General features: G+C 59.8%; 56 protein-coding genes, 1 tRNA gene and 5 pseudogenes (1 of these 62 running past the window's edge). 43 read left to right on the top strand and 19 right to left on the bottom strand.

Going from position 1 to position 56,945, the window contains the following annotated elements:
- Together dprA and BFR47_RS06860 are read right to left on the bottom strand one after the other, a co-directional pair.
- On the bottom strand, positions 1-1,070 hold the 5' portion of the coding sequence (gene dprA / locus BFR47_RS06865; RefSeq protein WP_083399044.1) for a DNA-processing protein DprA. Its footprint begins 28 nt before the window's first position; 1,070 of the gene's 1,098 nt are visible here — the first part of the coding sequence; its start codon is at positions 1,068-1,070; its stop codon lies off the left edge, out of view.
- Positions 1,051-2,151, bottom strand: a complete 1,101-nt coding sequence (locus tag BFR47_RS06860; protein ID WP_139215124.1) for a LysM peptidoglycan-binding domain-containing protein — start codon at positions 2,149-2,151, stop codon at positions 1,051-1,053. The genes dprA and BFR47_RS06860 overlap by 20 nt, the downstream gene beginning before the upstream one ends.
- A gap of 91 nt (positions 2,152-2,242) precedes the next feature.
- On the opposite strand from BFR47_RS06860, the gene def reads away from it, so the two are divergent.
- The 4 genes from def to trkA are packed head-to-tail and all read left to right on the top strand — an operon-like array spanning position 2,243 to position 6,413.
- Complete coding sequence (def, locus tag BFR47_RS06855) at positions 2,243-2,752, top strand: peptide deformylase (RefSeq protein WP_071472374.1); 510 nt, start codon at positions 2,243-2,245, stop codon at positions 2,750-2,752.
- A gap of 22 nt (positions 2,753-2,774) precedes the next feature.
- Positions 2,775-3,719, top strand: coding sequence for a methionyl-tRNA formyltransferase (fmt, locus tag BFR47_RS06850; RefSeq protein WP_071472373.1), 945 nt, complete (start codon positions 2,775-2,777; stop codon positions 3,717-3,719).
- A gap of 25 nt (positions 3,720-3,744) precedes the next feature.
- On the top strand, positions 3,745-5,040 hold the full coding sequence (gene rsmB / locus BFR47_RS06845) for a 16S rRNA (cytosine(967)-C(5))-methyltransferase RsmB (protein WP_071472372.1): 1,296 nt from the start codon (positions 3,745-3,747) through the stop codon (positions 5,038-5,040).
- The gene (gene trkA, locus BFR47_RS06840; protein WP_071472371.1) at positions 5,037-6,413 is read left to right on the top strand and encodes a Trk system potassium transporter TrkA; all 1,377 of its coding nucleotides are present in this window, start codon (positions 5,037-5,039) and stop codon (positions 6,411-6,413) included. The genes rsmB and trkA overlap by 4 nt, the downstream gene beginning before the upstream one ends.
- Here the strand turns inward: trkA and rmuC are convergent.
- The 6 genes and pseudogenes from rmuC to BFR47_RS17965 form a co-directional block, all read right to left on the bottom strand.
- Positions 6,414-7,735: pseudogene (rmuC, locus tag BFR47_RS17465) on the bottom strand (DNA recombination protein RmuC).
- Positions 7,736-7,757: 22 nt separating this feature from the next.
- Positions 7,758-7,994, bottom strand: a complete 237-nt coding sequence (locus BFR47_RS06825) for a hypothetical protein (protein ID WP_071472368.1) — start codon at positions 7,992-7,994, stop codon at positions 7,758-7,760.
- A gap of 59 nt (positions 7,995-8,053) precedes the next feature.
- Positions 8,054-8,892, bottom strand: a pseudogene (locus BFR47_RS06820) (PfkB family carbohydrate kinase).
- Positions 8,893-8,977: 85 nt separating this feature from the next.
- Positions 8,978-9,394 (bottom strand): DUF4399 domain-containing protein, encoded by a 417-nt coding sequence (locus BFR47_RS06815; protein ID WP_071472367.1) that lies wholly within the window; start codon positions 9,392-9,394, stop codon positions 8,978-8,980.
- An 83-nt stretch (positions 9,395-9,477) separates the two neighbouring features.
- The gene (gene efpL, locus BFR47_RS06810; protein WP_071472366.1) at positions 9,478-10,047 is read right to left on the bottom strand and encodes an elongation factor P-like protein EfpL; all 570 of its coding nucleotides are present in this window, start codon (positions 10,045-10,047) and stop codon (positions 9,478-9,480) included.
- A 54-nt stretch (positions 10,048-10,101) separates the two neighbouring features.
- Positions 10,102-10,254 carry a hypothetical protein gene (locus BFR47_RS17965; RefSeq protein ID WP_175514074.1) on the bottom strand — a complete coding sequence of 51 codons (153 nt, stop codon included), beginning with the start codon at positions 10,252-10,254 and terminating at the stop codon, positions 10,102-10,104.
- A gap of 82 nt (positions 10,255-10,336) precedes the next feature.
- On the opposite strand from BFR47_RS17965, the gene ybcJ reads away from it, so the two are divergent.
- Positions 10,337-10,552, top strand: a complete 216-nt coding sequence (ybcJ, locus tag BFR47_RS06805) for a ribosome-associated protein YbcJ (RefSeq protein ID WP_071472365.1) — start codon at positions 10,337-10,339, stop codon at positions 10,550-10,552.
- Between the two features lie 54 nt (positions 10,553-10,606).
- Here ybcJ and BFR47_RS06800 read toward each other — a convergent pair whose 3' ends face one another.
- Both BFR47_RS06800 and BFR47_RS06795 read right to left on the bottom strand, forming a co-directional pair.
- On the bottom strand, positions 10,607-11,968 hold the full coding sequence (locus BFR47_RS06800) for a Na+/H+ antiporter family protein (RefSeq protein ID WP_071472364.1): 1,362 nt from the start codon (positions 11,966-11,968) through the stop codon (positions 10,607-10,609).
- A gap of 219 nt (positions 11,969-12,187) precedes the next feature.
- A complete protein-coding gene (locus tag BFR47_RS06795) occupies positions 12,188-12,847 on the bottom strand; it encodes a HalD/BesD family halogenase (RefSeq protein WP_217645489.1) in 660 nt (219 codons plus the stop codon).
- Positions 12,848-13,177: 330 nt separating this feature from the next.
- On the opposite strand from BFR47_RS06795, the gene BFR47_RS06790 reads away from it, so the two are divergent.
- Entirely contained in the window at positions 13,178-14,113 is a 936-nt protein-coding gene (locus BFR47_RS06790; protein ID WP_071472385.1) for a LysR substrate-binding domain-containing protein, read from the top strand.
- An 83-nt stretch (positions 14,114-14,196) separates the two neighbouring features.
- Here the strand turns inward: BFR47_RS06790 and BFR47_RS06785 are convergent.
- Positions 14,197-14,273: transfer RNA gene (locus BFR47_RS06785), tRNA-Pro, on the bottom strand.
- Between the two features lie 215 nt (positions 14,274-14,488).
- Between BFR47_RS06785 and BFR47_RS17460 the strand changes: the two genes are divergently transcribed.
- The 8 genes from BFR47_RS17460 to BFR47_RS06750 all read left to right on the top strand — a co-directional run bounded on the left by BFR47_RS17460 (position 14,489) and on the right by BFR47_RS06750 (position 19,697).
- On the top strand, positions 14,489-15,067 hold the full coding sequence (locus tag BFR47_RS17460; RefSeq protein WP_139215123.1) for a hypothetical protein: 579 nt from the start codon (positions 14,489-14,491) through the stop codon (positions 15,065-15,067).
- Positions 15,016-15,342, top strand: a complete 327-nt coding sequence (locus tag BFR47_RS17455) for a type 2 periplasmic-binding domain-containing protein (RefSeq protein ID WP_083399041.1) — start codon at positions 15,016-15,018, stop codon at positions 15,340-15,342. The genes BFR47_RS17460 and BFR47_RS17455 overlap by 52 nt, the downstream gene beginning before the upstream one ends.
- 59 nt (positions 15,343-15,401) lie before the next feature.
- A complete protein-coding gene (locus BFR47_RS06775; RefSeq protein WP_071472363.1) occupies positions 15,402-16,391 on the top strand; it encodes a 2-hydroxyacid dehydrogenase in 990 nt (329 codons plus the stop codon).
- A 22-nt stretch (positions 16,392-16,413) separates the two neighbouring features.
- The gene (locus tag BFR47_RS06770; RefSeq protein ID WP_071472362.1) at positions 16,414-16,824 is read left to right on the top strand and encodes an META domain-containing protein; all 411 of its coding nucleotides are present in this window, start codon (positions 16,414-16,416) and stop codon (positions 16,822-16,824) included.
- Positions 16,824-17,258, top strand: coding sequence for a thioredoxin TrxC (trxC, locus tag BFR47_RS06765; RefSeq protein ID WP_071472361.1), 435 nt, complete (start codon positions 16,824-16,826; stop codon positions 17,256-17,258). Before BFR47_RS06770 ends, trxC begins: the two co-directional genes overlap by 1 nt.
- A 151-nt stretch (positions 17,259-17,409) precedes the next feature.
- On the top strand, positions 17,410-18,396 hold the full coding sequence (locus tag BFR47_RS06760) for a glutathione S-transferase family protein (protein WP_071472360.1): 987 nt from the start codon (positions 17,410-17,412) through the stop codon (positions 18,394-18,396).
- A gap of 10 nt (positions 18,397-18,406) precedes the next feature.
- The gene (locus BFR47_RS06755) at positions 18,407-19,252 is read left to right on the top strand and encodes a pirin family protein (RefSeq protein WP_071472359.1); all 846 of its coding nucleotides are present in this window, start codon (positions 18,407-18,409) and stop codon (positions 19,250-19,252) included.
- A 52-nt stretch (positions 19,253-19,304) separates the two neighbouring features.
- A complete protein-coding gene (locus BFR47_RS06750; RefSeq protein ID WP_245748836.1) occupies positions 19,305-19,697 on the top strand; it encodes a CoA-binding protein in 393 nt (130 codons plus the stop codon).
- A 69-nt stretch (positions 19,698-19,766) separates the two neighbouring features.
- Here BFR47_RS06750 and BFR47_RS06745 read toward each other — a convergent pair whose 3' ends face one another.
- The 3 genes from BFR47_RS06745 to BFR47_RS06740 are packed head-to-tail and all read right to left on the bottom strand — an operon-like array spanning position 19,767 to position 21,790.
- Positions 19,767-20,243 (bottom strand): copper chaperone PCu(A)C, encoded by a 477-nt coding sequence (locus BFR47_RS06745; protein WP_071472357.1) that lies wholly within the window; start codon positions 20,241-20,243, stop codon positions 19,767-19,769.
- Entirely contained in the window at positions 20,243-20,377 is a 135-nt protein-coding gene (locus tag BFR47_RS19105; RefSeq protein WP_281245953.1) for a hypothetical protein, read from the bottom strand. Before BFR47_RS19105 ends, BFR47_RS06745 begins: the two co-directional genes overlap by 1 nt.
- Positions 20,378-20,416: 39 nt before the next feature.
- Positions 20,417-21,790 carry a glutamine synthetase family protein gene (locus BFR47_RS06740; protein ID WP_071472356.1) on the bottom strand — a complete coding sequence of 458 codons (1,374 nt, stop codon included), beginning with the start codon at positions 21,788-21,790 and terminating at the stop codon, positions 20,417-20,419.
- A 292-nt stretch (positions 21,791-22,082) separates the two neighbouring features.
- Here BFR47_RS06740 and BFR47_RS06735 point away from each other — a divergent pair, with 292 nt between their 5' ends.
- The 4 genes and pseudogenes from BFR47_RS06735 (at position 22,083) to BFR47_RS19095 (ending at position 24,935) form a co-directional block, all read left to right on the top strand.
- Complete coding sequence (locus tag BFR47_RS06735) at positions 22,083-22,832, top strand: gamma-glutamyl-gamma-aminobutyrate hydrolase family protein (protein ID WP_071472355.1); 750 nt, start codon at positions 22,083-22,085, stop codon at positions 22,830-22,832.
- 27 nt (positions 22,833-22,859) lie between these two features.
- Positions 22,860-24,221, top strand: coding sequence for an aspartate aminotransferase family protein (locus BFR47_RS06730; RefSeq protein ID WP_071472354.1), 1,362 nt, complete (start codon positions 22,860-22,862; stop codon positions 24,219-24,221).
- Positions 24,222-24,361: 140 nt separating this feature from the next.
- Positions 24,362-24,825: pseudogene (locus BFR47_RS18620) on the top strand (aldehyde dehydrogenase family protein).
- Entirely contained in the window at positions 24,822-24,935 is a 114-nt protein-coding gene (locus BFR47_RS19095; RefSeq protein WP_281245952.1) for an aldehyde dehydrogenase family protein, read from the top strand. The pseudogene BFR47_RS18620 and the gene BFR47_RS19095 overlap by 4 nt, the downstream one beginning before the upstream one ends.
- Positions 24,936-24,999: 64 nt before the next feature.
- Here the strand turns inward: BFR47_RS19095 and BFR47_RS06720 are convergent, their stop codons facing one another.
- From BFR47_RS06720 to BFR47_RS06710, 3 genes are all read right to left on the bottom strand, one after another.
- The gene (locus tag BFR47_RS06720; RefSeq protein WP_071472353.1) at positions 25,000-25,551 is read right to left on the bottom strand and encodes a cupin domain-containing protein; all 552 of its coding nucleotides are present in this window, start codon (positions 25,549-25,551) and stop codon (positions 25,000-25,002) included.
- A gap of 164 nt (positions 25,552-25,715) precedes the next feature.
- Positions 25,716-27,542: a putative bifunctional diguanylate cyclase/phosphodiesterase gene (locus BFR47_RS06715; RefSeq protein ID WP_083399039.1), complete on the bottom strand. Its 1,827-nt coding sequence runs from the start codon at positions 27,540-27,542 to the stop codon at positions 25,716-25,718.
- Between the two features lie 231 nt (positions 27,543-27,773).
- A complete protein-coding gene (locus BFR47_RS06710) occupies positions 27,774-28,019 on the bottom strand; it encodes a DUF2960 domain-containing protein (RefSeq protein WP_071472383.1) in 246 nt (81 codons plus the stop codon).
- 110 nt (positions 28,020-28,129) lie between these two features.
- Here BFR47_RS06710 and BFR47_RS06705 point away from each other — a divergent pair, with 110 nt between their 5' ends.
- From BFR47_RS06705 to BFR47_RS06635, 18 genes are all read left to right on the top strand, one after another.
- The gene (locus BFR47_RS06705; protein ID WP_071472352.1) at positions 28,130-30,085 is read left to right on the top strand and encodes a sensor histidine kinase; all 1,956 of its coding nucleotides are present in this window, start codon (positions 28,130-28,132) and stop codon (positions 30,083-30,085) included.
- Positions 30,082-31,449 carry a sigma-54-dependent transcriptional regulator gene (locus BFR47_RS06700; RefSeq protein ID WP_071472351.1) on the top strand — a complete coding sequence of 456 codons (1,368 nt, stop codon included), beginning with the start codon at positions 30,082-30,084 and terminating at the stop codon, positions 31,447-31,449. The genes BFR47_RS06705 and BFR47_RS06700 overlap by 4 nt, the downstream gene beginning before the upstream one ends.
- 359 nt (positions 31,450-31,808) lie before the next feature.
- Positions 31,809-34,022, top strand: coding sequence for a TRAP transporter permease (locus BFR47_RS06695; protein WP_139215122.1), 2,214 nt, complete (start codon positions 31,809-31,811; stop codon positions 34,020-34,022).
- Entirely contained in the window at positions 34,019-34,468 is a 450-nt protein-coding gene (locus BFR47_RS06690; protein ID WP_071472350.1) for a universal stress protein, read from the top strand. Before BFR47_RS06695 ends, BFR47_RS06690 begins: the two co-directional genes overlap by 4 nt.
- A gap of 63 nt (positions 34,469-34,531) precedes the next feature.
- Positions 34,532-35,530 carry a TAXI family TRAP transporter solute-binding subunit gene (locus BFR47_RS06685; protein WP_245748834.1) on the top strand — a complete coding sequence of 333 codons (999 nt, stop codon included), beginning with the start codon at positions 34,532-34,534 and terminating at the stop codon, positions 35,528-35,530.
- Positions 35,531-35,668: 138 nt separating this feature from the next.
- On the top strand, positions 35,669-36,022 hold the full coding sequence (locus tag BFR47_RS18610) for a hypothetical protein (RefSeq protein ID WP_245748833.1): 354 nt from the start codon (positions 35,669-35,671) through the stop codon (positions 36,020-36,022).
- A complete protein-coding gene (locus tag BFR47_RS06680) occupies positions 35,953-37,044 on the top strand; it encodes a hypothetical protein (RefSeq protein WP_245748832.1) in 1,092 nt (363 codons plus the stop codon). Before BFR47_RS18610 ends, BFR47_RS06680 begins: the two co-directional genes overlap by 70 nt.
- Before the next feature lie 112 nt (positions 37,045-37,156).
- Positions 37,157-37,456 carry a BufA1 family periplasmic bufferin-type metallophore gene (locus tag BFR47_RS06675; protein WP_071472349.1) on the top strand — a complete coding sequence of 100 codons (300 nt, stop codon included), beginning with the start codon at positions 37,157-37,159 and terminating at the stop codon, positions 37,454-37,456.
- A 50-nt stretch (positions 37,457-37,506) separates the two neighbouring features.
- A complete protein-coding gene (gene bufB, locus BFR47_RS06670) occupies positions 37,507-38,388 on the top strand; it encodes an MNIO family bufferin maturase (RefSeq protein WP_245748831.1) in 882 nt (293 codons plus the stop codon).
- Positions 38,385-39,149, top strand: a complete 765-nt coding sequence (locus BFR47_RS06665) for an HvfC/BufC N-terminal domain-containing protein (protein WP_071472347.1) — start codon at positions 38,385-38,387, stop codon at positions 39,147-39,149. Before bufB ends, BFR47_RS06665 begins: the two co-directional genes overlap by 4 nt.
- Positions 39,146-39,622: a DoxX family protein gene (locus BFR47_RS06660; RefSeq protein ID WP_071472346.1), complete on the top strand. Its 477-nt coding sequence runs from the start codon at positions 39,146-39,148 to the stop codon at positions 39,620-39,622. Before BFR47_RS06665 ends, BFR47_RS06660 begins: the two co-directional genes overlap by 4 nt.
- A 238-nt stretch (positions 39,623-39,860) precedes the next feature.
- On the top strand, positions 39,861-40,142 hold the full coding sequence (locus BFR47_RS19090; RefSeq protein WP_217645488.1) for a hypothetical protein: 282 nt from the start codon (positions 39,861-39,863) through the stop codon (positions 40,140-40,142).
- Entirely contained in the window at positions 40,139-41,068 is a 930-nt protein-coding gene (locus tag BFR47_RS06655) for an ammonium transporter (protein WP_217645487.1), read from the top strand. The genes BFR47_RS19090 and BFR47_RS06655 overlap by 4 nt, the downstream gene beginning before the upstream one ends.
- A 220-nt stretch (positions 41,069-41,288) precedes the next feature.
- Positions 41,289-42,491, top strand: coding sequence for a sigma-54-dependent transcriptional regulator (locus BFR47_RS06650; RefSeq protein ID WP_217645486.1), 1,203 nt, complete (start codon positions 41,289-41,291; stop codon positions 42,489-42,491).
- Positions 42,492-42,508: 17 nt separating this feature from the next.
- Complete coding sequence (locus tag BFR47_RS18145; protein WP_217645485.1) at positions 42,509-42,727, top strand: helix-turn-helix domain-containing protein; 219 nt, start codon at positions 42,509-42,511, stop codon at positions 42,725-42,727.
- A 495-nt stretch (positions 42,728-43,222) separates the two neighbouring features.
- Entirely contained in the window at positions 43,223-44,551 is a 1,329-nt protein-coding gene (locus BFR47_RS06645) for a dicarboxylate/amino acid:cation symporter (RefSeq protein WP_071472345.1), read from the top strand.
- A 267-nt stretch (positions 44,552-44,818) separates the two neighbouring features.
- Complete coding sequence (locus BFR47_RS06640; RefSeq protein WP_071472344.1) at positions 44,819-46,234, top strand: diguanylate cyclase; 1,416 nt, start codon at positions 44,819-44,821, stop codon at positions 46,232-46,234.
- A 222-nt stretch (positions 46,235-46,456) separates the two neighbouring features.
- Positions 46,457-48,688: an NADP-dependent isocitrate dehydrogenase gene (locus tag BFR47_RS06635; protein ID WP_071472343.1), complete on the top strand. Its 2,232-nt coding sequence runs from the start codon at positions 46,457-46,459 to the stop codon at positions 48,686-48,688.
- 233 nt (positions 48,689-48,921) lie between these two features.
- Here the strand turns inward: BFR47_RS06635 and BFR47_RS17760 are convergent, their stop codons facing one another.
- Positions 48,922-49,206 carry a hypothetical protein gene (locus BFR47_RS17760; RefSeq protein WP_139215121.1) on the bottom strand — a complete coding sequence of 95 codons (285 nt, stop codon included), beginning with the start codon at positions 49,204-49,206 and terminating at the stop codon, positions 48,922-48,924.
- A 65-nt stretch (positions 49,207-49,271) separates the two neighbouring features.
- Here BFR47_RS17760 and BFR47_RS06630 point away from each other — a divergent pair.
- The 7 genes and pseudogenes from BFR47_RS06630 (at position 49,272) to BFR47_RS06600 (ending at position 56,508) form a co-directional block, all read left to right on the top strand.
- Positions 49,272-50,302 (top strand): annotated as a pseudogene (locus tag BFR47_RS06630) (TRAP transporter substrate-binding protein).
- Between the two features lie 94 nt (positions 50,303-50,396).
- On the top strand, positions 50,397-50,990 hold the full coding sequence (locus tag BFR47_RS06625; RefSeq protein WP_071472342.1) for a TRAP transporter small permease: 594 nt from the start codon (positions 50,397-50,399) through the stop codon (positions 50,988-50,990).
- Positions 50,991-51,031: 41 nt separating this feature from the next.
- Positions 51,032-52,318, top strand: a complete 1,287-nt coding sequence (locus BFR47_RS06620; protein ID WP_071472341.1) for a TRAP transporter large permease — start codon at positions 51,032-51,034, stop codon at positions 52,316-52,318.
- A gap of 30 nt (positions 52,319-52,348) precedes the next feature.
- The gene (locus BFR47_RS06615) at positions 52,349-52,792 is read left to right on the top strand and encodes a universal stress protein (RefSeq protein WP_071472340.1); all 444 of its coding nucleotides are present in this window, start codon (positions 52,349-52,351) and stop codon (positions 52,790-52,792) included.
- 166 nt (positions 52,793-52,958) lie between these two features.
- The gene (locus BFR47_RS06610) at positions 52,959-54,014 is read left to right on the top strand and encodes a polyamine ABC transporter substrate-binding protein (RefSeq protein WP_071472339.1); all 1,056 of its coding nucleotides are present in this window, start codon (positions 52,959-52,961) and stop codon (positions 54,012-54,014) included.
- A gap of 32 nt (positions 54,015-54,046) precedes the next feature.
- Complete coding sequence (locus BFR47_RS06605) at positions 54,047-54,934, top strand: PDC sensor domain-containing protein (protein ID WP_071472338.1); 888 nt, start codon at positions 54,047-54,049, stop codon at positions 54,932-54,934.
- Positions 54,862-56,508: a bifunctional diguanylate cyclase/phosphodiesterase gene (locus BFR47_RS06600; RefSeq protein WP_071472337.1), complete on the top strand. Its 1,647-nt coding sequence runs from the start codon at positions 54,862-54,864 to the stop codon at positions 56,506-56,508. Before BFR47_RS06605 ends, BFR47_RS06600 begins: the two co-directional genes overlap by 73 nt.
- Before the next feature lie 53 nt (positions 56,509-56,561).
- Here the strand turns inward: BFR47_RS06600 and BFR47_RS06595 are convergent.
- Positions 56,562-56,843 (bottom strand): annotated as a pseudogene (locus BFR47_RS06595) (outer membrane beta-barrel protein); the annotation flags it as partial.
- Between the last annotated feature and the right edge of the window lie 102 nt (positions 56,844-56,945).

The raw sequence follows: 56,945 nt of genomic DNA, 5'->3' as shown, positions 1-56,945 counted from the left end.
CCGGGTACAGACTCCACCCAGCCAGCCAATTCCAGCTCGACCAACCGGGTAACGACCTCCTGCACCGGCTGCTGGCAACGGGATGCGATCAAATCCACCGCCGTTGCCTCTAAACCTACGTTATCCAACAACTCAGGATAAGGCAATAATTCCTCTTGCTCAGGTGGCCGAACTTTGATCGCCGCCACCGAAAATGCCACCAGCTCTTCGAGTATGTCATTGGCATCGGAAACCAGCTTGGCACCCTGCTGGATCAGCCGATTACAGCCGCAAGCCTGCGGATTTTGCCGGGCGCCGGGAATGGCGAACACTTCACGCCCCTGCTCCATGGCATACCGGGCGGTAATCAGGGAACCGCTGCGTTCGGCCGCCTCCACCACCAGCACTCCCAGACTCAAACCACTGATAATACGATTGCGGCGGGGAAAATGATGTGCCAGCGGCCCTTCCCAGGGATAACATTCGGAGATCAGGGCGCCCCCCTGACTGACCAGTTCTGCAGCCAGGGCTTGATGTCGTTTGGGATAACACCGGGACAGCCCCGACCCCAGCACCGCCAGGGTAATACCACCGCTATCCAGTGCCGCCCTGTGACTGAACCCATCGACCCCTATTGCCAGTCCGGAAGTGATAACGGCGCCGGCATCCACCAGTGGCGGAATCAGGTTTTTGGTGTTTTCCCTGCCCACGTAGGAGGGATGACGGCTACCCACCACGGCGATTTGTGACCGGGGCAAAGCCGACAGCGCCCCTTCCACAAACAGCAGCAGAGGCGCCCCGGGCACCGCCTTGAGCTGTTCCGGATAGTCGGGAGCATCCCACGTCAGAATATGACGATTCGACGCCTGCGACTGCCATTCCAGCAACGGTTCCAGTAACGGAACATGGGCGGTCTGCAGTTGCTCCAGTTGTGCTGCACTCAAGCCGCAGTCGTCGAGTTGCGCAGAGCGGTACCACTGGCTACCGAGCCGGGTACGCAGTTGAATGGCCCGGACCGGCCCTATACCTCTGGTATGCTGCAGCGCCAGCCAGGGCAGCAGAGGGTGCTGTTCAAGACCCGAACCCGGCATCACTCACATGGCTCAGCGAATAATTCGTCTGCACCAGGCCTCTGTTATCCAGCACCAGGGCGGCACTGGTCTTGTCGTCCACCTTGAACACCATGATGCGGGCCATCGCTTCGTCCGGCAGTTGCTCGGGCCGGCTCCCCGTGCGCAGATAGTTACTCGCCATGTCCGCATAGGTCAACCGGCCGGAAGTACCGGGATTGACGTCATATACGCTGGCTCCGGGTTTCATCACCGCATAAAGGTCGCCGGCACGGACGCCATCCGCATGACCCTTGTTGATAAAGACGACACCATGACGACCGATGACGCTGCCCTCGGTCCCCATGGCCATAATGTAGGCCTGGTCGAGCGCCGGTCCTGGCCGGGGATAGTGAAATGCGGCAATACCGCCATCCTGGCTCAGGGGCAGTACCCTGTCTCCCTGGCGCATCTCCTGCTTCATGCTGCTGACCTGTGCCTCGGTCATCTGATAGCCCTGCTGCTCCCCTGCCAGCAAGGTGCCGACCAGCGCCGCCTTTTGTCCAAGCTCGGCATGAGTAAAGCGGTCGATCAGCATTTCCTGCGGGCGATAAACCCCATAGAGGGTGCCCGGAGTCAGTTGTCCACGCACATAAACCGACGAGTCTTTCACCATGACCTCCCGGCCTTGCTGATCGCCGAGAATATAAGATGCCTGCTCAAAGACTGCCGGGGACATGACGCGATGACTGTCAACGAAGTTCAGTATCGAACTGAGAGGAATGGTGGCCACGGCAGAGTCGGTGCGGACCCGCGGGGCAAGATGCACCACCTTGTCGGCTTCTCCCCTGACCAGCCGGGGCTCGCCATTCACCCAGATCAAGCGCAGTACATCGCCCGGGTAGATAAGATGGGGGTTGGCTATCTGTTGGTTGGCCTGCCACAGTTTGGGCCACAGCCAGGGTGATTTAAGAAAATGGGCAGAAATATCCCACAGGGTATCCCCCTTGCGAACGATATAGCTTTCGGGGTAATTCTCGTTCAGCTCCAGACCCTGGGCCTGGTGGCCAAAACAGGACACCAGCAGCAATCCGAGCAAAAATCGGCCTCTTTGTTTCATCACATCCCTGTCCCCAAGTTAACTCTTACTGTTTTTTATGTGCTGACATGGCTAAAATACTATCAGTATCGTTACAGGAATAAGCAAAGTAGCCATGGCAAAAGTGTTAGAAGTATTACGTTTTCCCGATGAGCGGCTGCGTACCGTCGCCAAACCCGTCACCGAGTTTACGCCCGCATTACAACAGATTGTAGATGATATGTTTGAAACCATGTACGCCGAAGAAGGCATCGGCCTCGCGGCGACCCAGGTCGACGTTCATCAGCAACTGATCGTGATCGATGTCTCCGAAGACCGGGAGCAACAGCTGGTGCTGATCAACCCGGAAATCATCGAACAAAGCGGCAGTACCGGCATAGAAGAAGGTTGTCTGTCGGTCCCCGGCGCCCGTGCGCTGGTAGAAAGGGCCGAACGCATCAAGGTACGGGCTCAGGATCGCCAGGGGACTTGGTTCGAGCTGGACGCCGACGATCTGCTGGCCATCTGTATCCAGCACGAAATGGATCATCTGATCGGCAAGCTGTTTGTCGATTACCTGTCGCCGCTCAAGCGCCAGCGCATCCGCCAGAAAATGGAAAAACTCGCCAAGCAAGAAGCACACTGATAACAATAATAAAGGACGCCCCTTGAGCAAGCTCAATATCATTTTTGCCGGTACTCCGGACTTTGCCGCTCGCCATTTGCAGGCGTTGATCGGTTCGGAGCACAATATCGTTGCCGTTTACACCCAGCCGGACCGACCCGCCGGACGCGGCAAGAAGCTGACCCCCAGCCCGGTCAAGGTGGCCGCCGTGCAGGCCGGCATCCCGGTATTTCAGCCTCAGAGCCTGCGCAACGATGACGCCCAGCAACAGCTCAAGGCCCTCGACGCCGACATCATGGTCGTGGTGGCCTATGGCCTGATCCTGCCCCAGGTGGTGCTGGATACCCCTCGCCTCGGCTGCATCAATGTACACGGTTCTCTGCTGCCACGCTGGCGTGGCGCTGCGCCCATTCAGCGCGCCATCTGGGCCGGCGACCAGGAAACCGGCGTCACCATCATGCAAATGGACAAGGGGCTGGATACCGGTGCCATGTTGCACCTGGCCCGACTGCCGATCGAGGCACAGGACACCTCCGCCAGCCTGTACCAGAAACTGGCCGACATCGGCCCCCGGGCACTGCTGCAAACACTGGCCCAAGTCGCCGATGGCTCCGCCGTGGCCGAACCGCAGGATGACGCCCTGGCCAACTATGCGGAAAAACTCTCCAAGGAAGAAGCCCTGATCGACTGGCAGCAGCCGGCCGAGCATATCGCACGCTGCGTGCGCGCCTTCAACCCCTGGCCATTCAGCTACTTCATGGTCGGCGAGCACAATATCAAGGTCTGGCAGGCCGAAGTCGTGGACGAGCCCGGCGTTCAGTCGCCCGGCACCATCATCCGTGCCGGCAAGGATGGTATCGACGTCGCCACCGGCGCCGGCGTACTGCGCCTGCTCAGCCTGCAGCCACCGGGCAAGAAAGCCATGACCTGTCAGGATCTGCTCAACGCCCGCAAGGACTGGTTCCAACCCGGCATCTGCCTGGCTTGAACACACTTAACTCATTGGTAATCATATGAAAACCCGTGCCGCCGCGGCCAACATCCTTCATCAGGTACTCAACCAGGGCCAGTCACTTTCCACCCTGCTGCCGCGTTATCAACAGCAAGTGGCCGCCAAAGACCGCGCCCTGCTGCAGGAGCTGTGCTTCGGCACCCTGCGCTGGTGCAGCCGGCTCGACGCCATCGCCAAGCAACTGCTGGAAAAACCGCTCAAGGGAAAATACCAGCCGGTGCATGCGCTGCTGCTGGTCGGTATCTATCAGCTGCTTTATACCCGTATTCCCGCCCACGCCGCCCTGGCGGAAACCGTCAACGCCTGCAAGCTACTGAAAGCCGAGCCCTTCAAGGGCATGGTCAACGGCGTGCTGCGTAACGTGCAGCGCAGGCAAGAAGAGCTGACGGCCAAGGTAGACACCCTGCCTCAGTTGCGCCTGGCGCACCCCAACTGGCTGGTCAAGCGGCTGCAGCAGGCCTATCCCGAACAGTGGCAGGACATTCTCGAGGCCAACAACCAGCATCCGCCGATGTGGATCCGGGTCAATCAGGGTCACCATTCGCGGGAGCAATACCAGACACTACTGCAGCAGAACGGCCAGGAAGCCGAACCCGATACCCTGGCCGAGAGCGCCCTGCGTCTGGCCCGTCCGGTAGACGTGACCACCCTGCCCGGTTTCGAACAGGGTCACAGTTCGGTACAGGATGCGGCGGCACAACTGGCGGCCCAGCTGCTGGAAGCCGCGCCCGGCGACACCATTCTCGATGCCTGTGCCGCCCCGGGTGGCAAGACCGCCCACATTCTCGAGCGCCAGCCGGCCCTGGCACAGCTGGTAGCCGTCGACATGGACGGCGAACGGCTGCAGCGGGTGCATCAGAACCTGGAGCGCATCGGCCTGCAGGCCACCGTGATCCAGGGCGATGCCGCCCGGCCCGCCGACTGGTGGCAAGGTGCGGCCTTCGATCGCATCCTGCTGGACGCGCCCTGCTCGGCCACCGGCGTGATCCGCCGCCATCCGGACATCAAGTGGCTGCGCCGCCCGGAAGATATCGCCCAGCTGGCTGCCTTGCAGGCGCAGATTCTGGATGCACTCTGGCAACAGCTGAAGCCCGGCGGCACCCTGCTCTATGCCACCTGCTCCATACTGCCGGATGAGAACAGCGCCCAGATCAAGGCGTTTCTGAGCCGCACCCCGGATGCCCGTCATCAGCCCCTGCACCCGGGGGATACCCTCGAGCAACCAGGCTGGCAATTCTTGCCTGGCAGCGAGCAGCGGGACGGCTTCTACTACGCCAAACTGAGCAAACAGCCATGAAAATCATCATCCTGGGCGCCGGTCAGGTCGGCGGCACCCTGGCGGAAAACCTGGTGGGCGAGAACAACGACATCACCATCGTCGATACCGACGGCGAACGGCTGCGGGAGCTGCAGGACAAGTACGATCTGCGCGTGGTCAACGGCCATGGCGCCTACCCCAACGTACTGCGTGAAGCCGGTGCTCAGGATGCCGACATGCTGGTGGCGGTGACCAGCAGCGACGAAACCAACATGATCGCCTGTCAGGTGGCCTATTCGTTGTTCAACACCCCCAACAAGGTGGCCCGCATTCGCTCGCCGGAGTTTCTGGCCGAGCGTGACCGACTGTTCCTCAACGAGGCGCTGCCGGTCGATAACCTGATCGCTCCCGAGCAGCTGGTCACCGAATACATCTATCGGCTGATCCAGTATCCGGGCGCCCTGCAGGTGGTGGACTTCGCCGAAGGCAAGGTCGGTCTGGTAGCCATCAAGGCGTACTACGGCGGCCCTCTGGTGGGCAATGCCTTGTCCACCCTGCGCGATCATATGCCCAACATCGATACCCGGGTAGCGGCGATCTTCCGCCAGAACAGGCCGATCCGGCCCCAGGGCACCACCATTATCGAGGCCGACGACGAGGTATTTTTCGTCGCCGCCAGCGGCCACATCCGCGCCGTGATGTCGGAACTGCAACGGCTCGAAAGTGACTACAAGCGCATCATGATCGTCGGTGGCGGCAACATCGGCGCCGGTCTGGCCCGACGGCTGGAGAAGCGTTATTCGGTCAAGCTGATCGAACACAACCCCAAGCGCGCCGAACAACTGTCGGAACTGCTGGAACACACCATCGTCTTCTGCGGCGATGCGGCCGATCAGGAACTGCTGGCGGAAGAGCATATCGATCAGGTGGATGTGTTTATCGCCGTCACCAATCAGGACGAGGCCAACATCATGTCGGCCATGCTCGCCAAGAAAATGGGCGCCAGAAAGGTGATGGTGCTGATCCAGCGCGGCGCCTACGTGGATCTGGTGCAGGGCGGCAGTATCGATGTGGCCATTTCCCCCCAGCAGGCCACCATATCGGCGCTGCTGACCCATGTGCGCCGGGCCGATATCGTCAACGTCTACTCTCTGCGCCGCGGTGCCGCCGAGGCCATCGAGGCCATCGCCCACGGTGACAGCAGCACTTCCAAGGTGGTGGGCCGCCAGGTCGGCGAACTCAAGCTGCCGCCCGGTGCGACCATCGGCGCCATCGTGCGCGGTGACGAGGTGTTGATCGCCCATGACAGAACCGTGATCGAGCAGAACGACCATGTAGTGCTGTTTCTGGTGGACAAGAAGTTTATCCCCGAAGTGGAGCGGCTGTTCCAGCCCAGCCCCTTCTTCCTCTGATCAGGCTCTCTGCCCCAACTGGACCTGCTCCCCATCTTCGCTCGCCGCTTCCCGCAAATGCTCGGGCAGCGGCTTGGTCACCTCCACGCCCAGCTCGCGAAACGCCTCGGCCTGACGGATCAGGTTGCCACGACCGCTGCTCAGCTTCTTCATCGCCCGCTGATAATTGTCATCGGCCCGCTGTAGCGACTGGCCCATGGCTTCCATGTCTTCCGTGAACAGGCGCAGCTTTTCGTAGATCTTGCCCGCCGATTCGGCAATCTTGCGGGCATTCTGATTCTGCCGTTCCACCCGCCACAGGTTCTCGATGGTGCGCAGCGCCACCAGCAGATTGGTGGGACTGACCAACAGAATATTGTGGTCCAGAGCATATTTCACCAGCCCGGGCTCGGCCTCCACCGCCACCAGAAAGGCCGGCTCCACTGCCACAAACATCAGCACATAATCGAGTGTCCTCACTCCCTGCAATTGCTGATAGTCCTTGCGCCCCAGCTCGCGGATATGGCCGCGCACCGAGGCGACGTGATCGCGCAGCGCCTGTTCCCGCACGGCCGCATCCTCGCCGTTGAAGTAGCGTTCGTAGGCAGTGAGCGAGACCTTGGCGTCGATGATGATGTCTTTATCTTGCGGCAGATGCACCACCACATCCGGCTGATAGCGTTTGCCCTCGGCGTTGTTCAGGCTGAGCTGGGTGCTGTATTCATGGCCCTCGCGCAGCCCCGACTCGGACAGCACCCGCGACAACACCACCTCGCCCCAGTTGCCCTGCTGCTTGCTGTCGCCTTTCAGCGCCCGGGTCAGGGCGGCGGTATCGACACTCATCTGCTGGTGCAGCTCGGCCAGCCGCTCTATCTCGAACTTCAGGCTGTGACGCTGGCGACTTTCATCGGCGTAGGTTCCTGCATGCTGCGACGGAATCCCTCCAGCTGCTCGCGCAGCGGCGACAACAAGCCGTCCAGGCTGTTCTGGTTAAGCTCACGGAAGTTATGGGTTTTCTGCTCGAAAATACGCTGGGCCAGGTTCTCGAACTGCTGCCCCAGCCGGGTCTCACTGGCCTCGAACTGAGCCTGCTTTTCCGCCGCCCATTGCCGCTCCTGGCGCAGCAGGGTCTCGTATTCCTTGAGTCGGCCGTTCATTTTCAGCACCAGTTGCTGCTGTTGCTCCAGCCGCTGCCGGGTCTCCTGCAACTCGCCACCCCGTTCATCCAACTGAGCCTGCAGTTGCCGGTTATGCTGAGCCAGCAACTGCAGCCGGGCCCCCAGACTGAGCCGGGTCAGCCCCCAGCCGGCCAGTGCCGCCACCGCACCCAGCCAGTAAGGCAGGTATTTGCCAACAGCAAGGTCATCAGCGCCTCCTCTGCTCTAGCATCGCCATCACTCGCCGGTTGAAGCGCAGCCAGAGCAATACATAAAGCAGATACAGCAGGGTAATCAGCCATTTGTGCTGATTGACGCCATTATCGAACTCCGTCAGCGGCACCCCCCGCAACTGGCTGTACAACCACAGCAGCAACGGAAACATCAGGAAGACCGACCAGCGCCAGCACTGGCTGAGAAAAGAAATGAAGAGGCCGTTATCCAAGGTGTAAGTCCCAACGTACTGATGATCAGGCCACAGCTTAACAGCGACCACCGAGGAATTCAGCCGGAACGGCGCAGATAGCGCTTTAACTGTTCGGATGGAATCGAGCTGCTGGAAGACAGGGTATAGGCGGCCCACTGCCCGGCCTGGCTCAGCACCGCCGGCATCGGCAGGCCCGCCAGCAGGCCGTGGATCAAACCGCCGGCAAAGGCATCACCGGCGCCGGTGGCATCCACCACCGAAACCGGCCGGGTCGGCACCCGAATATGCAGATCGGCAGCAAAGGCCTCGGCACCCTGTTCACCATGCGTCACCACCAGCCATTGCAACCGCTCGCCGGCCAGCAACCGGGCGTGGGCCCACAAATCCGATTGCGGTGCCAGATCGGCTGCGGAAGCATCATCACCTGACAGGGGCGAGACCAACACCCGCCCTTGGGATACTGACTGACCACCAGGCTGTGCTCCGCCATCTGCGCCATATAGGGCGCCGCCTCGGGACCGTCATGATTGACGTAGAGGCAGTCCACCGGTGTCATGGGCAGCCCGCCGGGCAAGGCCGGTCGGCGGTGCTGGCGCAGTATGGTGCGCTCGCCCAGGCTGTCGACCAGCACCAGCAACTCACCGGTTTCACCATCAAATTGCTCCACATGGGTCACATCCAGCCCCAGCTCGGCGGCTTGCTGCCGCAGCCAGACACCGGTGCTATCGTTGCCTACCCGGGCAGCAACGCTCACCTCATGACCCGCCCACAACAGCCCGACGCCGGTGTTGGCCGCACCACCGCCCAGTCGCCGCCCCTGATCCCGATATAACAGGCGGCCACCGGCTGACAACGGTTCGTTCAACAGCAGCACATGATCACAATTCAGGTTGGCCAGCAGCCGTATCTTTGCCATTCAGGCTCCTTAATAAAGATGGCGCCCACATCGGCGCCATCCTGGTACACAGTTGTCGATAATACGGAGGTGGTGAGTAAGAAGCTTACTCCACCGTCACCTGAATGGATTCAGACATGATAGGAGGCTGATGAGGCGCATGTTGCGCATCGCCCACCACCAGTTGCAGACGGTATTGTCCCGGCGGCAGACTGAGCCGGGTTTCGGTCTGGCCACCACCAAAATGGCGCACCTGGTCGCTGGCCGGCAACGGCATGGTCAGATCCGGCATGGGATCGGCGTTAATCAGCAGATGGTGGTGGCCGGTATTTTCCTTTTCCACCCCGGCCGGCGCCACCCCCATGCCTTCCAGGCCAAAGCGCACGGTAAACTCGCCACTCAGCACCTCACCATCGGCCGGACTGAGGAAATAGACCCTAGCGCCTTCCGGCGCCGGGGTGGCCGATACCGATAACGCCGCCAGCAGGGCGGCGGTACCTAACATGCTCGTTATTTTCATCATTGCCAGTCTCCAGCGGGATATCAGCCCCAAGCATAGCAGCTGGCTCCGGACCGATGGTGACGCTAACGCCTCCCGTTGTCGGCTTAGTCGGCCCGCCCCATGTAACGCCGCTCGACGGTATGGATACGGATCTTGTCGCCGATTTTCAGGTATTCCGGCACCTGAACGGTCAGGCCGGTAGCAAAGGTGGCCGGCTTGGTACGGGCCGAGGCAGAGGCCCCCTTGATTTCGGGTGTGGTATCCACGATCACCATCTCCACCGTTTGCGGCGGTTCCAGGCCAATCACCTGATCGTCTACCAGCATCACCTGAATGCCCTGGGTGTTTTCATCCAGAAACTGCAGCTCGTCGGCGATCTCGCTGCTGCGGACCGGATACTGACTGTAATCCTCGATATCCATGAAGATATGGTCGTCACCATCGACATAAGACAGCACCACATTGCGCCGCTGCAATTCCACGGTGCCGAGCAGCTCATCGCCCTTGAACCGCTCTTCCACCTTGAATCCGCTTTTCAAATCGGTAAAGCGCATCTTGTACAGGGTACTGGCGCCGCGGGCACTCGGGCTCTGCACCTCGATGTCCCGCACCATCAGCAGCTTGCCGGCCAGCTCGACCACCATTCCCTTTTTGATTTCGTTCGCCTTTGCCATGCCATCTCTCCGAAAAATAATATGCCGCATATTAGCCAAGGCCGGAGAGGCGCGCTACCAGAAACGGCAAGCCCCTCCCCTCTCGTCGATGGTATCGCGCATCGCCTGCTGAAAACGCCGGAACATGCGGTTCAGGGAGCGGTAGCTATGCACGTCCGAATATTCCGGCAGAGCATCGGGGTCGATATTGGGCCCTGATCCGGACATAATTACCGCTGGGTCAAATCACCGCCCCCATGATCAGGGTGTGAGCATAAACAGATATTTTTAATCAGGATGACAACTCTCTATGAACGAACAATTCAGTCTGGAAGGACATGGCTTTATTCCCCTGCATAACCTGCTGAAAGTGCTCGGCTGGTGTGATTCCGGTGCCATGGCCAAGATGGTGATCGACGACGGGCTGGTGCAGGTAAATGGCGAAATAGAAGTGCGCAAACGCTGCAAGATAGTGGCTGGTCAGTGCGTCAGCTTTAACGGACAAGAGGTCGAGGTTACCGAATAACCCCCATGAGCGGCGCCGTTCAGGCGCCGCCCTGAGTAACAACATTCCCCCCCGTTACAGCACCTGGGCCGCTATCCAGCCGAACAGGATCAACGGGATGTTGTAGTGCATGAAGGTAGGGATCACCGAGTCACGGATATGGTCATGCTGACCATCCACGTTCAGCCCGGCGGTGGGACCAAGGGTCGAATCCGAGGCGGGAGAACCCGCATCGCCCAGGGCGCCGGCGGTCCCCACCAGAGCGATGGTCGCCATGGGAGAGAAACCGAAATGCATCGCCATCGGCACGAAAATGGCCGCGATAATCGGCACGGTAGAAAACGATGAGCCGATACCCATGGTGATAAACAGACCCACCAGCAGCATGACCAACGCCGCCATGGCGGGGCTGTCGCCAATCAACGAACCCGCACCGGACACCAGCTCGGGAATGGCACCGGTCGCCTTCATCACCCCGGCGAAACCGGCGGCGGCAATCATCACGAAGCCGATAAAGGCCATCAGGCGCATGCCCTGGGTGAAGACGTCGTCCTGATCTTTCCATTTGAACAAGCCGTTCATCGACAGCAGGGTAAAGCCCAGCAGGCCGCCCAGCACCATGGAGCCGGTCCATACCTGCACCAGCAGGGCACCGCCCACGGCCACGCCGAGCATACACAACTGCAAGACAGACAGGCGACGAGGCTCTTCATCCTGTGGCTCGCCGCCACTGCCGGCAACCGGCTGGTGATATTCAACATGCTGATAGTCACGGGGTTTGCGATAGCTGAAAAACACCGCGACCAGCAGACCGACCACCATGCCCAGTGCCGGGATCAGCATGGCCCTGGGCGCCATGTCGTTGGTGACCGCAATCCCCAGGCTGGCACCGGCTTCATTGACGTTCTGGGTGAGAATATCGTTGAGAAAAATGGCGCCAAAGCCGACCGGGGCAATCATGTAGGGAATGACGATACTGAAGGTCAATACGCAGGCGATGATGCGTCGGTCCAGCTGCATCATGTTCATCAGGCCCAGCAAGGGCGGGATCAGCATGGGAATAAAGGCGATATGAATCGGCACTATGGTGTCGGCAGAAAAACCGATCACCACCAGGGCTGCATAAATCCCCCATTTGACATACTTCAGCCGGGTTTCATCCTGGCTGGCTCCGATAAGCCGCAGGGTTTTAGCGGCAATCACATCGGCAATGCCGGTGCGTGACAGCGCCACCGCAAAAGCCCCCAGGGTGGCCGACGCCAGCGCCACCACGGCACCACTGCCCAGCCCACCGTTAAAGGCCGCCGTAATCTCCGCCATCGGCATGCCCGCATACAGGCCGCCAATCACCGCCGATACCACCAGGGCGATTACCACCGGCACCCGGGCCAGGCTCAGCCCGATCATTATCAATACCGCAAGTACAATCGTATTCATGACACCTCCATGTCGTTTAATCACAACAGCCTCCCCTGGCCCCACGGCGGGGCCAAATCCGACTCCTGCGCCGCCGGCACGGCTCACGCCAATAGCTCGGCCGAACCGGATACTACTTATCAACAAAAAACGGGTTACACCGCCGGGCTGCCATGCGCGCGGCATACTGCGGGCCCAGGCTGAAAACCGCTCAGTCCCGCTCATTGATATCAATCGGGATTACAGTCGGCCGTAAAAGGTCATGCGGGCCGTTTCCGACAGGGCCACGTCAGGCTGGTTGTTGTAGGCCAGCACCACCAGCATGCGGGTAATGTCGCCCTGGGTCGGGGTGACCCGGTGAATGGCGTTGCGACCGCGGAACAGCACCAGGGCGCCCGGCTCCATGCTCAGTTGCTTGACTTCAACCTCGCCCTTGAGCACCCGATCCACGCCTTCGTAATTCATCTCGCCCCGATCCGCATCACGCATGTTTTCCACATACTCGAACACCCCACCGCCGGCGGGCTTCTGGATCAGCAGGGTGGTAGCGAAGGAAGAGTTATCGAAGTGCCAGCCCAACTCCTGCCCTTCACTGGCATAGTGCAGGTTGATGGAAGACAGGGGATCGGCATATTCATAGAGCGTTTCTTCCAGTACATCGCCCAGAAAATCACGGAACGCGTCGGCGTTGTACATGATGCGCAGGGGAGAATCTTTGCCGATAACATCATCGGTAATACAACCCTTGGAGGAAGTCACCTTGGCGTTGCGCGGATGATGGTCGCCGAAGGCCGGATCAGACTCCGCCAGGTAGACGTTATGCTGGCTGGCGGTGTAATAGGCCTGGTGCTGTTTTTCCAGTCCTTCCTGCTTGACCTGCTCCACCGCCTCGGGCTTCATGAACCCCGGCAGCACCAGGCGCCGGTACGGGCCAGAGTGTTGCGGCATTCGGCACGGAAGTCCGGATCATCGATAGGGTAAACGGATAAGTCGAGAATGGTGTTCAGTGTGCTCATAACATCTTGCTCCGGTCAGTCTGGTAACGGATGGGGTCTGTCCCACCACCTTATAAAACCCCGACGACCGGCAATAGCGATATAAAGTTAACGATGTGTTAACCATTTTTAATCTTGTTGATCCCTGGCCATGCTTGACCCCATAACACCAGAGCCGCATGATCAGACACCTCGCCCGATGGCGCCGGATCAGAACAATAACGAGAGAAACCGCATGGAGCAGGCCAGTCACCACCGACTACCCAAGTTAAGTAACATACTGGCATTTGAAACCGCCGCCAAAACCGGCAGCCTGGCCAGTGCCGCCGATACCCTGTGCATCACCCCGGCCGCGGTCAGCCAGCAAATCCGCCAGCTGGAAGAACACCTGGGGGTCAAACTGTTTGTGCGCTCCAAAAGCGGCGTCGAGCTGACCGAACCGGGGATCAGCTATCTCGCCTTTGCCCAGGAAGCCTTCGAAACCCTGCGTGTGGCCCAGCAGAACATGGCCCAGTATCAGGGGGAGCATACGCTTACGATTACCGCCCTGCCCGCGTTGGCATCCCGTTGGCTGATGCCACGTCTCTATCAATGGATGGACAGACACCCGGAAATCGACCTTCGCATTCAGGCCACCCACAGCCTGACCGACTTCAATACCAACCCCACCGACTTCTACCTTTCGTTCGGGGACGAGCATTATCCCCAGCAGGACAAGATAGAGCTGTTTCGTGATTCGGTGATCCCGGTCTGCAGCCCCACCCTGCTCAAGGCCCCGCTGCCGCTGGACAACCCGGAACAGCTGTTCGACTACCCCATGATCCATGTGGACTGGGGTCGTGACGGCCGTTTTCTGCCGGACTGGAGTGAATGGCTGCTGGCAGCCAGCATCACCACCCGACCGCCTAACCCGGGGCCGTCGTTCAACCTGACGGCCATGGCGATAGACGCCGCCGTTGCGGGCCGGGGGATCTTGCTGGGGCAGCAATCACTTATCCGCGAAGAGCTGCAACAGGGCAAACTGGTCACGCTGTCATCGCTGGCACTGCCGCTCAACAAGTCCTACTTTCTGATTTATCCCAAGCGTATTCTGGACAAACCCAAGGCACAGGAACTGCTGGACTGGCTGCGACAACAGGCCGATAACGACCGGAATTTGCGTATCGGATAGGCGGGGCGACGACGTGCGGAGACATGAATGGCAGATAGCGGAAAACAAAAAGGCTCACCAAATGGTGAGCCTTTTTGTGAATCTGGTCGGCATGAGAGGATTCGAACCTCCGACCCCTTCGTCCCGAACGAAGTGCGCTACCAAGCTGCGCTACATGCCGTCAACGGGGCGAGAATTTACATAAATGACGACATTGTTGCAAGCTATTTTTAAGAAAAACCGCTATTTAGGTCCAAAAGCCGCCGGCTTCGGTCTGCTGCCCGTCCCGGCTCCGGATACTGCTCCGCTTTTGGCGCCAGCAGTCAGACGGCGGGATTGAGTCTATAACAAGGTATGACCTCCACTCACCACCGAGTTCGACCCGGGAAGGACACCATGAATAGATTGTTGTTATTGCTGCTTGCCCTGTTCAGCCTGCCTGCTCAGGCCGCACTGACGGTCAGGATCCCCCAACCCGAGCCTCTTCCGCCGCTGTATTCCTACTATCGGCAACTGCTGACCCTGGCGCTGGAAAAAAGCGGCGAGGAATTTACCATCCACCCGGTAGCACTGAACGACCCCCAGCCACAACTGGCACTGAGGCTGCGCGATGGCAAACCGATCAATCTGCTCTGGGCCGGCACCTCCGGCGAATACGAGCGACACCTGCTGCCGATAAGGATACCGCTGTTACGCGGCCTGTCCGGATTCCGGCTGCTGCTGATCAACAGGATCCGGCAACAGGAATTCAGTCGGGTGCAGCGCCTGAGCGATCTGGCGGCCTTTACCGGGGTGCAGGGCGTCGGCTGGAGCGATATCGACATTCTCAAACGGGCGGGGCTGAATATCAACGCCGCCCCCCGCCACACCATTCTGGACATGCTGAACCGCAACCAGCATGTGGATTATTATCCGCGCAGCTGGTGGAAGCCCATGCCGAACTGCAAACCGCCACCGAGCACTATCCGCTGCTGATGGCAGAACCCCGACTGTTGCTGTATTACCCCTTCGCCATTTATTTTTTTGTCAGCCCCGAACATCCCGAACTGGCCGAGGCGCTCGAACGGGGGCTGAGCCGGGCCTATACCGATGGCAGCTTTATGACCCTGTTCGAACAGCACCCGCAGATCCGCGCCAGCCTGCCGGTGCTGCAACAGCCGCGATTACGGCTGGAGCTCGCCAACCCGGATCTGACCGAATCCACCCTGGCCCTGCCGGATCACTACTGGTATCCCGGCACCCGGCCTTGAAAAAGCGCCGCCAGCTGTTCACTATCCTTAAGTCATCATCATTTCTGGAGTCGTCGCCGGTGAACATCGCCTTTTTCAGCAGTCAGCCTTACATGCAACAGCCTTTCGCCGAGCACAACCGGAACTACGGCTTCGATATCACCTGGTTCGAGGCCCGACTGGAAGCACAGACCGCCGCGCTCTGTCAGGGATTTGATGCGGTCTGCGTCTTCGTCAACGACAAGCTGGACGCGGAGGTCATCCACACCCTGGCCTCGGCCGGGGTCGGCATCATCGCCCTGCGCTGTGCCGGCTACAACAATGTGGATCTGGAGGCGGCGAGGGCCGCTGGCATCAGGGTGGTGCGGGTTCCGGCCTATTCACCGGAAGCGGTGGCCGAGCACACGGTGGGGCTGATGCTGACGCTCAACCGCCATATCCACAAGGCCTATCAGCGAACCCGGGACGCCAACTTCTCCCTCAACGGCCTGGTCGGCTTCAACATGCACGGCAAGACCGCCGGCATCATCGGCACCGGTAAAATCGGCCTGGCCACCCTGCGCATCCTGCAGGGGCTGGGCATGAACCTGCTGGTACACGATCCGGTCGAAAGCCCCGAGGCGCTGGCGCTGGGAGCCCGATATGTGCCGCTGGAACAACTGTTCCGGGAGGCGGACGTGATCAGCCTGCATTGCCCCTTGCTGCACGACAACTACCACCTGCTGTGCCGGGAGAGCTTCGCACAAATGAAAGACGGGGTGATGATCATCAACACCAGCCGGGGCGGTCTGCTCAACGCCCTCGACGCCATCGATGCCATCAACAACGGCAGGATCGGCAGCCTGGGGCTGGACGTATACGAAGAGGAAGAAAACCTGTTCTTCGCCGACAATTCCGGTGAAATCATCCACGATGATACTTTTCACCTGCTGTCGGCCTACCCCAACGTTATCCTGACCGGCCACCAGGCGTTTCTGACTCATGAGGCGCTCGCCGCCATCGCCCGGATCACCCTGGACAATCTGCAACGGCTCGCCCGCAACGAGCCCTGTGACAATCAAATCAACTAATCGCATCGAGTAAGGAATCACCATGAAAACAACCATTGCCGCCACCACCGCCCTGTTGCTTACCGCCTGTAGTGGCGGCCTCAAGGTGGTCGAGTCCGACCTGCAGCATCATCACTGGAACCTGGCCGCCATCAACGGCGTGGCCGTCAATGCGGAGCTCAATTCGGATCTGGAGATCGGTGAACATTTCACCATCAACGGCATGGCCGGCTGTAACCGCTTCTTCGGCAGCGCCACTCTGGAGCAGAACCGACTCCAGGCCGATCCGCTCGCCAGCACCAAGATGGCCTGTGACCCGGAAGCGCAGAAAGTGGAAACCGCCGTGCTGCAAACCCTGAGCGAGGGCGCCACCGTCAACAACGAAGGCCGGCAGCTTGAGCTGGTTGGCGAGCAATACACCCTCACCTACCAACTGGCCGACAGGATGAACTGATGAGCGAACATTTTCTGATTTGTCCGGCCTGCCAGGCCAAGAACCGGGTGCCCGGCGAGCGACTGCAACAGGCCCCGCAATGCGGTAAATGCAAAGCGTCCCTGCTGCCACCCCAGCCGCTGACGCTGGACGGCCCCAAACTGGATCGCCTGCTGGCAAATGAAACCCTGCCGCTGGTGGTCGACTTCTGGGCCCCCTGGTGCGGCCCCTGCCAGAGCATGGCGCCGGTGTTTACCGCCGCCGCCGGCGAGGTGAATGGCCAACTGAGACTGGCCAAGCTGGATACCGAGGCCCAGCAGGCCGCCGCCGCCCGCTTTGGCATCCGCTCCATCCCCACCCTGATTGCCTTTCATCAGGGCCGGGAAATCGCCCGTCAGTCCGGCGCCCTCTCCGCCGGCCAACTCAAGCAGTGGCTGCAGAGCCTGCCGGTTTAAGCCTGCGACCGCAGGGCTCGGTCATGGAGCCCTGCTGACGGCCATTCTTGTTCATAATTTTTGAAAAAGTCCGGCGAACTTATCCGCTGTGATCCCCCCGCGACTTTGCCCACACTAGGCTCATAGTATTCACTACACCGAGGAGCCGAACATGGGCAAGCTGGTTGAGGGCATCTGGCATGATGTCTGGTACGACACCAAGGAAAACAAGGGACGATTCAAACGCAGCGAAAGCCAGTTTCGCAACTGGGTGACCGCCGATGGCGATGCCGGCCCGACCGGCCAGCCGGGCTTTGCCGCCGAGGCGGGACGCTATCACCTGTATGTCTCCCTGGCCTGCCCCTGGGCACACCGCACCCTGATGATGCGTGCGCTCAAGGGGCTGGAAGACCTGATCCCGGTCTCGGTGGTGCACCCGCTGATGGGCGAACACGGCTGGACCTTCGACCCCGGTTTCGAGGCCGCCACCGGCGATCCCCTCTACGGGCTCGACTACCTGTACCGGCTTTATCTCAAGGCCGACCCGCACTATTCCGGCCGGGTCACGGTGCCAGTACTGTGGGACAAACAGCAGCAGACCATCGTCAGCAACGAATCTGCCGATATCATCCGCATGCTCAACGGCGCCTTCGACCACCTTGGCGCCAGGGCCGGTGATTACTATCCCGAGGCACTGCGTACACAGATCGACACCATCAATGCCGAGGTGTACGACAGCATCAACAACGGCGTCTACAAGGCGGGCTTCGCCACCAGCCAGCAAGCCTACGACGAGGCGGTGCGGGCCCTGTTTGCCGGGCTCGACCGGCTGGAGCAACGGCTGGACCGGCAACGCTACCTCGTCGGCAGCCGGCTGACCGAGGCCGATATCCGGCTGTGGACCACCCTGGCCCGCTTCGATGCGGTCTATCACACCCATTTCAAGTGTGACCGCCGCAAGATAAGCGACTATTCCAACCTTTACGGTTATTTGCGCGACATCTACCAGCAGCCGGGCATCGCCGACACCCTGAACATGGCCCATATTCGCCATCATTATTTTTGCAGCCACCCGACCATCAACCCCCATGGCATTATCTCCATCGGGCCGGAGCAGGACTGGCAGGTACCCCATGACAGGGCAAACCGTTTTAGTTGAGGAGCCGAACATGAACCACCGCGAAGTCATCACCCTGTATCCGGCGCTGGCCACCAGCGACGGCGCCGGCGTAAAACTCAAGCGCGCCCTGGGTCAGAGCCAGCGCCAGCGCATGGATCCCTTCCTGATGATGGATAACTTCTCGTCGGATGACGCCGCCGACTATATCGCCGGCTTTCCCGAGCATCCGCACCGGGGCTTTGAAACCATCACCTACATGCTCGACGGTCATATGCTGCACCGGGATCACATGGGTAACGAAGGGCATCTGCGGGCCGGCGATGTGCAATGGATGACCGCCGGCCGGGGGGTCATCCACTCGGAGATGCCCCAGCAGGAAGCAGGCCGGATGCGCGGCTTTCAGATCTGGCTGAACCTGCCTGCCGCCCTCAAGATGCAGCCGGCCCACTACCAGGATATCCGCGCCGCCACACTGCCAAGACTGGCACTCGACGGCGACGGTGAGCTGGTTCTGCTGGCTGGCACCCTGACCTTGAACAACCAGTCGCTCACCGGCCCCATTCAGAGCGAACATACCCGGCCGCTGATCGTCGATATCCGACTGGCGCCGCACCAGCAGCTGACGCTGCCAGTTCCCGCCGGGCTTGGCGCCCTGGTCTACGCCTTCGAAGGCGCCCTGCAACTGGGTAACACCCTCTTGCCCCATGAACACACGGCGCTGCTCGGCGATGGCGACCGGCTGACATTGCTGGCCGGAGACCAGGGTGGCCGCCTGCTGCTGCTGGCCGGCAAGGCGCTGAATGAACCGGTGGTTCAGTATGGCCCCTTCGTGATGAACAGCATGGAAGAAATCGAGCAGGCGATGATGGATTACCGGGCCGGCAAACTGGTATAAAGAGGTTTTTCTCGATTAGGGATGCCCTATGGACGCGCTTGAGCAAAACCGCTTGAAACGTATTCTTTCCAACACTCGCAGCATTGCCCTGGTAGGCGCCTCCAACCGGCCGGAGCGAGCCAGCTATCAGGTAATGGAATATCTGTTGCAACAGGGCTATCTGGTCTATCCGGTCAATCCGCAACTGGCCGGTGCCGTCATCCTCGGACAGACCTGTGTCGCCGAGCTGGACGAGCTGGATCAGCCGGTGCAGTTGATCAACGTGTTTCGTCGCGGCGAATTTGCCGCCGATGTCGCCATCGAAGCCATCGAGCATGAAGCTCGGAGCCTGTGGCTGCAGGAGGGAGTTCAGAGCACGGCGGCGGCCGAATCCGCCGCCGAAGCCGAACTGGACTACGTGGAAAACCTCTGTATCAAGAAGGTGCATCAGCAACTGCTGGGCTAACCAACCTGTCCATGCCGGACACAACAAGGGGCCCTGGCCCCTTGTTGTTACACCCCGTTCGAAAGATGCTTAGTGATGATGGTGCTGCTCGCCCTGCTGTTGCTCCGGCTCGGCATCCACCGCTACTTCCACTTCGACGGTGCCGGCCTGCTTGAAGTGCAACGTCAGCGGAAAGCGCTCGCCGACCGCCGGCACCCGCTTCAACCCCATCAACATCAGGTGGTGACCACCGGGAGCCAGGGTCTGCTCGCCACCGGCCGGGATCGCCAGTTCGTCCAGCTGACGCATCTTCATCATGTCACCGTCCTTGATGTGGGTATGGATCTCCACCTTGTCTGCAATGGGACTCTCTGCGCTCAGCAGCACGTCCTCCGCCTCCCCCTTGTTGGTGATATTGAGATAAGCCACTCCGGTGGTGGCCACCGGCGGCAGCGGCCGACTCCAGGGGTGGTCGATATGCAGCCCGCCACCATGGTAATCGTGGGCAGTGACCGCGGCGGAGCCCAGCAGCAGGGCAGTAGCCAGCAAGGTGCGTAACGGAGCCATTATTTCATTCCTTTCAGGTAATTAGGTTCGGTCCATTGTAATCGGCGCACACAGAAAGGCCAGCGCGCCGGCGCCAGCAATAACAACAAGGCGAGCCAGACGCCGCCCAGACCAAACCATTGTCGTGTTTTCATCTCTTTCCCTTCCATGGTGATTGAATGTTTAGCGAATCATCAGACCGAACGCAGATACCAGTCGAACTCCTGCGGGCTGACATGGCGCATGAACAACAGCCGCTCACCGTAGCGGTTGGCGTGATACACCCGGCAGAACTCCCGTCCCAGATATTCCGGTAACAGCTCGTTGCGCTGCCACTGCTCCAGCGCCTGGATCCAGCTGGACGGCAGGCTGGGCGGGTGAGAGGCGTAGCCGTTGCCCACCACCGGCGCGGGCGGAGTCAACCGCTGGGTAATGCCGTAATGGATACCGGCCAGTATGCTGGCCATCAGCAGGTAGGGGTTGGCATCGGCACCGGCAACGCGGTGCTCCAGCCGGCGGGCCTCGTCACTGCCGCCGGGAATACGTACCGCCACGGTGCGGTTGTCGGCCCCCCAGGTCTGGCTCATGGGCACATAGAAACCGGGCTGGAAGCGACGATAACTGTTGGCGTTGGGGGCAAAGACCACCATCGACTCCGGCATCAGCGCCAGGGTGCCGGCAATGGCATGTTTCAGTATGTTGCTGCCCAGTGGATCGTCCGTTTCGCCCTTGAATACATTGTTGCCCTGCTCGTCCAGCAGGCTGACATGAATATGGGTACCGCTGCCCGCCTCCTGGTTATAGGGCTTGGCCATGAAGGTGGCATCCATCTGGTGTCGGGCCGCCACCCCCTTGATCAGTCGTTTGAGCAACACCGCCTCGTCACAGGCCTGCATGGCATTGCTTCTGTGCTTGAGATTGATTTCGAACTGCCCCGGCGCGCATTCGGCAATGGCGGTATCCACCGGCAACCGCTGAGCCTGGGCGGCTTCGTGAATGGCTTCGATAAAATCGCAGTGATCATCCAGATCCGACAGCGAATACACCTGGCACTGGGCATCCCGCTTGCCGGTGACCGGAGATACCGGCGGCTGCAGCTGCTGCAGTTCGTCCCGCTCGCGGTCGACCACGTAGAACTCGGTTTCCACCGCCACTACCGGTGTCAGCTTCAGTTCGGCAAAACGGTCCAGCACTCGCTGCAACACATGACGCGGATCATAGATAAAGGGAGCCTGGTTGTTCTCGTACATGCTCATCAGCACCTGGCCGCAGGGCCTGTCCTGCCAGGGGGTACGACTCAGGGTACCGGCCACCGGGTAACACAAGCGGTCGGCTTCGCCCTGATCCAGTCCCAATCCGGTTTCTTCTATGGTATTGCCGTTGATATCCAGCGCAAACAGCGAGGCCGGCAGGCAAATGCCTTCCTCATAGGCCTTGAGCAGGCTGTCCCGCGGGATGCGCTTGCCGCGGATCACGCCATTGATATCACCAATCATCAGATCGATGGAATTGATATCCGGGTTCTGTTCCAGAAATTCCCGGGCTTCCTGTATCCCCATTTCGTCCATTACGACCTCCCTGTTAACCGCCCTAAAGCGTTATAATTTAATAAACACACAATATTTAAATCGTTATAGAATAATCACCAAACTAATGCAATCTTCACCGCGTACATTTCGCTTAAACCCTGTTGATAATGGCGACTCTCATCACAAAAAGCACTAAAAAAAGACCGTCACTTCACATAAACCACCTCGCTTTACCGCCAAGCGTGTGCTTTTATCCTTTACAACCACCGCGTCGAGAGTGTTGAATATACACAACCAAATGACATTACCGGGCAGCCAGATGGAAAGAATAATGCACCAGCCATTAATCGGAGTAACCGCCTGCCAGCGGCACATTGAAGGTCACGACAGCCACATGGTGGTCAACAAGTACGTGAACGCCCTGCGCCAGGCGGCAGGAGTAGAGGTGGTCCTGCTGCCAGCCCTGGAGCAGGGGCTGGCGCCGGGTATTCTGGAGCGACTCGATGGCCTCTGCCTGACCGGCAGCTACAGCAACGTGGAGCCACGCCATTTCGGTCAGGCCCCCTGGCCCGACGACTGCCGTTACGATGTCGATCGGGATGGCAGCGCCCTGTCACTGATCCGCCAGGCGCGCCAACTGAAATTACCCATGCTCGGCATCTGCCGCGGCCTGCAGGAAATGAATGTCGCCTATGGTGGCAGCCTGCATCACCGGCTGCAGGAGCAGGCCGGCATGCTCGATCACCGCGAGCCGGCTCATGAATGGAAAGACAGCCACTACGATCCGGCTCACGGCATCAACCTCAACCCGGACGGCCTGCTGTATCGGCTTACTCAACAAGCCGAATTCATGGTCAATTCCCTGCACCAGCAAGGTATAAACCGACTGGGCGAAGGCCTGATCGCCGAGGCCCTGGCGCCCGACGGACTGATCGAGGCCATCAGCGATCCCTCCCTTCCCTTCGCCCTCGGCGTGCAATGGCACCCGGAGTGGCAGCCTGATCAGCATCCGCTGTACCAGGCCATTTTTACCGCCTTCGGCGCCGCCTGCGCCCGGCATCAATCGACAATCTGCGCCTGAACGGCACCGGACGAAAAGGACATCATCATGCAACAGCACGACACCCAGGAATTACGTCAGCAAGACAGCCGCCATCACCTTCACCCCTTCACCGACACCAAGGAGCTGGGTGACAACAGCCGCATCATCACCCGGGCCGAGGGTATCTATATTTATGATTCGGAAGGGAACCGGATTCTGGATGCCATGGCCGGCCTCTGGTGCGTCAACCTCGGCTACGGCCGTCAGGAACTGGTGGACGCCGCCCAGCAGCAGATGCAGGAACTACCCTACTACAACAACTTCTTCAAGACCGCCCACCCGCCGGCCATCAAGCTGGCCAAGAAGCTGACCGAGCTGGCGCCCGAGCACATCAATCATGTGTTCTTCACCGGCTCCGGCTCCGAGTCCAACGACACAGTGGTACGCATGGTACGCCGCTACTGGCAACTGAAGGGCCAACCGGAAAAAACCGTGATCATCGGCCGTCGCAACGGCTATCACGGCTCCACCGTGGCCGGCGCCAGCCTGGGTGGCATGGCGCCCATGCACGAACAGGGCGGCCCCATGCTGCCGGATATCGAACATATCGCGCAGCCCTACTGGTTTGGCGAAGGCCGGGAAATGGATCCGCAGGAATTCGGCCTGCTGGCCGCCCGCTCGCTGGAACAGAAGATCAAGACTCTGGGCGTGGAGCGGGTCGCCGCCTTTATTGCCGAACCGGTACAGGGCGCCGGTGGCGTCATCATTCCGCCGGAAAGCTACTGGCCCGAGATCCAGCGCATCTGTGATCACTACGGCATCCTGCTGATCGCCGACGAGGTGATCTGCGGTTTCGGCCGGGTCGGCCAGTGGTTCGGCAGCCAGCACTTCAACATCAAGCCCGATCTCATGCCCATCGCCAAGGGGCTGTCGTCCGGCTATCTGCCCATCGGCGGCGTGCTAGTCGGCGACCGGGTGGCGGATCTGCTGATCGAGCAGGGCGGCGAGTTCTACCACGGCTTCACCTACTCCGGTCACCCCGCCTGTGCCGCCGTGGCCCTGCGCAATCTGGAGCTGCTGGAACAAGAAGGCGTCATCGATCGGGTACGGGACGTCACCGGCCCCTACTTCGCCAGGCAGTGGGCCACTCTGGCCAGTCATCCGCTGGTGGGCGAAGCCCGCAGCCTGGGATTGCTCGGCGCCCTGGAGCTGGTGGCCGACAAGGGCACCATGGCCCGTTTCGCACCCGGCATCGGCAGCCAGTGTCGGGATAACTGCTTCCAGAGCGGCATCGTGATGCGTTCGGTGGGCGAAACCATGGTGGTGTCACCGCCACTGGTGATCACCGAGGCCGAAATCGACCAACTGGTCACGCTGGCGCGCCGGAGCCTGGATCTGACCGCCCGCCAGCTGGGCATCATGGACTGAGGAGAAAAAAATGAGTCAACCATCGCTTGCCGACTGGCAGGCCCGGAGCGAACAGTTGCGGCCGGAAGGCCGCGCTTTTATCCAGGGTCAGTATTGCGACTCGGTCAAGGGCGACCGCTTCGCCAGCCTCAATCCGGCCAATGGCCTGCCGCTGGCCGAGGTGGCCAGCTGTGACGAGCAGGATGCCCAGCTGGCAGTCATGGCTGCCGGGCAACCCGCTGGATCCGGCAAGCAGCATGGGCGCCATCGTCGATGCCACCCAGCTCGACGGCATCCGCAGCCATGTGGCCAGGGGCATAGAGCAGGGGGCCCGCCTGCGCCTTGGGGGCGAGCCGGTGCTGACCGACGGCGGTGGTTGCTACTTTCCGCCCACGGTGTTCGATCGGGTCGACAACCGTCAGGCCCTGGCCCGGGAAGAAATCTTCGGTCCGGTACTGGCGGTGATCGGCTTCGACAGTGCAGAGGAAGCCATTGCCATCGCCAACGACTGCCCTACGGGCTGGCGGCGGCGGTCTGGACCCGGAATCTGGACAAGGCGTTGAACACGGCGCGGCGGCTGGAGTCGGGGCAGGTCTATGTCAACAACTACGCCGGGGCGACATGACGGTGCCCTTCGGCGGGGTCAAGCAGTCCGGCAACGGCCGGGACAAGTCGCTGCACTCGCTGGCGGAATACAGTCAGATCAAGACCACCTGGATAGCCCTCGGAGGCTGATACCGGGGCTCGAAAGCAGAATGAAACAAATCGGGCTCCGTCATGGAGCCCGATGGTTGTCTGTTCAGAAATGCTTGGCGGGGGTCGAGCAGCTCACCACCCGGCAGGGCCGGTCGCTGTTGTTGCGAAAACGGTGCGGCTGGGTGGTGGAAAAATAATAACTGTCGCCTTCCTGCAGCACCCGCACCTGGCCGCCCACATTCAGCTCCACCTCACCTTCAATCACCACGCCCGCTTCTTCGCCCCGATACGCCATCATGTCATGGCCGGTATCGGCGCCGGGCGGGTAGGTCTCGATGATAAAAGACATGGCGCGGTTCTTGCGGTTAGAAGCAACCAGCTTCAGGGACAGACTGCCGGATCCCACATCCTGCAGCTCATCGGCGGCGTAGAAAATCTGATCGGTATTCTGCAAATCCAGGGTAAAGAACTCCCCTACCGTCATCGGGATGCCGTCGAGGATCTTCTTCAGCGAACTGACCGACGGGCTGACCTTGCCCTGTTCGATCAACGACAGGCTGGAATGGGTCACCCCGGTACGCTTGGCCAGCTCCCGCTGGGAGATATTTCGCAAGGTGCGCACCGCCTTCAGCCGGGTACCCACATCGTTGGACATATCATCAGTACCTTGTTCAGCAGTCGTCATATCACCACGCCAGAAGAGAGTAAAAAGTGTGCGGGCCGCATTCTACAGCAAGCGGAAAGAGACTGTAAATTGATTCCAACGGCCCGATATAACCGAGCGCGTGGCCGGTTCAGCCCGGAGATAGCACCGAATATTCAGACGGTAACCAGCAATCCGAGAAAGGCGTCGATGGGCATGGGCTTGTGGTATTTGAATCCCTGCAGGTAATCGCAGCCCTGGTGCTGCAGCCAGGCTTCCTGCTCGTGATTTTCCACGCCTTCGGCCACCACCTTCAACCCCAGTCCCCTTGCCATCCCCAGTATCGACAACGTAATGGCGCAGTCATCCTGATCATCCGGTAAATCCTGGATGAAGGAGTGATCGATCTTCAGCTTGGAAAAAGGCAGATTCTTGAGCCGTAGCAACGAGGAGTAACCGGTGCCGAAATCATCGATGGACAACTTGATACCCATGCGCACCAGTTCTTCCAGGGTGCGCCGCAGGACTTTCGAGTCCCCCTTGATGGCGTCTTCGATGACCTCCAGTTCCAGCTGGGAGCCCTGTACCTGATACTTTTCGAGCAACGCCCAGACTCTATCCGCCAGCATGGGATCCATAATGGCGTCGGCAGAAAGGTTGACCGCCACCGGCGGCATCAGCAGCCCCTGTGCCTGTGACTGTTGTATGTCCCGGCACACCCGTTCCAGCACCCAAAGATCCAGGGCCGCGATCAACCCGGCCTCGTAGGCCAGGGGAAGAAATTCCGCCGGAGACATAAAGCCCAGGCTGTCGTGCTGCCAGCGTACCAGGGCTTCGGCACTGACCACCGAGTGGCTATCGGCGGACATGATCGGCTGATAGACCACACTCAGAACACCCGCCTCGATGGCTTCCGACAGCTGGCTTTCCAGCAAAAAACGCGCCTTGGCGGTGGCTGAGATATCCTCATTGAAATACTGCGCCTGCCGCCGGCCACAGGCTTTGGCATGATACATCGCCGACTCGCTGTGACGGATCAGGGTCGAGGTATCGGCCCCGTCATAGGGAAAGAAGGAAATCCCCACGCTGGCCGTCACCTGCACCCTGTGCTCCCCCACCATGATGGGGTGACAGATCGTCTGCAGAATCACATCCACCGCTTCGTGCATGGAGTCCAGATCCTGCGGAAAGCGATAGACAATGGCGAATTCGTCGCCACCGACCCGGGCCACCGTTTCCTTGCCTGGCAGTAACATCCCCCGCAGACGCGCAGCAACTTCACTAACCACCTTATCGCCCACATGAAATCCCATGCCGTTATTGATGGCATTGAGCCGGTCGATGTCGAGCCACAGCAGGGCAAAGGGGTCATGTGTATCATCACCGACCAGACGGTTGATCTGGTTACGCAAAGAGCGCAGGTTCAACAGGCCGGTAAAATCGTCGTGATGGGTAACGTAGTCCAGTTCCTTGCGGCTGTTCAGCCAGGCTTCATGGGTATTGATCAGATTGATGGTATCGGCGACGGCCGTCACCAGAGCAATGTCGGCCAGGGTCCAGCACCGCGGCTGCCGGCTTTCCAGACAGATCACGCCAACCAGCCGGTGCCCGTCGAAAATGGGTGCATCCAGCATGGAAACGATGTCTTCTTTGTCCAGATAACCATGGCGAAAGGAGCGGGTACGCAGATCGGTGGCCGCATCATCGGCACTGATGATCTCGGCCGCATCCAGCGCCGAGAAATAGGCACCGTGCTGTTGCCGGCTCAGGCTGATGCTGCCGTCTTCACCAGCGCCAATCTGCGGATAATGCAGCTCACGCTTCAGGGTGTTGCCACAGACGCTGACCTTCCAGATACTGGTTTTATCAACCTTGAGCAACTCACCACAAAACTCGCCCAACGCTTCCAGCTTGTGCCGCTTGTCCCGTCCGATAAACCCCCGGCTACGCACCAACTGCATCAGGGCGTTGTGATAACCAACAAAGGTCTGTATTTGTTCCACTGGTCGTCCATGTAGGCTGTTGTGCCAATCACTAGCATGGCAAAGCCATTTGGGACTGTCCACGTGATTTTGTCTCTAAGCAAAAACGGCAGCTCGCCATCAGATTATAATAACGCATTGTTTTATATGGCGTTGTGAACCGGCGATCGGATCAGACGATGCGAGGGGGACTGGCGCCCCGGAATATCAGGCCTGACGGCTCAGGGATCCCGGAGCCGGCGGGTGGGGATGTTATTCCTCGCGAAAAATGGTGACCTGGCTGAAACCCAGCTTGCGGAAATACTCCTCACGAAAGTCTTTCATCGTCTTGCGGTCATTGCGGCTGACATTGGCCACCTGATTTTCCATGCGGTGAAACTCGGCCAGATCCACCCCTTCTGCCGCCGCAATGGCGTCATAGACACTGTGGTGCTTGTCATTGGCAAAACCGATTTCTTTTTGCTGCTTGTGATACTGATAAGTAATACGAAAAGCCATGGTGGTATTCCCGGGAAAAATGCCATTGTCGCCGCAACCGCCCTGCCGACTCAAGTCCGGCCTGCGCAGACGGATTCCCATCTGTCGCCCGGCAGCGCATAATCGGGCTCATGAAACGAACGGACTCCTTTCTGGCCTCCTCTGCGATCCGCGCGCGAAGCCCGCTCATCCTGCTGCTGTTGCTGGGCATGGTCCTGCTCGCCTTCGCGCTGTATAACACGGCGCGTATGCAAGCCATGGAACGGATCCGCGAACAGGCCGATGCCAATCTCAGCCGTTATATCGTCAGTCTGCAGTATCAGCTCGATCGACACCGTGACCTGCCCCGCCTGCTGGCCAACCAGCAGCAACTGATCAACCTGCTCGAACACCCCGACGATGCGCAGAGCATCGACATCGCCAATCGTTACCTGGCCTGGGTCAATACCACCATGGGCGCCACCGACAGCTATGTGCTCGGCACCGACGGCATGACCCTGGCGGCCAGCAACTGGGAACAGCCCCATTCCTTTATCGGTAACGACTACAGCTTCCGCCCCTATTTCCAGCAGGCCATGGAGGGCGGAGCCGGTCGCTATTTCGCCCTGGGCAACACCTCCCGGGTACGCGGCTATTTCTTTTCCTACCCGGTGCTCCAGGCCGGTCAGATCATCGGGGTCGCCGTGGTCAAGGTCGATCTGGAAGACATAGAAGAAGACTGGAGCGATCCCTCGCAGGATATTCTGGTGATGGATGAAGACGGGGTGATCTTCATTTCCACCCGCGCCTACTGGCGGTTTCGCACCCTCGGTTACTTGCCGGAAACCGGCAGAAGCACCGTCAGGCAGTCCTACGGCAATCATGAACCGCAACTGCGGCAGGACCGGCCACCAGGCAGCCCACAGGCCGGCTGGCTCAACGAGCTGGATATTGCCCGTATTACCGCCAGCCGTCGTTACGGTCAGGCCCCGCTGCTGCCACTCGACATCATTCGCCGGGAACTCACCGAACAGGGCGATCTACTGCTGACGCTGGTCGATACCCCGGACACCACCTCCAGGCGGCTGTCCGGGCGAGCCGGACAGTACCTGCTGCAGAGCCGATTACTGCCCGACGCCGGCATGCGGGTCGCGGTGCTGGCCAGCCTGCGCCCCTTGCAGAGCAGCCTCTTCAAGACCCTGGGCCTGGGCCTCACCTTCTACCTCATTCTGGCCGCCCTGGTGCTGTTTTTCAGCGCCCGCCACCGGATGAAGCAGCACCACCAGGCCGAACTGAAGCAGGCGCACGAAGCCCTGGAGCAACGTGTCAGGCTGCGCACCCGGGAACTGACCGATGCCAACCAGCGCCTGCAGCAGGAAATAGAGCAGCATCATCAGACCCAGAACCAGCTGATTCAGACCGCCAAGCTGGCCGTACTCGGCCAGTTGTCTGCCGGTATCAACCATGAACTCAGCCAGCCGATCACCGCTATCCGCCATTTCGCCGACAACGGCCGCAAGCTGCTCACCCGGGGCAAGAACGAGTCGGTGGCCACCAACCTGACAGAAATTGCCGGACTGGCCGATCGCATGGCCTCCATTCTGCAACCGCTTCGGGAGTTCGCCCGCCCGCACCAGGAGACCGGACGGGGCGTCAATCTCCAGCATCTGCGCCAGGGGGTCATGGTGATCATGGGCGGTCAGCTGGAACAGCAACAGGCCAGCATCATCTGGCCCGAGGGGCTGGAGAGTCTCTGGGTCGCCGGCGACATCGGCCGGCTGGAGCAGGTGCTGGTCAACCTGATCAGCAATGCCCTGCAGGCCATGGCCGGACAACCATCTCCCCGGATCGAGATCACGCTCGACAGCCATCCCCAGTGGGTGCGGCTGAGCGTATGTGACCAGGGACCGGGCCTGAGCCCCGAGGCCCTCGCCCATGTATTCGAGCCTTTTTACACCACCAAACCGACCGGCATGGGGCTGGGACTGTCCATCTCCCACCGTATCGTACACAGCCTTGACGGCAGACTGGAGGCCGCCAATCACCCGCAGGGCGGCGCCCTGTTCACCCTGACGCTGCCATCGCTTTCCCCTCAGGAGCATTCATGAACCACGACGCCACCGTCATCCTGATCGATGACGATCCCCATGTCCGCCTGTCGGCCGGGCAAACCCTGGAGCTGGAAGACTACCAGGTGCTCGCGCTGGCCGATGCCCGCCAGGCCCTGGCCCGGATCTCCCCCGATTTTGCCGGCGTGGTGGTCACCGACATCAACATGCCGGGCATGAACGGGCTGGAGCTGCTGCAACAGATCAAACAGCGGGATCCGGACATTCCGGTGATCCTGATCACCGGTTTCGGTGATATTTCGATGGCGGTCGGCGCCATCCGCAACGGCGCCTACGACTTCATCGAAAAACCCTTCTCCGCCGACCTGCTGCTCGATGTGGTGCACCGGGCGCTGGAAAAGCGTGCCCTCACGCTGGAAAACCGTCAACTACGCCAGGAACTGCAGGCCCAGAGCGCCCCCGGTCCACGCATCATCGGTGCTTCTCCCGCCATTCTGCAGCTGCGCAAACTGGTACATACCGTCGCCGATACGCCGGCCGATGTACTGCTGATGGGAGAAACCGGCACCGGCAAGGACTTGCTGGCCCGCTACATCCACGAGCACAGTCCACGCCGGGAGCGCAATTTCGTGGCTATCAACTGTGGCGGTGTGCCCGAGACCCTGATCGAGTCGGAACTGTTCGGCCACGAAAAGGGCGCCTTCACCGATGCCAGGGAGCGACGCATCGGCAAGTTCGAGCACGCCAACGGCGGCACCCTGTTTCTGGATGAAATCGAAAGCATGCCGATGAGCCTGCAGATCAAGCTGTTGCGGGTGCTGGAGGAAAGAGCCATAGAGCGGCTCGGCTCCAATACCCTGATCCCGCTCGATCTGCGCATCATCGCCGCCACCAAGGCCGATCTCCGAGCCCTGGCCGAGACGGGAGAATTTCGCGAGGATCTCTATTACCGGCTCAACGTGGTGCGCATCGATATCCCCCCCCTGCGGGCTCGCCCCCAGGACATCCCCATGCTGTTCCAGCACTTTGCCCTGCTCGCTTCTACCCTGTACGAACGGGAAATTCCGCCGCTGTCTCCCGAGCGTATCCATCGGCTGATGAGCCACGACTGGCCCGGCAACGTGCGCGAGCTGCGCAACCTGGCGGAGCGATATGTACTGCTCGGCGAAGCCTGCACCTTCGACTTCGACGACAGGCCCATCACCGAGCCGGAGCCGGTGGCCCAGGGGCTGGCCGCACGGGTCGAACACTTCGAGAAGACCCTGATTCAGGCCGAGCTGGCCCGCCACGGCGGCTCCATCAAGGACACCCTGGAAAGTCTCCAGCTACCGCGCAAGACCCTGTATGACAAGATGAAAAAGCACGGTCTGGACAAGAGTGACTACCGGGGAGGTCCGGACTGATGGGGGGATTTCCACCCACCGGCAGACCGGCCCCCGCGCCGGCAGGCCCACCCCTTGCAGGCTTTCCCCCCAGTAACCCCTCGTTTTCACCCGCGTTAACCCCAATGGGGGGAAATCCCCCCAGGCCTGAGCCGAAAGCGGCGGGTTTCCACCCATTTTCTTGCTGCCGCCGCCTTCTCTGCTGCGGGTGATCCGTCGCCAGCCCCTGCCCCACGGGCCTCTGCTACCACCTCACCAAATCTGGCCTCATTTTTGCTACATGGCATTAACAACAACGCCACAGGGTTATCCGCGCTCAGGATACACCCCGGCAGGGAAAGCCAACCGGCCCACAGGCCGGAGCAAATACAGAGGTCAAGATGTCAAACGACAAACAACAACTCGACAGCCTCAGTCCCGACGAGCAGCAAAAGCTCAAGGAACTGATGGAAAAAGATGCCAAGAGCGAGCGCCAGCTCACGGGTCCCTGGGCCTGGCTGGCGGCAGCCCTGGCCGCGACCATGGTGGCCATCTATTTTTATGGCGCCGGCGTCGCCGCCCTCAGCACCCAGTATCATCTCGGCATCTATGTGCTGATCACCTTCGTGCTGGTCTTTCTGTTATACCCGGCGGGCAGCCGTACCGCCCACGGCGGCCTGTCGTTGATCAGCGCCACCCTGCTGGCAGTGCTGGTCAGCTGCTTCCTGGTGTACGACTCACCCACCGCCTTCTACCAGCAATTAAGCCTGTTCCGGGAAACCTGGAACTACGACGGCCTGAGCATGGCGCTGGAGCAGGATCTGGACAAACTGCACTACGGCCTGTGGCTGATCCTGCCCTTCGCCGCCATCCTGCTGCCGCTGGACCAGTGGCTGAACCGGCGTAATCACAACAGCCCGACCGCCAGCGATGTGATACTGGCCCTGATGACCGCCGGTACCGTGCTGTACTGGATCAGCCAGTTCGAGCTGCTCAACTACCGGGCCGGGGCAGAAAACGAGGTCGACATGCTGGTCAGCATCGTCGGCCTGCTGCTGTCGCTGGAAATCTGCCGCCGGGTACTGGGCTGGTCCATTACCCTGATCGGGGTGGCGATGATCGCCTTCGCCCTGTTCGGACCCTACCTGCCCGACCTGCTGGCTCACCGGGGCTTTCGTTTCGAGCGTCTGGCCACCGCCCTGTTCCTGACCACCAACGGGGTATTCGGAGTCATGGCCAGCGTGCTGGCGACCTATGTCATCCTCTTCATCTTCTTCGGTGCCTTTCTGCAGAAGTCCGGCGCCGGCAAGTTCTTCATCGATCTGCCGCTGGCCCTCGCCGGTCATTCCACCGGCGGTCCGGCCAAGGTAGCGGTGATCTCATCAGCCCTGTTCGGCTCCGTTTCCGGCTCGGCCATCGCCAACACCGTGTCTTCCGGCGCCTTCACCATCCCCATGATGAAGCGGGCCGGGTTCAAGCCCCATGTGGCCGGCGCCATCGAGCCCGCCGCTTCCATCGGCGGCATGTTCCTGCCCCCCATCATGGGCGCGGGCGGCTTCCTGATGGCCGAACTGACCGGCACCCCCTATTCCACCATCATGATTCTGTCCATCGGCCCGGCCCTGCTCTACTTCCTGGCGGTGTACTGCATGGTGCATTTCGAAGCCAAGAAACACGGTCTGGTCGGAGTACAGGGTGAGGAGATTCCGCACTGGAAAACCGTGTTCAAGCACGGCTGGTACTATGCGCTGCCACTGGTGATTATCACGGTACTGTTGCTCAGCGGTCGTTCCGCCGGCAACTCGGCGTTCTGGGCCACCCTGTCGTGCATCGCGGTGAGCTGGGTCGACAAGGAAACCCGCATGGGGCCCAGGGAGATCTGGGAGGCCATTCAGGTAGGCGCACGCAACACCCTGATCGTGGGCGCCACCATCGGCGTGATCGGCATCATCGTCGGGACCATTTCCCTCACCGGCATGGGCCTCAAGTTCTCGGATCTGATCATCTCCATGGCCGGTGACAGCCTGATGCTGGCGCTGGTACTGGTGGCCATCGCCTCGCTGGTGCTGGGCATGGGGGTGCCGGTCACCGCCGCCTATCTGATCGTGGCCGTGCTGGCGGTACCCGCCCTCGGCGAATTCGGCGTCTCGGCCATTGCCGCCCACATGATCGTCTACTGGCTGTCCCAGGACTCCAACATCACTCCGCCGGTATGCGTGGCCGCCTATGCGGGCGCCGCCATCGCCGGCTCGGATCCCTGGAAGACCGGCTGGACCTCGTTCAAGTTCGCCAAGATGCTGTACGTGATGCCACTGCTGTTCGCCTATGTGCCGGCCATGCTGCTCGACGGCAGCGTGCTGGAAATCATCACCGCCTTCGTCTCGGCCACCCTGGGTACCATCGCCTTCGGCGCTTTCTCCATGGGTTATCTGCGCCGCAGGACCCGGCTGTATGAATGGCTGCTGCTCGGTGCCGGTACCCTGTTGCTGTACTGGCCGACGCTGATGTCCGACATCGGTGGCCTGGCGCTGGTCGCCTGGTGTGGTGGCTGCAGCGAGAAGGTGACTCCCCGCTGCCGGCCCGGCCCTCAAACGCTCATTAAGGATCCCCCATGACTCAGATAAAGCTGATTGTGTATGCCACCGACTTTTCCGACGGCGCCGCCAGGGCGGCGGAGCTGGCCAGCCACCTGGCCCGGATACACGGCGCCCGACTGCACCTGCTGCATGTGATCACCGAACTGGGCGACCGACACCGGCGCAGCATCCCCGCCGGGGTGATGGACGCCTTCGTCAGGGAGGTCAACACCCAGGCAGTAACCGACATGCATGATTTTGTGCAACGCCTGTTCGGCCAGTTCAAGGGCGAACTGACCACCGAAGTGATGATTGGCCCCGGCGCCGAGGCCGTGCTGTCCCAGGCCGAAAAGCTGGGGGCCGATCTCATCATCGTCGGCAGCCATGGCCGTCACGGCCTGGAAAAACTGCTGCTGGGCTCCACCACCGAGCGCGTCATTCGTCAATCATCGATTCCGGTATTAACGGTACCCGAGCGCGGCTGAAGGGCCGCCTCCCCTTTCTCGAGGGAAGAAAACGAGAAATACAACCATAAAGAGGAAACAACCATGATACTGAACAACATGTGCAAACCTGCCAAGGCGCTGACTTCCATCACCCTCGTGGCCGTGACCACCCTGGGGATGAGCATGGCCCACGCCCAGACCGAACGCCTGGCATTTTCCGGCGGCCCGGACGGCGGTACCTTCCAGTATTTCTCCAATGGCATTGCCACCCGGCTGTCGCGCACCATGGAAGGTGTGGAAGTATCCAACATGGCTTCCGCCGGCTCGGTGGAAAACCTGCGTCGGGTCAACTCCCGCGACGCCGACTTCGGTATCGTCTACTCCGGCGACATGTATCTGGGCCTGAACGGCAAACTGACCAACGACACCCGCAAGTATCGCAATGTCCAGGCCATGTCCTATCTGTACGGTGCCCCGGCGCACCTGATCGTGCTGGACGGCTCCGGCATTACCGATGTGGCCCAGCTGGAAGGCAAGAACATCGCCGTGGGTCCGGCCGGCTCCGGTGCAGCCGCCTCCGCCCAGCGCTTCTTCGAAGGAGTGGGGCTGTGGGACAAGATCACGCCACAATACATCGGCTACAACCAGGGTGCCTCGGCGCTGGGCGACCGCCAGATCGACGCCCTCTGGGTATTTGCCGGCTTCCCCAACGCCTCGGTGATCCAGGCCGCCTCCAGCAACAAGATCCGCCTGCTGCAGGTGAACGAAGCCGCCGAGAAAGGCACCCTGTTCAATGACCACCCCTACTACGCCACCGTCACCATCCCTGCCGGCACCTACCCGAACGTGGACTACGATGTGGTCACCATTCAGGACTCCGCACTGTGGGTCGCCGGCCGCCACCTGTCCGCAGAACGGGTTCACGACAGCCTGCAGGACATTTATTCGGAAGAAGGCCTGAAGTTCATGTCCTCCGTGTCCCAGGCCGCCACCTCCATGACCATCGACAGCGGCACCATGGGTATCGTGACCCCGATGCACGACGGCGCCAAGGCCTTCTGGACCGAACAGGGAAAAACCCTGAGCAACGCCCAGCAATAGTCATCCACGAGCCTGAGCTTCACACCCCGCGTTGACGCGGGGTTTTTTATCTTCCCCGCTCCGGCAGCCAGCAGGCAGTGAACGTAAAAATACGTTAAGATGTTGTCATTATTCACTTTTATGGCGTCATCCCGGCCCGTGATCAGCGTTGAACGTAAAGATGGTTTTGCTCTCAAGGTATCCCGTATCCTGCGGGAGGCGACCGAGCACCGACTGGATATTTACTTCTTTATTCCCGGCGAGCTGGGACTGAACACCAATGTGGTACCGGAAGACGAGTTCTACCACAACGCCATTCACGTTCAGCGCACCTACTTCAGCGACCGGCCGCACCTGCACTGGTACACAGCCGTCTGGCCCGCCGGGGCAAGCTCACCACCGAGCAATACCGGCTCAGCCTCAGCCTCTACGCCTATCAGTATGTGGTCGGGCTGGAACAGTCCTGTCACGCTCTGCGCAACAAACAAGACGAGACCAGCCTGGAAGCGGTAGAAGAGGTAATCGCCCTGGCCCAGGATATTTTGCGCCGCCTGCGCCGCAACATGCCCACCGATCAGAGCCTGCTCAAGTATTACGCCAATATCGACAACTACCTGTCCTGGTTTACCGAACAGCGGCTGCTGTCGCTGGTGGCCCACCTGCCCCGCAACGGCGACTACAAGACGACCAAGTCGCTGCTGCTGGAGATTTGTGACATCGAGCGCCAGCACCGCGAGGCGCAACAGTACAATTCCAGCCATACCACCGAGGCGCTGTCGCGTATCTCCAACAAGATGCGGCTGCTGCGCCGGTTGATCGAATACCCGGTCACGCTCAAGGAGAAAACCCGGGAACTGGGCGGGGGCGAACAGAAACTGCTCAAGGCCGGGGTGACGGCCGTGGTGATGACCTCGGTGTCGCTGGCCGCCTACGAGGTGCGCGAGACCCTGGGGGGGATATCGCTGATGGTCATCTTCGCCCTGGCACTGCTCTATGCCCTGCGTGAACTGTTCAAGGACGACTTGCGCAACACCCTGTGGCGCTGGCTGCGCAAGGGTCGTCCCAAATGGCGCCGACAGTATTTCGATGTGCACAGCAACCAGCTGGTGGGCCGCCAGCTGGAATGGTTCGACTATCGTCGCGCCTCCCGACTGAGCGAAGAGATTCTGGCGGCACGCCATGCCAACGTGAGTCAGCGGGAAGAAGTGGTCATGCACTACGGCAGCCATTCCCGCATGCTGCCCACCCGCTTTCTGAGCGGCTACGAACAAACCCGGGAGACCCTGCAACTGGATTTGAGCCTGTTGTCCAAGCTGATGGAAAAGGGCTCACACCACGTCTATCAGCTCAAGGAAGGACAGGTCGCACGCCAGGCGGTAGAAAAACGCTACCTCATCAATCTGATCACCCGAGAAATCCAGGGACAGAAGCCGCCGGTCATCCAGCGCTGGAAGGTGGTGATGAGCCGTTCCAAGATTGTGGAAATCGAGGAAATTCCCCGGCGAAGGAATTCGACGGCGGATAAAAACACATAAAAAAAACAACTTCTCTGTAACAATTATCCTGCCCCTTCCGACTAACCTGAAAGATGACGGTAATGATGCCGCATCCTGTGGTCCACCATCGTCTGTTAGAAGGAAGCTCAACATGAACAAAGCAACCACCGCTACTGCCATTGCCTTTGCTCTGGGTACCGCCCTGACCGCCACCAGCGTGCCGGTGCTGGCTCAGGACACCGCCGCCACCGAAAAATGCTACGGCGTGGCACTGAAAGGCAAAAACGACTGTGCCGCCGGCCCCGGTACCACCTGCGCCGGCACCTCGAAAGTCGACTATCAGGGTAACGCCTGGAAACTGGTTCCTGCCGGTACCTGTCTGGAAACCGCCTCACCGACGTCACCGACCGGCTTTGGTCAGCTGGATGCCTTCGAAGAAGTGAAGGCCTGATCCACGACCCAATGGGAGGCGTGATGCCGGACTCATTGAACGCAACCAGAGTGCAATCAACTACAGTGTCATCAACCAGCCCGACCGCCTTGCCGGTCGGGGCTGGTCTGGGGCTCAAGCCCCAGCACTTCGATACCCTGCTGACCCGGCGCCCGCCGCTGGCCTTTGTTGAAATTCACGCCGAGAACTACATGGTGGCCGGTGGCCCGCTGCATCATTATCTGGAGCGGGTTCGGGCCCTGTATCCGCTGTCTGTGCACGGGGTCGGCCTGTCGATCGGCGGAGCCGAAGATCTCGACATGGCGCACCTGAACCGGCTGACACAACTGGTCGATCGCTATCAACCCGAGGCGGTGTCTGAGCACCTGGCCTGGTCCGGCCACGGCGGCCGTTTCGCCAACGACCTGCTGCCACTGGCCTATACCCCGGATGCATTGCAACGAGTCTGCGATCACCTCGATCGGGTGCAGGAAGCGCTGGGGAGGCCCATACTGCTGGAAAACCCCGCCACCTACCTGACGTTTGCCGACTCCTGCCTGGAAGAAGCCGCCTTTATCCATGCCGTGATTAACCGCAGCGGCTGCGGCCTGCTGCTGGACGTCAACAATGTCCATGTGTCGGCGGTCAATCACCGGTGGGACGCCCTGACCTATATCGACACCCTGCCGCTGGACAAGGTGGGCGAGCTGCACCTGGCCGGTTTTGACGAACAACGGGATAACAGTGGCGCCCGCCTGCTGATCGACAGTCACGGCGCCCCCATCGCCGAGCCGGTGTGGACCCTGTATCGCCAGCTGCTGGAGCGCATCGGCCCCACCCCCACCCTGATCGAACGGGACAACAACATTCCCGCCTTCGAGGTGCTGCTGGCGGAAGCGAGTCTGGCCGAACAGTGCCTGACGCAGGCGGACACTCGGACACCGACACCATGAACATGCACGATGCCTTCATCAATGCCCTGTTCGATCCGGAGCAGGCGCTGCCCACCAGCCTGAGCCAGAACCCCGGCAACCGGGCCCGCTTTGCGGTGTATCGCAACAACGTGCGGGCCTCGCTGACCGTTGCGCTGGCCGACACCTTTCCGGTTTGTCGGCAACTGGTGGGCGAAACCTTCTTTAGTGCCATGGCCGGGGTGTATATCGAACAGACGCCGCCGGACTCACCCTTGCTGACCGACTACGGTCACCGGCTGCCGGCATTTATCGACTCCTTTCCACCCGCATCCGCCGTGCCCTATCTGGCCGACATGGCACGCCTCGAGAGGGCCTGGCTCGGCGCCCTTCATGCCGCCGAGCCAGACCGGCTCGATACCCGGGCGCTCGCCGCCTTGCTGGCCGATGCACAACGGGTCGCCGGATTGCAATTACAGCTGCAACCCTCGACTCGACTGCTGCTCTCGCCTTATGCCGTGGTCTCGCTGTGGCGGGCACATCAGGGGCAATTGAACATCGCCGACGTCAACCCCTTTCACCCCGAACAAGCCCTGTTACTGCGCCCGGCGCTGCAGGTGGAGCTACTGCCGCTCGACAAGGCCAGCGCCTGCTTTATCGAATTGCTGTTACAGCAACCGCTGGGCACGGCACTGGAGCAGACTCTGCGCCTACACCCGGATTTTGCACCGGAGCAGACCCTGGCAATGCTGCTCCGGCACAAGGCCATTGCCGCCTTTCACCCCGATGGAGACGCCTTATGAATCCAGCCCGTATCATCACCCGGCTCAACCTGTGGCTGAGCCGCATTCCCTATTCGCCCATCGCCCTGCTGGGGCGCTTTGCCATCGCCGCCGTGTTCTGGAAATCGGGTCAGACCAAGATTGATGGCCTGGCCATCGATATCGTCAGCGGTGAATTCAGCCTCGGCTGGCCCAGTCTCAAGCCGCTGGCGGTGTTTCTGTTTCGGGACGAATACAGTCTTCCCCTGCTCTCCCCCGAACTGGCTGCCACCCTGGCCGCGCTGGCCGAGCATGCCTTTCCCGTGCTGTTGCTGCTGGGGCTGGCCACCCGACTGTCGGCCCTTGCTCTGCTGATGATGACGCTGGTGATCCAGCTGCTGGTCTATCCCGGTGCCTATCCGGTTCACGGGGTCTGGGCCACCGTCCTGCTGCTGCTGATGTCTCGCGGTGCCGGTATGTTCTCGCTCGATCACTGGCTGGCCCGGCGGCGCTAGCAGGATGATGCGACCACCGCTACTTTTTATACACTGGCATGCTTCATGCTTGATATTCGACCATGCACCGGCGTGATGCCGGCAATCCAAGCGCCTGACGACGCAGCCCGGGTCACTACAGGCAGCATCCTGAAGCGTGAGCAGAACGGTGATGCACCATTCTGGACAGGTGATAACCAAAAGGCACCACCATGGTGCAATGCCTGCATCGCCAGCGGGCATCGAGGAGAAGAGATTAATGGACAGCATCAGTAGCGCCATCGACACCCTGGCACAGAGTGCCAACACCCTGTTTATTCTGATGGGGGCGGTCATGGTCTTTGCCATGCACGCCGGCTTCGCCTTTCTCGAGGTAGGTACGGTCCGCCACAAGAACCAGGTCAATGCTCTGGTCAAGATCATGACCGACTTCGGTTTTTCCGCCGTCGCCTACTTTTTTGTCGGCTACTGGGTCGCCTACGGCGTCACCTTCTTTCAGGATGCCGAAACCCTGTCGGCCGGCCAGGGTTATGACTGGTGAAGTTCTTCTTTCTGATGACCTTCGCCGCCGCCATTCCCGCCATCGTCTCCGGCGGCATCGCCGAACGGGCAAAATTCTGGCCCATCCTCTGTGCCTCGACGCTGTCGGTGGCCTTCGTCTACCCCTTTTTCGAAGGCATCGTCTGGAACGGCAACTTCGGCCTGCAGGACTGGCTGGCCGCCACCTTCGGCGCCGCCTTTCATGACTTTGCCGGCTCGGTGGTGGTGCATGGTGTGGGCGGCTGGATAGCCCTGATGGCCATCTTGCTGCTGGGGGTACGCCGGGGCCGCTATCGCAACGGCAAGCTGGCGGCCTTTCCGCCGTCGAGCATTCCCTTTCTGGCGCTGGGCGCCTGGATACTGTCCATCGGCTGGTTCGGCTTCAACGTGATGTCGGCTCAGACCCTGGACAGCATTTCCGGACTGGTAGCGCTGAACTCGATGATGGCCATGGTGGGTGGCATTATCGCCGCGCTGATCCTGGGCCGGAACGATCCGGGCTTTATCCATAACGGCCCCCTCGCCGGTCTGGTGGCGATTTGCGCCGGTTCCGATCTGATGCACCCCATCGGGGCCCTGATCGTGGGCATCATCGCCGGCGCCCTGTTCGTATGGCTGTTTACCCTGCAACAGAACAAGTGGAAGATCGACGATGTACTCGGCGTCTGGCCCTTGCACGGTATCTGCGGCGCCTGGGGCGGCATTGCCGCCGGCATTTTCGGCCAGCAGGCGCTGGGCGGCCTGGGTGGTGTCAGTATTGTCTCTCAGTTGCTGGGCACTCTCGCCGGCATCACCGTCGCCGTGCTCGGCGGCCTGCTGGTGTACGGCGGCATCCGTCTGCTGGTGGGCATCCGCCTGAGCGACGAGGAAGAATTCAACGGCGCCGATCTCAGCATCCACAAGATTGCCGCCACTTCTGATGACTGACGAATCCCTGCCCGGCAGCAGGAGGCCAGCGCCACGTTTCGGCGCCAGCCTCCCGTATGCCGATGTATACTCCCGCCTTCAGCGCGGCGCCGCCCCATGACGTATATCACCACTCAGCCAGCATAGTACGGGAACCCGGCGGCCGACTGCTGTATCATTCCGAACCCGGCCGGGGTACCCGTGCCACTGTCTTTCTCCCCTGCATTGAAGGAACCGCCTCGTGAGCAATGACAATCGCTACCCCAGCTTCGGGGTGCTGCTGGTGGATGATGAGCCCTCTTTTCTGCGCAGTCTCGATATTGCCCTGGAACGCAAGGCCGGCATCAATCACAGCTATCGCTGCAGCGACAGCCGCGACGTGATGAGCATTATCGCCCGTGAGCCGATCGGGCTGGTGCTGCTGGATCTGACCATGCCCCACCTGTCGGGTGAAGCGCTGTTGCAGCAGATAGTGGAAGAATACCCGGACATCACCGTCATCATCATCAGCGGCCTGAACCAGCTGGAAACCGCCGTCAGCTGTATTCGACTCGGCGCCTACGACTATGTGGTGAAGACCACGGAAGAAGATCGCCTGATCGGCAGTATCAAGCGCGCGATCCGGGCCCAGGAGATGCGCCTGGAAAATCAGGAGATGCGCCGACGCCTGCTGACCGATACCCTGGAACAACCCGAGGTGTTTCACGACATCATCACCCAGGACAAGAGCATGCGCTCGATATTCCAGTATCTGGAGGCCATATCGGCCAGCCGGCAGCCGGTGCTGATCAGCGGAGAAAGCGGCGTGGGCAAGGAACTGATCGCCCGCGCCATTCACGGCCTGAGCAAACGAAGCGGCCCCATGGTCTGCGTGAACGTCGCGGGGCTGGACGACAACATGTTTGCCGACACCCTGTTCGGCCATCATCGCGGCGCCTTTACCGGCGCCGACAAGAGCAGAGCCGGCATGATCGAACAGGCGGCGGGCGGCACCCTGTTTCTGGACGAAATCGGCGATCTGAGTCTGGCGTCCCAGGTCAAACTGCTGCGCCTGCTGCAGGAAGGGGAATATTACCCTCTGGGCAGCGATCGTCCCCGGCGGCTACAGGCTCGCATCGTGGTCGCCACCCACCAGGATCTGGCCAGAAAACAACAGAGTGGTGACTTCCGCAAGGATCTCTACTACCGACTGCGTACCCACCAGGTAGAGGTGCCACCGCTGCGCCGGCGCAAGGGCGACATTCCCCTGCTGCTGGCCCATTTTTTGGCAGAAGCCGCAGAAGAACTGGGCAAGGCCGTCCCCAGCATCCCCAAGGAGCTGCCGGTATTACTGGCCAATTACGAGTTCCCCGGCAACGTGCGCGAGCTGCGCGCCTGGTATTCGATGCCACCAGCCAGCATCGCAGCCGGATGCTGTCGATGGAGGTGTTTCGGCGGGCACTGAATCAGGAGCCGGTCCATATGGAGCCCACTACCAGCCCGGAGCAGGGCCCGTTCGGACAGCTTCAACCCCTGCCCACGCTGCAACAGGCCGGTGAGCTGCTGGTGGCAGAGGCCATGCGCCGCGCCCAGGGTAACCAGTCGCTGGCTTCCCGCCTGCTGGGGATCTCCCAACCCGCCCTGAGCAAACGACTGAAAAAGTCCGCCACCGAAGATGCCGAAGGCGGTGAACACGGATGAGCGGCAGCCCCCTGAAGAAGCCTTAATCCCCTCTGCCAATGGCAGCGCCATCAGTTTCGCGATGCCCGTTTGCGGGCTTCTGCATCGCCTTTTCGCATCATGCTCATCGTCGTTAAGGCAGGAATCAAGGCCCTGATGTCCTGGCGAGCCGGCAAAACCCCTATAACATTAATTATGGCTATAACCTGACGGTGAGCATGAAAACCCCTAAACAAACAACAATTTAGCCGTAAAAACCTCCCCCATCCATAGCCATGGTTATACCTATACCCGGTAACCACTCTCCCGCTTCTAAATGATTTTTCCTTTAAAAAACAAAAAATTAACCATAAAATACACAATTGGCACCTTACTTGCTTTAGAGTGCGGCGCGGTTCAGACCGCCGCCGCCCCGATCTGCTCGGCGGTGGCAACACCGGGGCCGCCGGCCCCTTCTCGGGCGTTATTGACGCCTCCGTTTTTGAGCCCTTATATCGGATAAGGAGAATCCATCTGATGACAACCGACAAGAAAAAAATGTCGCTGACCGGCAAGGTCCTGCTCGGCATGAGCCTCGGCATTCTGGCCGGCTTTATTTTCCGTACCCTGCTGGCCGAAGTCGCCCTGGTGCAGGAATATATCGTCAATGGCCTGCTGCAGGTGGTTGGTCAGATCTTTATCGCCAGCCTCAAGATGCTGGTGGTACCGCTGATCTTCGTCTCGCTGGTGTGTGGCACCAGTTCACTGAAAGACCTGTCCACCCTCGGCCGCCTCGGTGGCAAGACCCTGACCTTTTATCTGGTCACCACCGCCATCGCCATCACCCTGGCACTGTTGATGGGTAACCTGTTCAAGCCCGGCGAAGGCGTCGATCTCACTGCCGCTACCTCCTTTGCCGCCAAGGAAGCGCCCACCCTGGGCGAGGTGATCATCGGCATGTTCCCCACCAATCCCATCAACTCCATGGCTCAGGGCAATACCCTGCAGATCATCGTGTTTGCGGTACTGTTCGGCATTGCCATCAGCCTGGCCGGCAAGCCGGGGGAGCGTATCGCCGCCCTGTTCAGCGACCTCAACGACGTCATCATGAAGCTGGTGATGCTGCTGATGAATCTGGCCCCCTATGGCGTGTTCTGCCTGATGGCCCAGCTGTTCACCGGCCTGGGACTGGATGCCATCTTCAACCTGATGGAATATTTCCTGGTGCTGGCCGGCACCCTGCTGCTGCACGGCCTGGTGACCTACTCCATCATGTTTAGGGCTTTTACCGGACTGAACCCGCTGATCTTCCTGAAGAAAATGGAAGATGCCATCATGTTCGCCTTCTCCACCGCCTCCTCCAACGCCACCATTCCGGTGACCATGGAAACCGCCACGCGCCGTATGGGGGTAGACAACAAGATAGCCTCCTTTACCGTACCGCTGGGCGCCACCATCAACATGGATGGCACCGCTATCATGCAGGGTGTGGCTACCGCCTTTATCGCCCAGGCCTTCAACATCGATCTGACCTTCAATGATTACCTGATGGTGATCATGACCGCCACCCTGGCTTCTGTCGGCACCGCCGGTGTACCCGGAGTGGGTCTGATCATGCTGGCCATGGTGCTGAACCAGGTGGGTCTGCCGGTAGAAGGCATTGCGCTGATCATCGGCGTGGATCGTCTGCTGGACATGATCCGCACCGCGGTCAACATCACCGGTGATTCGGTGGTGACCTGTATCGTCGGCAAGAGCGAAGGCGCCATGGATGTGGCCCGCTTCAACAACCCCAACGCCGGCAAGCGGGAAGAAGAAATCCACTTCCCGCACGGCGCAGGACAGCAGTCCAGCACCAAGGCCTGATCACGGCGCTACGCCTGCACCAACGCCCGGGTTTCGCCCGGGCGTTTTTTATTCCCGGCCACTTCCCCCTGCGATGAATATTTCAGGGTCTCCACCCGAAAAACTATCGCCCTTTCCATTGCTCTCCATCGGCGAAAATCGCATTATGGTTTCATATGTTACTGTTTGGGGATAAGAATGGACTCTTCTGCCTCAAGTATTGCCCCAGCCCCGCTCTCCGAACGGCACCGGAGCCGCCACCGGTGGTACGGACTATGGCTATGGTTGTTGCTCGCCCCCGTTACCGGGAGCTGGGCCGTCGATGCCTCGGTACCCCTGAATGTTTCCCAGCAGGCCTATGTCAGTGCTCATCCGCAGATCTCGATGTGCGTGGACCCGGACTGGCTGCCCTTCGAAGCCATCGACGACCATAACCGGCATGTGGGCATTGCCGCCGACCTGATAGCCCTGGTGGCCGCCAAAACCGGGCTGCAAATACAGCTGCACCCCACCACCAGCTGGGAAGACAGTCTGACCGCTTCCCGGAATGGCGACTGTGTGGCCTTGAGTCTGCTCAACCAGACCCCCGAGCGGGAACGGTGGCTGATCTTCACCGACACGCTGCTGGACGATGCCAATGTGCTGATCACCCGGGAAGAACACCCCTTCATCTCCGATGTGTCCCGCCTGAAACATCAAACCATCGCCCTGCCCCGCGGCACCGCCATGGCGGAGTTTTTCGCCCGGGACTTTCCCAACCTGACCATTATCCACACCGAGTCGGAAACCGAGGCCCTGCGGCTGGTATCGGAACGAAAGGCCGACATGACCCTGCGATCGCTGATCGTCGCTGCCAACACCATCAAACGAGAAGGCTGGTTCAACCTCAAGATTTCAGGACAAATCCCCGGTTACAACAACCGGCTGCGCATGGGCGTACTCAAATCGGAACAGACCCTGCGCGATATTCTAAATCAGGGCATCGCCGCCATTACCGAGCAGGAACGGCAACAGGTGATGAACCGCCACCTGTCATTGCAGATGGTGCCGGAAATGGTCACCGATTATCGTCTGGCAACGTTACTGGGGCTCATGCTGATGGCCGTGCTTGCCACCAGTCTGTTCTGGGCCTGGCGCCTGAACGCGGTAAACCGGCAACTCAGGGACATGGCGCAGACCGATGCCCTGACCCTGCTGCCCAACCGGCACGGGCTGAACGTCAGCCTGGAAATAGACCTGCGACGGGCACAACGATACGGGCGCCCGCTGTCGGTGATCATGCTCGATATCGATCACTTCAAACGGATCAACGACCAGTACGGCCACCTGACCGGCGACAAGGTGCTGGCCCGGTTCGGTCGGCTGCTGCAGAACAACCTGCGCGAGACCGACTCCGTCTGCCGATGGGGAGGAGAGGAGTTCCTGGTGCTGTGCTTTGAAACCGATCTCGCCCAGGGCAAGCTGCTGGCCGAACGGCTGCTGGCCAGCATCCGTCAGCATCGTTTCCCCTGCCGGGGTGGCATCACCGCCAGTGCAGGCATCGCCCAGCTCGAACCCGAGGATACCGTCGACAGCCTGGTGCAGCATGCAGACAATGCCCTCTATACCGCCAAGCATAATGGCAGAGACCAGGCCTGCACGACCGAGGCGAGCAGGGTGGCTGCCGCCATGGTGGGAGGCGCCGATCTGGATGACCATGCCTGAATACGGCCGCACCATCATGCTGATATCAGGGCGAAACATATATATTTAGTCGAATCAAGCCACAGAATTTACTCAGGACGCTTAAGTCTTGAGGGCGATATGTCATACAATGCCGGTCGGCTATTCAATCCAGCGGCATTGAGCAGCGTCAGTATCGGCCAAAAGCAGGTATTGAGCTGAGCCGCTGAACCCCCATCTATCAAGCAGGGAACGAGCGAAATAATGACAATCAAAGCACCAACCATCGTATATACCTTGACCGACGAAGCCCCCGCCCTGGCTACCTACTCTTTGCTTCCCATCGTGCGCACCTTTGCCAGCAGCGCCGGCATCAACGTGACCCTGAGCGACATCTCTCTGGCCGGTCGCGTACTGGCCGCCTTCCCCGAGCGCCTGACCGAAGCACAGCGAGTGGCCGACGGCCTGAGTGAACTGGGCGAGCTGACCCAGGATCCGCACGCCAACATCATCAAGCTGCCCAACATCAGCGCCTCGGTGCCGCAGCTACGTGCCTGTATCAAGGAGCTGCAAGGTCAGGGCTACGACATTCCCGATCTGCCGGAAGAGGCAAAAACCGACGAAGAAAAGTCTGCCCTCGAGCGTTACTCCAAAATCCTCGGCAGCGCGGTCAACCCGGTACTGCGCCAGGGCAACTCCGATCGTCGTGCCCCGGCTGCGGTCAAGGCGTTTGTACGCAAATATCCTCACTCCATGGGTGCCTGGAGCAAGGCCTCCCGTTCTCACGCCGACTACATGAATGGCGGCGACTTCTTCTCCAGCGAACAGTCCGTCACCATGGATAAAGACCAGACCGTTCGCATCGAGTTCGTCAATCAGGCCGGTCAGGTCGAGCTGAAGAAAGAACTGCCGCTGCAGGCCGGTGAAGTGCTGGACGGCATGTTCATGAGCGCCAAGGCGCTGGAAGCCTTCTTCGAACAGACCCTGCAGGACTGCAAAGAAACCGGCGTGATGTGGTCACTGCACGTCAAGGCTACCATGATGAAGGTGTCTCACCCCATCGTGTTCGGCCACGCGGTCAAGGTGTTCTACCGTGAGGTATTCGAGAAATACGGCGAGCTGTTCAACGAGCTGGGTGTCAACCCCAACAACGGCATGAACAGCGTTCTGGAGAAGATCAAGAGCCTGCCCCAGTCCACTCAGGACGAAATCGAGCAAGCCATTCACGACTGCTATGAGCATCGCCCGGAAATGGCCATGGTCGACTCGGTCAAGGGCATCACCAACCTGCACGTGCCGAGCGACGTGATCGTGGATGCCTCCATGCCGGCGATGATCCGCAACTCCGGTCAGATGTGGGGCCGTGATGGCAAACAGAAAGACACCAAGGCGGTCATGCCGGAAAGCACCTACGCCCGCATCTATCAGGAAGTCATCAACTTCTGCAAGACCAACGGCGCCTTCGATCCTCGCACCATGGGCACCGTACCCAACGTGGGCCTGATGGCGATGAAGGCCGAAGAATACGGCTCTCACGACAAGACCTTCGAACTGCGTGAAAACGGCACCATGCGCGTGGTCGATGCCAACGGTCAGGTACTGATGCAGCACGACGTGGAAAAAGGCGATATCTGGCGTGCCTGCCAGACCAAGGACGCCGCCATTCGCGACTGGGTGAAGCTGGCCGTAACCCGCGCCCGCAACTCCGCCACCCCGGCAGTATTCTGGCTGGATGCCGAGCGCGCCCATGACAATGAGCTGCGCAAGAAGGTGGAAGCCTACCTGCAGGAGCACGATCTGAACGGCCTCGACATTCACATCATGTCCTACAACGAAGCCATCCGTTTCTCCATGGAGCGCATGAAGCGTGGCCTGGACACCATTTCCGTGACCGGCAACGTGCTGCGCGACTACCTGACCGATCTGTTCCCGATCATGGAACTGGGCACCTCGGCCAAGATGCTGTCCATCGTGCCGATGCTGGCCGGCGGCGGCATGTACGAAACCGGTGCCGGCGGCTCCGCCCCCAAGCACGTGCAGCAGCTGATGGAAGAAAACCACCTGCGTTGGGACTCGCTGGGTGAGTTCCTGGCGCTGGCGGTATCGCTGGAAGAGCTGGGCATCAAGGAAGGCAACGCCCGTGCCAAGATCCTGGCCAAGTGCCTGGACAAGGCCACCGAGCTGCTGCTGGACAACGGCAAGTCGCCGTCTCGCCGGGCCGGTGAGCTGGACAACCGTGGCAGCCACTTCTACCTGAGCCTGTACTGGGCCCAGCAAGTCGCCGCCCAGACCGACGACGCCGAACTGGCCGCCCACTTCGCCCCGCTGGCCAAGACGCTGACCGAGCAGGAGGCCCAAATCGTGGCCGAACTGAACGAAGTACAGGGCAAGTCCGCTGGCCTCGACGGTTATTACCATGTCGACCCGGCCGCGGTGGAGAAAGTGATGCGCCCCAGCGCTACCCTGAACCAGGCCCTGGAGCAGGTAAAAGGCTGAGCGTCTTTATAATCCGAAATAACAAACCCGGCTCCGGCCGGGTTTTTACATTACAGGTCCCGCAACCGTTCATGATGCTAGACTCACTCTGAGCTTTATCTCAGGAGCATAGCCCTTCATGTACAGATCCATTATGTACAAATCCATTGTGCATTCCCTCGCCACCCAATCCCTGGCCGGTCTGGTGCTGAGCTACCATTTCTGAGCGGAACCTCACTCCACCCTATCATTCGTCATTCCGGCGAAAAAACAGGCAACAGGGGTTGCCTGTTTTGTTTTCCGGCAACTATGCTGTTTCCAGGCCATCTTGCTATCTTTGTTATTGCTGTAATGTTTTGAACTCTACCTTTTGCAGCTAGGTGGCACCATTGGCGCCCATTCATTAAAACCCCTTTAAAAACCACAATATAACCAAAAACATCTGAAAAATGATGACAAAACGTATCATTCAGCAATATTCCCTGCTCGGCGCGGCCCACCAAATCATATTTGAACGCCCCCTCTTCTTGCGTCTTCATGCTTATTTTGCCAGTCTATAATAGCCCCAAATGAGGTTAGAGAACGAAACGAAGGAGAGCATAAAATGGACAAGCAAAAAGGATTCAAGCGCAGACTCAAGCAACTAACCGGACTGTCGGCGCTGGCGTTATTCACCTGTACTGCCGCGCAGGCCGCCAACTGGCGCTATGCCCACGAAGAATACGAGGGTGATGTGCAGGACGTATACGCGCAAAAGTTCAAGGAATACATCGAGGAGCACTCGGATCACAGCCTGCAGATTTACCGTTTTGGCGAGCTGGGCGAGTCCGACGACATCATGGAACAAACCCAGGCGGGCATTCTCAACTTCGTCAACCAGTCTCCCGGCTTTACCGGCGCCCTGATCCCCGAAGCCAGATTTTCTTCATTCCCTATCTGATGCCCACCGACATGAACCAGGTGGTAAGCTTCTTCCGCGAGAGCAAGGCCATCAACGAAGACTTTCCCAAGCTTTATGCCCAAAAGGGCCTGGAGCTGCTGAAGATGTATCCCGAAGGCGAAATGGTCATCACCCTGGATGAACCCGCCACCACGCCGGAAGAGCTGAACAACAAGAAAATCCGGGTCATGACCAACCCGCTGCTGTCGGAAACCTATTCCGCCTTCGGCGCCACCCCGACCCCCCTGCCCTGGGGTGAAGTCTATGGTGCCCTGCAGACCAACATGATCCAGGGTCAGGAAAACCCGATTTTCTGGATTGAATCCGGCGGCCTCTACGAGGTGTCCCCCAACCTGATTTTCACCGGTCACGGCTGGTTTACCACCGCCATGATGGCGAATCAGGATTTCTACAACGACCTGTCCGATGAGGACCAGCAGCTGGTACAGAAGGCCGCCGACTATGCCTTCGAAGAAATCATCCAGCACATCGACGGCCTCGCCGACCGCTCGCTCGAAAAAATCACCAAGAGCAGCGACAAGGTCACGGTCACTCGCCTGGACGACGCCCAGATTGCCGCCTTCAAGGCCCGAGCGCCCAAGGTCGAGGACAAGTTTATCGACATGACCGGTGACAACGGCAAGACACTGCTGAACCAGTTCAAACAAGATCTTGAACGTCTGCAAACCAACTGATCCCTGGCCCACTGCGCGATACCTGTGGGCCTGACGTTAATCCCCGCCCCGAGGCTTTGGCCCTGCGGTGGCGGGGCTGCTCCGGAGCACAACCATGTCTGAGCACACTCCCGAAATAGAAGATGACACCGCTGGCTACGAATCTGGTCTGCCGGGGTTACTCGGCGTGATGGACGAGTGGATCGCCAGATTCGAAGCCGTGATGCTGGCAACCGGCGTGTTGCTGATGGCGGTCAACACCTGTGCCAATGTCATCGCCCGCTTCCTGTTCGGAGAAGGGTTCTTCTTCTCCGGCGAGATCAACCGCATCCTGATTATCTTCATCACCTTCGCCGGCCTCGGTTACGCCGCCCGCCACGGTCGCCACATCCGCATGTCGGCCCTCTACGATGCGCTACCCGCCAAAGCCAGAAAAGTACTGATGATATTCATCGCGCTCTTTACCGCCCTGGTCATGTTTTTTCTCAGCTACCACGCCTACGGTTATATCGACACCCTTCACAGTCGCGGCCGCATTCTGCCGGCACTGGGCTTCGAAATCTGGTGGATTTACGTCTGGGCGCCCGTGGGTTTTGCCATCACCGGCATTCAGTACCTGCTGACCGCCATCAAAAACATCACCAGCGACGGCGTCTATCTCTCCACCGGGGTGGTGGATGGCTACAGCGATACCGAGACCGAAGTGTAATGTCGGGCATGGCTTCAATAACCATAAAAAAGGCATAAACCATGGCAACGCTATTAATGGCTATCATGATTGGGCTGCTGCTGTTAGGTTTTCCCATGATGATTCCGCTGATCACCGCCTCGGTGGTCGGCTTCGTGATGATGTTCGACGGCTTCGGTCAGATGGGCACCTTTATCCAGCAGATGATGGGCGGTATTCGTCCGGCCTCGCTGATTGCGGTGCCGATGTTTATTCTCGCCGCCGATATCATGACCCGAGGCCACTCCGCCGACCGGCTGATCAACATGGTCATGGCCTTCATCGGCCATATCAAGGGCGGGCTGGCCATCAGCACCGCCACCTCCTGCACCCTGTTCGGTGCCGTGTCCGGCTCGACCCAGGCCACGGTGGTGGCGGTGGGCTCGCCGCTACGCCCGAAAATGCTCAAGGCCGGTTATTCCGACTCCTTTACCCTGGCGCTGATCATCAATGCCAGCGACATCGCCTTCCTTATCCCGCCCAGCATCGGCATGATCATCTATGGGGTCATTTCCGAAACCTCCATCGCCGAACTGTTTATCGCCGGTATCGGGCCCGGGCTGTTGATCCTGGTGATGTTTTCACTCTACTGCCTTTATTACGCCCATAAAAACGAGGTGCCCACCGAACCGAAAGCCAGCTGGTCCGAGCGCTTGGTCGCGGTCCGGATGGCGCTGTGGCCACTGTTTTTTCCGGTGATCATCGTCGGCGGTATCTATGGCGGTATTTTCAGCCCCACCGAGGCCGCCGCCGTCTGCGTACTTTATGCCTTCCTGCTGGAGTTTGTGGTGTTTCGATCGCTCAAACTCAAGGAAATCTATCGCATCGCCAAATCCACCGGACTGATCACCGCCGTGGTCTTCATTCTGGTCGCGGTGGGTAACGGCTTTTCCTGGATACTGTCGTTCGCCCAGGTACCACAGGCCATTCTCGAGTCGGTCGGCGTCAACGAAGCCGGTCCGGTGGGAGTGCTGATCGCCATCTGTGTGGCGTTCTTTATCGCCTGCATGTTTGTGGACCCCATCGTGGTGATCCTGGTGCTGACCCCCATTTTTGCACCGGCCATTCAGTCCACCGGGCTGGATCCGGTACTGGTAGGGGTGCTCATTACCCTGCAGGTGGCCATCGGCTCGGCCACCCCGCCGTTCGGCTGCGATATCTTCACTGCCATCGCCATTTTCAAACGACCCTACATGGAAGTGATCCGCGGTACACCGCCGTTCATCTTCATGCTGGTGGCCGCCGCCGGGCTGATTATCGCCTTTCCGGATATCGCGCTGTTTTTGCGTGATATGGCCTTTCCCGATTGATGACGCCATCACCGATACCAGGAGGCAACCGTGTTTCATAAAGTAGTTGTGGCCGTAGACGGCTCCGCTTCTTCACTCAGGGCACTGGACAAAGCCGTGCAATTGCAGCAATTGCTGCCCGATGCCGAGATTTATCTGATCTGCGTCTACAAACACCACAGCCTGTTCGAGGCGACCCTGTCCATCGGACGGCCGGCGGAAATGGACATTCCGGACAAGGTACTGTCGGAATATGCCAGAGAAGTCGTCAATCACGCCAAGGAGCATGCCCGGCAGCTGGGAGCCAGCAAGGTGCGGGGCTTCGTGAAAAGCGGTCGCCCTTCCCGGATCATCGTGAACTTCGCCCGAGAAAAAGAAGCCGATCTGATTGTGGTCGGCACCCGTGGCACCCACAGTGACAAGGAGGGCATGCTGCTCGGCAGTGTTTCTCATCGGGTAACCAGCGCCGCCAAGTGTCCGGTGCTGGTGGTCTGATAAAGCGCCCTCCGGTCGGGAATACCGGCAAGCCCGGCTGCAGAAACAAGCCTGCCATGCTCCCTGAACAACCGGCGCGCTAGCATGCCGCCGGTCTTTTATGCCTATGAAATATAATAAAAATTAGATAGCCTGTGGCCATTGTAATAAAAGGAACTTTATTAACATGTTCTGCACTCTGGCAAGATCATGGCTGCTATCTATCTGTTTGCTGCTGACGATTGGCAGTTCATACAGCCAGGCTGCATCACGACAACTGGTCATTCTCAACTGGTCGGATTATCTGGATCCCGCTCTGGTCGCACAGTTTGAACGTCAATACGATGCCGACGTCGCCGAAATCTATTACAGCTCGGACGATCAACGCACCGAAATGATGCTGGTCAACGGCGGCCGGGGCTACGACCTGATACTGGTGTCCGGTGTCAGCCTGGAAACCTATGCCAGGCGGGGCTGGATTGCAGAACTGGATCCCGCCAGGGCGCCTAACCTGCAGCACCTGAATCCCCACTGGTGCCAGGCCGTCGAGGGCGCGGAAAAATATGGCGTGCCCTATTTCTGGGGGACCACCGGCATCCTTTATCGCAGTGACCTGGTCACCACGCCTATCACCCACTGGCAGCAACTGTTCCGACCGGCACCGGAGCTGCAGGGCAAGATAGCCATGATTGAGACCTCGGCAGACATGATTGGCATGGCACTCAAGGCGCTGGGGTATTCCGCCAACAGCACGAACAAGGCCCATCTGGCAGAAGCCGAGACGCTGCTGCTCGAGCAGAAACCCCATGTCCGTACCTACCAGTATATTACTCTGGATGAACAGTCACCGATCCTGAGCGGTGATATTCTGGCGACGATGATGTACAACGGTGACGCCCTGATACTGCAGGAATATAACGATCAGCTTCGCTATGTATTGCCCCGGGAAGGGGGTAATGTCTGGGTGGATTACCTGGCCCTGGGTACCCATGCTCGGGATCCCGATCTGGCCTATGCCTTCCTGGATTTTATCAATGAGCCGGCCCATGCGGCTCAGCAAGCACAATTTGTGTATTACGCCACCCCCAATATGGCAGCCGAAGCACTGCTGCCGGCAGAATTCCTGCAAAATCCGGTTATTTATCCCGACCCGACAACGCTTGAGTCCTCCGAGTTTCATCAAGGGCTGCCCGCCAGAGCGATGCGGCAACGCAATCATATCGCGGCCAGGGTGCTGCAATAAGCCGGTCTGCGGCCAGACAATAAAGAGCATGTATGAAACTGAGCACCAAATTACCCTTGCTGGTTATTCCGCTGATCGCCGGCCCCATGCTGCTGATTGGTCTATTGGCCTATCAGCAACTGAAGGATAATGCCCATACCAAGGGCCAGCAGGAAATACGACTCCTGATGGACTCACTTCAAAGTCGGGTAACGCAGATAACCGAGGTTGCCCTGGCCAATGTCTCGGTTTTTGCCGACGACCCCTTATTCAAAAACTATGTTCTGACCGACGATCTCGAAGAACGTTATGCCCTGATGCAACGTCCGCTGCAGAGCAAACTCGCCAGCATTCAAAACATATACCCGGATTATTACGAGATTCGGGTGCTGCAGCCCGACGGCTTTGAAGATATTCGTCTGACCAACCGCAACATCATCAACCGGACCGAAGAGGAAGGTGAAAGCCCCCACTTCATGGCGATCCAGCAGGCTTCCAGCGACCTGCTCAGTCGCATCATGCTCAACCCCGACAACCAGGAGCCGGCTCTTTATGTATCGCGCCGCATTCGGCTGATTAATACCGCCACCGAGTCCTTCCGTGCGGAGCCCGAATTGCGTGGCTATCTCAGCCTGACCATCAGCCTGCAACCGCTGATCGATATGTTGCCATCCACCCCCTGGAATGGCGCAGAACTGCTGCTGACCGATAACCGTCACCACGTGCTGGCCACCTCTCTGTCAGCGGAGCAGACTCGGCAGCCCTTCAGCGATCGCATGACCATCATCGATGAACACCCGCAGGCAGTACAGAGATCGAGTTCCAGGGACAGCCCTATCAGCATCACAGCCGGCAGCTACATCCGGATTTGCAGGTACACCTGCTGCTGCCCGAAGCAGAACTGTTGCGGGACTCCCGTCATATCGGCCGGCTGGTATTAATCGTCTGCCTGGGGGCCGTGGTGCTGTCGGTGCCACTATTGCTGCTACTGTTTCGTAATCAGTTCCTCAAACCGGTGCAACGCCTGAACCGGGCGCTGGCCAGCATGGGGCAGCACCAGCAGCTGATCCAGGTTCCGATCCAGCACGAAGACGAAATCGGGGAGCTGAGCCGCTCTTTCAATCGCATGAGCCTGGCGTTGCAAGAATCGAACAAGCAGATCCGCACCCTTGCCTTTCAGGACAGTCTGACCGGCCTCGCCAATCGACGAATGTTTATCAAGATGGTACGCCGTGAAATAGAGCGGTCGCAAAAACATCAGCAGCAGTTTGCCCTGCTGTTTATGGATCTGGATAACTTCAAGCAGATCAATGATACTCACGGCCACCCGGTCGGGGATCAGCTCCTGGCCAGGGTGGCAAACATCATCCAGGGCAATCTGCGTGCCGATGATGGCCTGTCCCGCCCCATCGTCAGCGATAACCCCTCGGGACTGGCTCGTTTCGGGGGCGATGAATTTACCCTGTTGCTGCGCAACATGGAGTCCGCACTGGACGTGGCGTCCGTCGCCAAACGCCTGCTGAGCGCACTGGCTCAGCCCATAGAGCTGAAAGGAATTTCATGTTATGCCGGCTCCAGCATCGGTATCGCTCTCTATCCGCACGACGGAACCAGCGTCGAGGAGCTGATCAAGCATGCGGATCTGGCCATGTATCAGGCCAAGACCAGCGGCAAGGGCAACTACCAGTTTTTCTCCAAATCCCTGGCAACGCAGTCGCTGCAGCAGGCCCGTCTGGTTCAGCGACTGCATCATGCGGTTGAGAATCAGGCATTTGAGCTCTTCTATCAGCCTATTATCGATAATCACAGTCGCGATCTGGTCGCGGTCGAGGCCCTGGTCCGCTGGACCGATACGGAACTGGGGGTGGTTTCACCGGGCCAGTTTATTCCTCTGGCAGAGAAAAACGGCATGATCGAGGCCATCGGTAACTGGGTACTGGAAGAAGCCGCTCGCCAGTTACAAACCTGGAAAAGCGCGGCTCTGCCCAGCATAAAAGTCGCCGTGAACATTTCCAGCATTCAGCTTCAGCAACCGGGGTTCACCCGCCGGGTAATGGCGCTGCTGGCCAGGTATCAGCTCGCCCCTCAGGACCTGTATCTCGAGTTGACCGAGACGGGGCTGATTCAGGGGCAGGAACAGGTCATGGAAAACCTCTATGAACTGCACCGCAGGGGGACACGAATCGCCCTCGACGACTTTGGTACCGGTTACTCCTCGCTCAGTTACCTGCAGAATCTGCCCATTGATATTCTCAAGATTGACCGCAGCTTCATCATCAACCTCCAGGAGAGCAACAACGGCCTGATCCTGTCGGCAATCATCACCATGGCACATTCGCTGGGAATGCAAGTGGTCGCGGAAGGCGTTGAAGACCAGAGTCATCTGGATTTTCTGACCGCCGAAGGCTGTGATCTGTTGCAGGGCTACCTGTTCGGACGTCCGTCCCCGGCCAACGACATCACCGCGCGACTCACGAACCAGCACCCCGGTACTTTTCGGCCATCACCGGCCTGATGATCACAACTAAAAAGGGCCCTGAGGCCCTTGGCAATAACGCTGAGCGATGATCAGAAATGCCAGCTCAGCCCCAGCATCAGGCCGTTGATATCGTAGTCGCTGCGGTTGATCAGCTGGGCATACTCCGCGAAGAAGGCCACGCCACCGGGGCGGCTCCGGTCCAGAAAGCGCCCCCCGACGCCATAACTGAAGTCGTCTTCCGAGTCAGATATTTTATACGGTATCCCATTCCCCGGGAATTCCATGCTTTTGGCTTCGGCTTTGGCTTTGGTCCAACCAACGAGAGCATAGACGGACATAAAGTCCTTGATGGGAATTTGTGGCAACGCATAAAACCCGAAATAATGCTTTAACTTTGTTTTAAATAGCTGTTCCGAATCTCAGAGATCCCCTCATTTTTATTGCTCAGATAATGCCGAAGATGCGCTTGTATA

Origin of the sequence: Oceanisphaera psychrotolerans (assembly GCF_001870485.1) — a bacterium.
Classification (GTDB): Bacteria; Pseudomonadota; Gammaproteobacteria; order Enterobacterales; family Aeromonadaceae; genus Oceanimonas; species Oceanimonas psychrotolerans.
The sequence above is the reverse complement of the archived record's forward strand: the minus strand, read 5'-3'. Positions and strand labels throughout refer to the sequence as shown.

Bases quoted from the DNA above. Each gene is read 5' to 3' on its own strand.
- BFR47_RS06695 (WP_139215122.1), top strand. From the start codon at position 31,809: ATGTCAAACGACAAACAACAACTCGACAGCCTCAGTCCCGACGAGCAG.
- BFR47_RS06710 (WP_071472383.1), bottom strand. From the start codon at position 28,019: ATGGCTTTTCGTATTACTTATCAGTATCACAAGCAGCAAAAAGAAATC.
- BFR47_RS06740 (WP_071472356.1), bottom strand. From the start codon at position 21,790: ATGGACGAAATGGGGATACAGGAAGCCCGGGAATTTCTGGAACAGAAC.
- BFR47_RS06705 (WP_071472352.1), top strand. From the start codon at position 28,130: ATGAAACGAACGGACTCCTTTCTGGCCTCCTCTGCGATCCGCGCGCGA.
- BFR47_RS18145 (WP_217645485.1), top strand. From the start codon at position 42,509: ATGGAGCCCACTACCAGCCCGGAGCAGGGCCCGTTCGGACAGCTTCAA.
- BFR47_RS06665 (WP_071472347.1), top strand. From the start codon at position 38,385: ATGAACATGCACGATGCCTTCATCAATGCCCTGTTCGATCCGGAGCAG.
- BFR47_RS06690 (WP_071472350.1), top strand. From the start codon at position 34,019: ATGACTCAGATAAAGCTGATTGTGTATGCCACCGACTTTTCCGACGGC.
- BFR47_RS06735 (WP_071472355.1), top strand. From the start codon at position 22,083: ATGCACCAGCCATTAATCGGAGTAACCGCCTGCCAGCGGCACATTGAA.
- BFR47_RS06755 (WP_071472359.1), top strand. From the start codon at position 18,407: ATGAACCACCGCGAAGTCATCACCCTGTATCCGGCGCTGGCCACCAGC.
- BFR47_RS06770 (WP_071472362.1), top strand. From the start codon at position 16,414: ATGAAAACAACCATTGCCGCCACCACCGCCCTGTTGCTTACCGCCTGT.
- BFR47_RS06745 (WP_071472357.1), bottom strand. From the start codon at position 20,243: ATGGCTCCGTTACGCACCTTGCTGGCTACTGCCCTGCTGCTGGGCTCC.
- BFR47_RS06645 (WP_071472345.1), top strand. From the start codon at position 43,223: ATGACAACCGACAAGAAAAAAATGTCGCTGACCGGCAAGGTCCTGCTC.
- BFR47_RS06700 (WP_071472351.1), top strand. From the start codon at position 30,082: ATGAACCACGACGCCACCGTCATCCTGATCGATGACGATCCCCATGTC.
- BFR47_RS06800 (WP_071472364.1), bottom strand. From the start codon at position 11,968: ATGAATACGATTGTACTTGCGGTATTGATAATGATCGGGCTGAGCCTG.
- BFR47_RS06625 (WP_071472342.1), top strand. From the start codon at position 50,397: ATGTCTGAGCACACTCCCGAAATAGAAGATGACACCGCTGGCTACGAA.
- BFR47_RS06660 (WP_071472346.1), top strand. From the start codon at position 39,146: ATGAATCCAGCCCGTATCATCACCCGGCTCAACCTGTGGCTGAGCCGC.
- efpL (WP_071472366.1), bottom strand. From the start codon at position 10,047: ATGGCAAAGGCGAACGAAATCAAAAAGGGAATGGTGGTCGAGCTGGCC.
- BFR47_RS17760 (WP_139215121.1), bottom strand. From the start codon at position 49,206: ATGAAGACGCAAGAAGAGGGGGCGTTCAAATATGATTTGGTGGGCCGC.
- BFR47_RS06610 (WP_071472339.1), top strand. From the start codon at position 52,959: ATGTTCTGCACTCTGGCAAGATCATGGCTGCTATCTATCTGTTTGCTG.
- BFR47_RS06605 (WP_071472338.1), top strand. From the start codon at position 54,047: ATGAAACTGAGCACCAAATTACCCTTGCTGGTTATTCCGCTGATCGCC.
- BFR47_RS06635 (WP_071472343.1), top strand. From the start codon at position 46,457: ATGACAATCAAAGCACCAACCATCGTATATACCTTGACCGACGAAGCC.
- trxC (WP_071472361.1), top strand. From the start codon at position 16,824: ATGAGCGAACATTTTCTGATTTGTCCGGCCTGCCAGGCCAAGAACCGG.
- BFR47_RS06795 (WP_217645489.1), bottom strand. From the start codon at position 12,847: ATGAAGCCCGAGGCGGTGGAGCAGGTCAAGCAGGAAGGACTGGAAAAA.
- BFR47_RS19090 (WP_217645488.1), top strand. From the start codon at position 39,861: ATGGACAGCATCAGTAGCGCCATCGACACCCTGGCACAGAGTGCCAAC.
- BFR47_RS06760 (WP_071472360.1), top strand. From the start codon at position 17,410: ATGGGCAAGCTGGTTGAGGGCATCTGGCATGATGTCTGGTACGACACC.
- BFR47_RS06720 (WP_071472353.1), bottom strand. From the start codon at position 25,551: ATGTCCAACGATGTGGGTACCCGGCTGAAGGCGGTGCGCACCTTGCGA.
- BFR47_RS06675 (WP_071472349.1), top strand. From the start codon at position 37,157: ATGAACAAAGCAACCACCGCTACTGCCATTGCCTTTGCTCTGGGTACC.
- BFR47_RS06730 (WP_071472354.1), top strand. From the start codon at position 22,860: ATGCAACAGCACGACACCCAGGAATTACGTCAGCAAGACAGCCGCCAT.
- BFR47_RS06815 (WP_071472367.1), bottom strand. From the start codon at position 9,394: ATGATGAAAATAACGAGCATGTTAGGTACCGCCGCCCTGCTGGCGGCG.
- trkA (WP_071472371.1), top strand. From the start codon at position 5,037: ATGAAAATCATCATCCTGGGCGCCGGTCAGGTCGGCGGCACCCTGGCG.
- BFR47_RS06685 (WP_245748834.1), top strand. From the start codon at position 34,532: ATGATACTGAACAACATGTGCAAACCTGCCAAGGCGCTGACTTCCATC.
- BFR47_RS06620 (WP_071472341.1), top strand. From the start codon at position 51,032: ATGGCAACGCTATTAATGGCTATCATGATTGGGCTGCTGCTGTTAGGT.
- BFR47_RS17460 (WP_139215123.1), top strand. From the start codon at position 14,489: ATGAATAGATTGTTGTTATTGCTGCTTGCCCTGTTCAGCCTGCCTGCT.
- ybcJ (WP_071472365.1), top strand. From the start codon at position 10,337: ATGAACGAACAATTCAGTCTGGAAGGACATGGCTTTATTCCCCTGCAT.
- rsmB (WP_071472372.1), top strand. From the start codon at position 3,745: ATGAAAACCCGTGCCGCCGCGGCCAACATCCTTCATCAGGTACTCAAC.
- BFR47_RS19095 (WP_281245952.1), top strand. From the start codon at position 24,822: ATGACGGTGCCCTTCGGCGGGGTCAAGCAGTCCGGCAACGGCCGGGAC.
- BFR47_RS06790 (WP_071472385.1), top strand. From the start codon at position 13,178: ATGGAGCAGGCCAGTCACCACCGACTACCCAAGTTAAGTAACATACTG.
- def (WP_071472374.1), top strand. From the start codon at position 2,243: ATGGCAAAAGTGTTAGAAGTATTACGTTTTCCCGATGAGCGGCTGCGT.
- BFR47_RS17965 (WP_175514074.1), bottom strand. From the start codon at position 10,254: ATGTCCGGATCAGGGCCCAATATCGACCCCGATGCTCTGCCGGAATAT.
- BFR47_RS19105 (WP_281245953.1), bottom strand. From the start codon at position 20,377: ATGAAAACACGACAATGGTTTGGTCTGGGCGGCGTCTGGCTCGCCTTG.